This window comes from Ruegeria sp. AL7 (genome assembly GCF_056536105.1).
This window is the reverse complement of record NZ_JBQFJF010000002.1, coordinates 115,344-173,014: the sequence shown is the minus strand read 5'-3', so window position 1 is coordinate 173,014 and position 57,671 is coordinate 115,344. Positions and strand designations below refer to the sequence as shown.

At 60.3% G+C, this 57,671-nt stretch carries 49 protein-coding genes and 1 pseudogene (2 of these 50 cut by a window edge); 12 read left to right on the top strand and 38 right to left on the bottom strand.

Annotated features, from left to right (window positions below; translation table 11 throughout):
- Both ACR3E2_RS17995 and ACR3E2_RS17990 read right to left on the bottom strand, forming a co-directional pair.
- Positions 1 to 1,329, bottom strand: the 5' end (the start) of a protein-coding gene (locus tag ACR3E2_RS17995) for a hypothetical protein (protein WP_480484872.1). The gene continues 2,385 nt to the left of window position 1, outside the view; only the first 1,329 of its 3,714 coding nucleotides appear in the window; the start codon lies at positions 1,327 to 1,329; its stop codon lies off the left edge, out of view.
- A gap of 246 nt (positions 1,330 to 1,575) precedes the next feature.
- Positions 1,576 to 2,205: a response regulator transcription factor gene (locus ACR3E2_RS17990; protein ID WP_267365646.1), complete on the bottom strand. Its 630-nt coding sequence runs from the start codon at positions 2,203 to 2,205 to the stop codon at positions 1,576 to 1,578.
- Between the two features lie 220 nt (positions 2,206 to 2,425).
- On the opposite strand from ACR3E2_RS17990, the gene ACR3E2_RS17985 reads away from it, so the two are divergent.
- From ACR3E2_RS17985 to ACR3E2_RS17955, 7 genes are read left to right on the top strand one after another with little or no spacing between them, the layout of a single operon-like run.
- On the top strand, positions 2,426 to 3,667 hold the full coding sequence (locus tag ACR3E2_RS17985; protein ID WP_480484871.1) for a pyridoxal-phosphate-dependent aminotransferase family protein: 1,242 nt from the start codon (positions 2,426 to 2,428) through the stop codon (positions 3,665 to 3,667).
- 15 nt (positions 3,668 to 3,682) lie between these two features.
- Positions 3,683 to 4,882 carry a malate--CoA ligase subunit beta gene (locus tag ACR3E2_RS17980; protein ID WP_267365650.1) on the top strand — a complete coding sequence of 400 codons (1,200 nt, stop codon included), beginning with the start codon at positions 3,683 to 3,685 and terminating at the stop codon, positions 4,880 to 4,882.
- Positions 4,879 to 5,766, top strand: coding sequence for a succinate--CoA ligase subunit alpha (sucD, locus tag ACR3E2_RS17975; RefSeq protein ID WP_209508187.1), 888 nt, complete (start codon positions 4,879 to 4,881; stop codon positions 5,764 to 5,766). Before ACR3E2_RS17980 ends, sucD begins: the two co-directional genes overlap by 4 nt.
- Complete coding sequence (locus tag ACR3E2_RS17970) at positions 5,766 to 6,737, top strand: 2-hydroxyacid dehydrogenase (protein ID WP_480484870.1); 972 nt, start codon at positions 5,766 to 5,768, stop codon at positions 6,735 to 6,737. The genes sucD and ACR3E2_RS17970 overlap by 1 nt, the downstream gene beginning before the upstream one ends.
- Positions 6,737 to 9,367 (top strand): phosphoenolpyruvate carboxylase, encoded by a 2,631-nt coding sequence (locus ACR3E2_RS17965; RefSeq protein WP_480484869.1) that lies wholly within the window; start codon positions 6,737 to 6,739, stop codon positions 9,365 to 9,367. The genes ACR3E2_RS17970 and ACR3E2_RS17965 overlap by 1 nt, the downstream gene beginning before the upstream one ends.
- Positions 9,368 to 9,389: 22 nt before the next feature.
- Entirely contained in the window at positions 9,390 to 10,685 is a 1,296-nt protein-coding gene (gene glyA / locus ACR3E2_RS17960) for a serine hydroxymethyltransferase (RefSeq protein WP_480492844.1), read from the top strand.
- A gap of 17 nt (positions 10,686 to 10,702) precedes the next feature.
- On the top strand, positions 10,703 to 11,680 hold the full coding sequence (locus ACR3E2_RS17955) for an HpcH/HpaI aldolase/citrate lyase family protein (protein ID WP_480484962.1): 978 nt from the start codon (positions 10,703 to 10,705) through the stop codon (positions 11,678 to 11,680).
- A gap of 91 nt (positions 11,681 to 11,771) precedes the next feature.
- Here the strand turns inward: ACR3E2_RS17955 and ACR3E2_RS17950 are convergent, their stop codons facing one another.
- From ACR3E2_RS17950 to glyA (ACR3E2_RS17910), 9 genes and pseudogenes are all read right to left on the bottom strand, one after another.
- Positions 11,772 to 12,773: a helix-turn-helix domain-containing protein gene (locus tag ACR3E2_RS17950; protein WP_480484961.1), complete on the bottom strand. Its 1,002-nt coding sequence runs from the start codon at positions 12,771 to 12,773 to the stop codon at positions 11,772 to 11,774.
- Positions 12,774 to 12,876: 103 nt separating this feature from the next.
- Positions 12,877 to 15,730: pseudogene (gene gcvP, locus ACR3E2_RS17945) on the bottom strand (aminomethyl-transferring glycine dehydrogenase).
- 114 nt (positions 15,731 to 15,844) lie between these two features.
- On the bottom strand, positions 15,845 to 16,210 hold the full coding sequence (gene gcvH, locus ACR3E2_RS17940; RefSeq protein ID WP_209505056.1) for a glycine cleavage system protein GcvH: 366 nt from the start codon (positions 16,208 to 16,210) through the stop codon (positions 15,845 to 15,847).
- Between the two features lie 17 nt (positions 16,211 to 16,227).
- Positions 16,228 to 17,322 (bottom strand): glycine cleavage system aminomethyltransferase GcvT, encoded by a 1,095-nt coding sequence (gene gcvT / locus ACR3E2_RS17935; protein ID WP_480484953.1) that lies wholly within the window; start codon positions 17,320 to 17,322, stop codon positions 16,228 to 16,230.
- Positions 17,323 to 17,338: 16 nt separating this feature from the next.
- The gene (locus tag ACR3E2_RS17930) at positions 17,339 to 17,761 is read right to left on the bottom strand and encodes a universal stress protein (protein WP_480484278.1); all 423 of its coding nucleotides are present in this window, start codon (positions 17,759 to 17,761) and stop codon (positions 17,339 to 17,341) included.
- Between the two features lie 81 nt (positions 17,762 to 17,842).
- The gene (locus tag ACR3E2_RS17925) at positions 17,843 to 19,216 is read right to left on the bottom strand and encodes an alanine/glycine:cation symporter family protein (protein ID WP_480484279.1); all 1,374 of its coding nucleotides are present in this window, start codon (positions 19,214 to 19,216) and stop codon (positions 17,843 to 17,845) included.
- Between the two features lie 25 nt (positions 19,217 to 19,241).
- On the bottom strand, positions 19,242 to 20,186 hold the full coding sequence (lipA, locus tag ACR3E2_RS17920) for a lipoyl synthase (RefSeq protein WP_480484280.1): 945 nt from the start codon (positions 20,184 to 20,186) through the stop codon (positions 19,242 to 19,244).
- Between the two features lie 14 nt (positions 20,187 to 20,200).
- Positions 20,201 to 21,583 carry a dihydrolipoyl dehydrogenase gene (lpdA, locus tag ACR3E2_RS17915; RefSeq protein ID WP_480484281.1) on the bottom strand — a complete coding sequence of 461 codons (1,383 nt, stop codon included), beginning with the start codon at positions 21,581 to 21,583 and terminating at the stop codon, positions 20,201 to 20,203.
- 11 nt (positions 21,584 to 21,594) lie between these two features.
- Positions 21,595 to 22,848 (bottom strand): serine hydroxymethyltransferase, encoded by a 1,254-nt coding sequence (glyA, locus tag ACR3E2_RS17910; RefSeq protein ID WP_480484282.1) that lies wholly within the window; start codon positions 22,846 to 22,848, stop codon positions 21,595 to 21,597.
- A gap of 146 nt (positions 22,849 to 22,994) precedes the next feature.
- Here glyA (ACR3E2_RS17910) and ACR3E2_RS17905 point away from each other — a divergent pair, with 146 nt between their 5' ends.
- Positions 22,995 to 23,597, top strand: coding sequence for a helix-turn-helix domain-containing protein (locus ACR3E2_RS17905; protein WP_480484283.1), 603 nt, complete (start codon positions 22,995 to 22,997; stop codon positions 23,595 to 23,597).
- Between the two features lie 67 nt (positions 23,598 to 23,664).
- Here ACR3E2_RS17905 and ACR3E2_RS17900 read toward each other — a convergent pair whose 3' ends face one another.
- Positions 23,665 to 24,612, bottom strand: a complete 948-nt coding sequence (locus tag ACR3E2_RS17900; RefSeq protein WP_480484284.1) for a GlxA family transcriptional regulator — start codon at positions 24,610 to 24,612, stop codon at positions 23,665 to 23,667.
- 80 nt (positions 24,613 to 24,692) lie between these two features.
- Between ACR3E2_RS17900 and ACR3E2_RS17895 the strand changes: the two genes are divergently transcribed.
- The 4 genes from ACR3E2_RS17895 to ACR3E2_RS17880 all read left to right on the top strand — a co-directional run bounded on the left by ACR3E2_RS17895 (position 24,693) and on the right by ACR3E2_RS17880 (position 29,200).
- Positions 24,693 to 25,853: an acyl-CoA dehydrogenase family protein gene (locus ACR3E2_RS17895; RefSeq protein WP_480484285.1), complete on the top strand. Its 1,161-nt coding sequence runs from the start codon at positions 24,693 to 24,695 to the stop codon at positions 25,851 to 25,853.
- A 2-nt stretch (positions 25,854 to 25,855) separates the two neighbouring features.
- Positions 25,856 to 27,871 carry an acetate--CoA ligase family protein gene (locus ACR3E2_RS17890; protein WP_480484286.1) on the top strand — a complete coding sequence of 672 codons (2,016 nt, stop codon included), beginning with the start codon at positions 25,856 to 25,858 and terminating at the stop codon, positions 27,869 to 27,871.
- 3 nt (positions 27,872 to 27,874) lie between these two features.
- Positions 27,875 to 28,654: a carnitinyl-CoA dehydratase gene (locus ACR3E2_RS17885; protein WP_480484287.1), complete on the top strand. Its 780-nt coding sequence runs from the start codon at positions 27,875 to 27,877 to the stop codon at positions 28,652 to 28,654.
- A 75-nt stretch (positions 28,655 to 28,729) separates the two neighbouring features.
- Positions 28,730 to 29,200, top strand: coding sequence for a hypothetical protein (locus tag ACR3E2_RS17880; protein ID WP_480484288.1), 471 nt, complete (start codon positions 28,730 to 28,732; stop codon positions 29,198 to 29,200).
- On the opposite strand, the gene ACR3E2_RS17875 is transcribed toward ACR3E2_RS17880, so the two are convergent.
- From ACR3E2_RS17875 to ahbB (ACR3E2_RS17750), 26 genes are all read right to left on the bottom strand, one after another.
- Positions 29,191 to 30,261: a polyprenyl synthetase family protein gene (locus tag ACR3E2_RS17875; RefSeq protein WP_209507022.1), complete on the bottom strand. Its 1,071-nt coding sequence runs from the start codon at positions 30,259 to 30,261 to the stop codon at positions 29,191 to 29,193. The genes ACR3E2_RS17880 and ACR3E2_RS17875 overlap by 10 nt on opposite strands.
- 4 nt (positions 30,262 to 30,265) lie before the next feature.
- On the bottom strand, positions 30,266 to 32,389 hold the full coding sequence (locus ACR3E2_RS17870; protein WP_480484289.1) for a hydroxysqualene dehydroxylase: 2,124 nt from the start codon (positions 32,387 to 32,389) through the stop codon (positions 30,266 to 30,268).
- A complete protein-coding gene (locus ACR3E2_RS17865; RefSeq protein ID WP_480484290.1) occupies positions 32,382 to 33,206 on the bottom strand; it encodes a DUF3237 domain-containing protein in 825 nt (274 codons plus the stop codon). Before ACR3E2_RS17865 ends, ACR3E2_RS17870 begins: the two co-directional genes overlap by 8 nt.
- Before the next feature lie 14 nt (positions 33,207 to 33,220).
- Positions 33,221 to 34,105 carry an encapsulin gene (locus tag ACR3E2_RS17860; RefSeq protein ID WP_209507025.1) on the bottom strand — a complete coding sequence of 295 codons (885 nt, stop codon included), beginning with the start codon at positions 34,103 to 34,105 and terminating at the stop codon, positions 33,221 to 33,223.
- A 52-nt stretch (positions 34,106 to 34,157) separates the two neighbouring features.
- Positions 34,158 to 37,358 (bottom strand): adenylate/guanylate cyclase domain-containing protein, encoded by a 3,201-nt coding sequence (locus ACR3E2_RS17855; protein ID WP_480484291.1) that lies wholly within the window; start codon positions 37,356 to 37,358, stop codon positions 34,158 to 34,160.
- A 484-nt stretch (positions 37,359 to 37,842) separates the two neighbouring features.
- Positions 37,843 to 38,100 carry a hypothetical protein gene (locus tag ACR3E2_RS17850; RefSeq protein ID WP_480484292.1) on the bottom strand — a complete coding sequence of 86 codons (258 nt, stop codon included), beginning with the start codon at positions 38,098 to 38,100 and terminating at the stop codon, positions 37,843 to 37,845.
- Between the two features lie 13 nt (positions 38,101 to 38,113).
- Entirely contained in the window at positions 38,114 to 38,806 is a 693-nt protein-coding gene (locus ACR3E2_RS17845; RefSeq protein WP_480484293.1) for a NapC/NirT family cytochrome c, read from the bottom strand.
- 29 nt (positions 38,807 to 38,835) lie between these two features.
- A complete protein-coding gene (locus ACR3E2_RS17840) occupies positions 38,836 to 39,273 on the bottom strand; it encodes a nitrate reductase cytochrome c-type subunit (protein ID WP_480477413.1) in 438 nt (145 codons plus the stop codon).
- 12 nt (positions 39,274 to 39,285) lie between these two features.
- A complete protein-coding gene (napH, locus tag ACR3E2_RS17835) occupies positions 39,286 to 40,203 on the bottom strand; it encodes a quinol dehydrogenase ferredoxin subunit NapH (protein WP_480484294.1) in 918 nt (305 codons plus the stop codon).
- Positions 40,200 to 41,018 (bottom strand): ferredoxin-type protein NapG, encoded by an 819-nt coding sequence (gene napG, locus ACR3E2_RS17830; protein WP_480484295.1) that lies wholly within the window; start codon positions 41,016 to 41,018, stop codon positions 40,200 to 40,202. The genes napH and napG overlap by 4 nt, the downstream gene beginning before the upstream one ends.
- A 28-nt stretch (positions 41,019 to 41,046) precedes the next feature.
- Positions 41,047 to 43,539 (bottom strand): nitrate reductase catalytic subunit NapA, encoded by a 2,493-nt coding sequence (napA, locus tag ACR3E2_RS17825; protein WP_480484296.1) that lies wholly within the window; start codon positions 43,537 to 43,539, stop codon positions 41,047 to 41,049.
- Positions 43,536 to 43,829, bottom strand: a complete 294-nt coding sequence (locus ACR3E2_RS17820) for a chaperone NapD (RefSeq protein WP_267363554.1) — start codon at positions 43,827 to 43,829, stop codon at positions 43,536 to 43,538. The genes napA and ACR3E2_RS17820 overlap by 4 nt, the downstream gene beginning before the upstream one ends.
- The gene (gene napF, locus ACR3E2_RS17815; protein ID WP_480484297.1) at positions 43,826 to 44,341 is read right to left on the bottom strand and encodes a ferredoxin-type protein NapF; all 516 of its coding nucleotides are present in this window, start codon (positions 44,339 to 44,341) and stop codon (positions 43,826 to 43,828) included. The genes ACR3E2_RS17820 and napF overlap by 4 nt, the downstream gene beginning before the upstream one ends.
- Positions 44,342 to 44,489: 148 nt before the next feature.
- On the bottom strand, positions 44,490 to 45,383 hold the full coding sequence (locus ACR3E2_RS17810; RefSeq protein ID WP_480484298.1) for an FAD:protein FMN transferase: 894 nt from the start codon (positions 45,381 to 45,383) through the stop codon (positions 44,490 to 44,492).
- Complete coding sequence (locus tag ACR3E2_RS17805; RefSeq protein ID WP_480484299.1) at positions 45,380 to 45,895, bottom strand: nitrous oxide reductase accessory protein NosL; 516 nt, start codon at positions 45,893 to 45,895, stop codon at positions 45,380 to 45,382. The genes ACR3E2_RS17810 and ACR3E2_RS17805 overlap by 4 nt, the downstream gene beginning before the upstream one ends.
- Entirely contained in the window at positions 45,892 to 46,713 is an 822-nt protein-coding gene (locus ACR3E2_RS17800) for an ABC transporter permease (RefSeq protein WP_480484300.1), read from the bottom strand. The genes ACR3E2_RS17805 and ACR3E2_RS17800 overlap by 4 nt, the downstream gene beginning before the upstream one ends.
- A complete protein-coding gene (locus ACR3E2_RS17795) occupies positions 46,710 to 47,603 on the bottom strand; it encodes an ABC transporter ATP-binding protein (protein WP_480484301.1) in 894 nt (297 codons plus the stop codon). Before ACR3E2_RS17795 ends, ACR3E2_RS17800 begins: the two co-directional genes overlap by 4 nt.
- Positions 47,593 to 48,849 carry a nitrous oxide reductase family maturation protein NosD gene (locus ACR3E2_RS17790; RefSeq protein ID WP_480484302.1) on the bottom strand — a complete coding sequence of 419 codons (1,257 nt, stop codon included), beginning with the start codon at positions 48,847 to 48,849 and terminating at the stop codon, positions 47,593 to 47,595. Before ACR3E2_RS17790 ends, ACR3E2_RS17795 begins: the two co-directional genes overlap by 11 nt.
- Before the next feature lie 2 nt (positions 48,850 to 48,851).
- Entirely contained in the window at positions 48,852 to 50,759 is a 1,908-nt protein-coding gene (gene nosZ, locus ACR3E2_RS17785) for a TAT-dependent nitrous-oxide reductase (RefSeq protein ID WP_480484303.1), read from the bottom strand.
- 14 nt (positions 50,760 to 50,773) lie between these two features.
- Positions 50,774 to 52,951: a 4Fe-4S binding protein gene (locus ACR3E2_RS17780; protein WP_480484304.1), complete on the bottom strand. Its 2,178-nt coding sequence runs from the start codon at positions 52,949 to 52,951 to the stop codon at positions 50,774 to 50,776.
- A gap of 546 nt (positions 52,952 to 53,497) precedes the next feature.
- Positions 53,498 to 53,761, bottom strand: a complete 264-nt coding sequence (locus tag ACR3E2_RS17775) for a hypothetical protein (protein WP_209507042.1) — start codon at positions 53,759 to 53,761, stop codon at positions 53,498 to 53,500.
- Positions 53,718 to 55,226, bottom strand: coding sequence for a cytochrome D1 domain-containing protein (locus ACR3E2_RS17770; RefSeq protein ID WP_480492744.1), 1,509 nt, complete (start codon positions 55,224 to 55,226; stop codon positions 53,718 to 53,720). The genes ACR3E2_RS17775 and ACR3E2_RS17770 overlap by 44 nt, the downstream gene beginning before the upstream one ends.
- 91 nt (positions 55,227 to 55,317) lie before the next feature.
- On the bottom strand, positions 55,318 to 56,532 hold the full coding sequence (nirJ, locus tag ACR3E2_RS17765; RefSeq protein ID WP_480484306.1) for a heme d1 biosynthesis radical SAM protein NirJ: 1,215 nt from the start codon (positions 56,530 to 56,532) through the stop codon (positions 55,318 to 55,320).
- 4 nt (positions 56,533 to 56,536) lie between these two features.
- On the bottom strand, positions 56,537 to 57,019 hold the full coding sequence (gene ahbB / locus ACR3E2_RS17760) for a siroheme decarboxylase subunit beta (protein WP_480484307.1): 483 nt from the start codon (positions 57,017 to 57,019) through the stop codon (positions 56,537 to 56,539).
- Positions 57,016 to 57,465: an Lrp/AsnC family transcriptional regulator gene (locus ACR3E2_RS17755; protein ID WP_480477381.1), complete on the bottom strand. Its 450-nt coding sequence runs from the start codon at positions 57,463 to 57,465 to the stop codon at positions 57,016 to 57,018. The genes ahbB (ACR3E2_RS17760) and ACR3E2_RS17755 overlap by 4 nt, the downstream gene beginning before the upstream one ends.
- On the bottom strand, positions 57,462 to 57,671 hold the final stretch of the coding sequence (gene ahbB, locus ACR3E2_RS17750) for a siroheme decarboxylase subunit beta (protein ID WP_480484308.1). Its footprint extends 780 nt past the window's final position; 210 of the gene's 990 nt are visible here — the last part of the coding sequence; the start codon falls outside the window, past its right edge; its stop codon occupies positions 57,462 to 57,464. The genes ACR3E2_RS17755 and ahbB (ACR3E2_RS17750) overlap by 4 nt, the downstream gene beginning before the upstream one ends.

Below are 57,671 nucleotides of genomic sequence, written 5' to 3'. Positions count from 1 at the left end.
CGAAAACGAGGACGTGCCCTGAATCACCTCATCCAGCGCGCTTTCAAACGTACTGTCAAAGGACGTGTCGCGGGCTTCCTCGAATTCCTGTTGTTCTTCAAATGTCAGGCTCTCTCGTTCACGTACGCTCAGTGTTTCGCGCTGTTCCGACACGACTATCCGCTGCTCTTCTCCCGGGGCAAGCGGCAGGGAATAGACCAGCCGACCCAAAGACATGCCAGAATGGACAGCCGTCGACCGCATCTTGGCAATATAGCCAAGCGCAAGGCTCGACGCTTTGGGCACATCCTGCGGCCGTTCTTCAAGATCTTCAAAGAAGTCTTCAATATCAATGGGTTCATCAATCGGAATTCGGTCCCGAAAATCCCAATCACCCCCGTCATTGTTGAACGCGGCCAGAAGCGTTTCGGCGGACAGATTGGCCTGAGCAAAGGTTGTACCCGGAATAGTCGTCACAAAACGGCCACCGCCTATGGGGCGTGTTCGAACGATATTCTTGGGCCCGACGAGCGGATCAATCAGCCGGTACAGAACCGAATAGCGCCGCCGTGAAACCGTGCCGCCTTCGGTTCGGTACTCCGACGCGCAATCGCCCTCGCCCAGCACGATAGGGGCCTGCGTACCGGTGAAATCGGATATGTTTTCTTCAGCATCCTCGGGATCCACCGGCAGGATATCGGCCAGCTCGCCGACGATCGAACGCTGCAAAGGGAGGAGCGTGCGATCCAGCACCACAAGGCCCATTTCGCCGTCCAGCGCGTCAACGCGCGGCACGGCTTCTGTCAGGGTGGTGTTTTGACCCCTGATCCGCAACCGCAGGCCGTTCTGTGGCAGGCGAAGATTGGGCAGATCAAGCGAGAAGAGCCCGCGCGCGTCCGTGACGGCGGCTTTGACAGCCCACGAGAAATCCGCGTTGTCGATCCCTTCATTGGCGGTAAAGGTGGGGCGCAGGACCTCGACGATCACACGTTCGGCAGGTGTCCCGTCAGGGTTGATCAGTTCCCCCCGCAGTTTCGGAGCGAGGGTGGGAACGACCGCCCCCAGAAAGCCTCCGGCCAGATCTTCGCGAATGGTTGCAAGCTGGCGAAAAACCGCGCCTGTCGACTGAACACGCCGGTCGACCAGATCGTTGATCACTTCCGTGGACAGCTCAATTCCGACGCCGCGGCGCAATGCCTTGAGCTTTTCCGCCTCAACCCGCTTCTGATCCTCAACGCTGTGCGCACCAGCCGCGACAGTGCCGGAAATTTCCGCTGATATCGATGGGTTTGGCCGAAGATTTGGTATGGACAGCGTTATGCGCGGGGGCTCACTGCTGGAGTCGGACATGAACGTCACCTCTCGAGAAAGAGCTGAAAAAAACGAGATGTCAGAAAAAGAAGTCAAATCATTAAAGGTGACCCAAGGTAACATGTCTGGGGGATTCGCGGAAGCAACGCAGGGTTGTGCCTACCGCCACGCGCGGCAAAGCGCTCAGGACAAGCACCGTGTCTCTTGCTGCTGACGGTATCCAGAATTGGTCAGAGTTGGACGAATAACCTGCCCGGAAACACCGGCATCCAAATCGCCTTTGGTCTAGTTTCGTGACTGCTGAGACGAATAGAAATACGCAATGGCCTGCGTGCGGTTTTTGACACTCAGCTTTTCGTAGATGTTGGACAGGTGAAACTTGACCGTGTTTGTCGAAATCTGAAGTTCCTTCGACAGGTCCCGGTTCGACATTCCCTGCGCCAGCGCCTCCAGAATTGCGCGTTCCTTACGCGACAGACTCTGGATTGGGTCCTGTTGCATCTTCCGGATATCGATGAACGGGAATACCATCTTACCCGCTGCAACTTTGGCGCAGGTTTCCAGCAGACCCTCAACCTCGCCCGTGCGGGCGGCAAATCCAGCCGCACCCGCCTGCATCGCCAATCGCGGGACATCGCCGCCAGTGTCGCCATAAACGACAAAGCGCGGGGCGTTGGGCTGATCGCGCAGAACCTCAATCAGTTTGGCGGCCCCCAAAACCGGAAGTGTCCAGTCGACGACACCAACCTGAACGGGAACCCGCATCACCGTTCCCAGAAACCCTTCGGCCGTTGCTGACGTGGCCATCAGCGAGAATCGGGGGTCCCGCTCGAATATTTCGGACATGGCCGACAGAACCAGCGGGTTGCCGTCCGCCAGCATGATGTCGATGGGTTTGTTCGGTGTCTCAACCATATGATTTTGCCCCGATTCCGGAAAAACCTACCCATAAGGATAGGTCATTTCTTTGTATACCTTCGTATTTTTACCAAAACGGGTAGGTACTGCCCCATCCTATTGGCCATCCAAAAGCAGTAGTAAGTTACGTTGCGTCATAAGGCAAGCTCGCGTTTCCTGCTCGGTAACTTGACACAACGGGCCGCAATGCCCGGCCAACAGCCGAGGATGCCAGACCATGACTTTTCAGATTTTCCCTCCGCTCGAAATCCCTCAGACCCTCGCTGCGGGGCCGGGGCCGGGTAACACGGATGCCCGCGTCCTCAAGGCCTTTGCCAATGCAGGCGTTGCCGATCACATGCAGGGGGACGTCCTTAGGGGGATGGTCGAATGCAAGCACATGCTGCGGAAAATCTGGGGCACCCAAAACGTCTATACCTTTGCTGTTGCCGGCACCGGTTGGAGCGCCCTGGACACCATGTTTTCGGCTGTCATGCCTGGCGATAAGGTCGTTGCTTTTGCCAACGGGACATTCTCGGGGATCGACGCGCTGACCCTGCGGATCAAGGCGGCGACGCCCGAAGAACATGCAGCCAACCCGATGGCACCTCAGGCCGCCAGCGTCACCGTGATCGAGGTTCCGCACGGCCAGCCGGTCACCGGTGATCTGGTCGAAGCTACGCTGGCGCAGCACAAACCGAAATGGGCTTTCATGGCGCATTGGGAAACCGGATCGGGCCGCATCAATGACCTGCGCGGATTTTCCGACGCGTGCGAACGTCATGGCGCGATGGGTCTGATCGATGCGGTGTCGTCTCTGGGCGTCGATGACTTCTCGATAGACGATTTTCCGGGTATCGCCGGATGGGCGTCCTGCCCGCAGAAAGGTCTGTGTTGCTTGCCGCTGACCTATGCCCCTGTCAGCTTTACCGACGCCTATATCACCTCACTGAAAACCACCGGTGCCTATACCTATGTGCACAATCCCATCTTTGAGGCCCGCCATTGGGGCATTGTCGATGGGCAGGATGTTGAAAAGGGCACCTATCACCGCACCCATTCGGGCTACGCCGTTGCGGCCTTCCATGAATCCCTGCGCCTGACCCTTCAGGAAGGTCTGGCCAAGCGGTCCGCGTCGTACAAGACGCACGAGAAGGTTCTGCGGGACGCCGTCACCGAATTGGGCTGCGAGGTCACCTCCGACATGCCCAGCCTGATCGTGCTGAACCTGCCCCCGGAACTGGCTGGCCGCGAGATGGAGCTGGTCCAGAACTGCCGCGCGCGCGGGTTTGGCATCTGGCCGACGCTCAGCGCACCCGTGCAGGTGCGCATCGGCATCCTCAACCAATTGAACCGCGACGCCGTCAGCCGGATTGTGCGCCTGTTCGCCGAAGCCATCCGAGAGCTGGGCGGAACGGTCGACCAAGACGCAATCGAAGACCTGCTGGAAAGCCGTTACGGCACCTCAATCGCTGCATAAACAGGAGCGGATCAGATGGATATTCACGAATACCAGGCAAAGGAAATTCTTTCGAATTTCGGTGTCGCCATACCATCCGGCGCACTGGCCTACAGTCCGGAACAAGCGGCCTATCGGGCGCGTGAGCTGGGCGGTGACAAATGGATCGTCAAGGCGCAGGTCCATGCAGGCGGTCGCGGCAAGGCCGGAGGGGTCAAGCTGTGCAACACCGAAAACGAAATCTATCAGGCCTGCGATGATCTGTTTGGCCGCAAGCTGGTCACGCACCAGACCGGCCCCGAAGGCAAAGGCATCTATCGCGTCTATGTCGAAGCCGCCGTGCCGATTGATCGCGAGATCTATCTGGGTTTTGTCCTCGACCGGTCCAGCCAAAGGGTGATGATCGTGGCCTCGTCCGAGGGCGGGATGGAGATCGAGGATATCTCGGCTGACCGCCCGGAAAGCATCGTCCGCTCCATCGTGGAGCCGGCGGTTGGGCTTCAGGAGTTTCAGGCGCGCGAGATCGCATTCAATCTGGGGCTTGAACCCAGGCTGATCCAGCAAATGGTGCGTACATTGCAAGGCTGCTACGCCGCCTTTAGCGAGCTGGACGCGACAATGGTCGAGATCAACCCGTTGGTCATCACGGGTGACGACCGGGTGCTGGCGCTTGACGCCAAGATGAGCTTTGACGACAACGCCCTGTTCCGCCATCCGCAAATCTCTGAACTGCGTGACAAAAGCCAGGAAGACCCGCGCGAAAGCCGCGCGGCCGACCGCGGATTGTCCTATGTCGGGCTGGACGGAAATATCGGCTGCATCGTCAACGGTGCCGGTCTGGCGATGGCCACGATGGACACGATCAAGCTGGCCGGTGGCGAGCCTGCAAACTTCCTCGACATCGGCGGCGGGGCCTCACCCGAACGTGTGGCCAAGGCATTTCGTCTGGTCCTGTCGGACGACAATGTTCAGGCCATTCTGGTCAACATCTTCGCCGGTATCAACCGCTGCGACTGGGTGGCCGAAGGCGTCGTTCAGGCGCTGCGGGAACTTGACCTCGATCTGCCCGTCGTCGTGCGGCTGGCTGGAACAAACGTCGAAGAGGGTCAGAAGATTCTGGCCAAGTCCGGCCTGCCGATCATTCGCGCCACAACGCTGATGGAGGCGGCAGAACGCGCTGTTGGCGCATGGAAAAACGACCTTACTCAAGGCACCAAGATGAGGGCTGTGAAATGAGCATTCTTCTCGACCGTGACTCGCGCGTCATCGTGCAGGGCATCACCGGCCGCATGGCCCGGTTCCATACCAAGGACATGTTGAACTATGGCACCAATGTCGTGGGCGGTGTCGTACCCGGAAAAGGTGGCGAAACCGTCGAAGGTGTTCCGGTCTTTGACACCGTCAAACAGGCTGTCGAGGCGACCGGCGCGGATGCCAGCCTTGTTTTCGTACCCCCGCCATTTGCGGCGGATTCAATCATGGAAGCCGCAGATGCCGGTATCCGCTACTGCGTCTGTATCACCGACGGGATTCCGGCGCAGGACATGATCCGGGTGAAGCGGTACATGTACCGCTACCCGAAAGAGAAACGCATGGTGCTGACCGGGCCGAACTGTGCCGGTACGATCTCGCCCGGAAAGGCGCTGCTGGGCATCATGCCGGGCCACATCTATCTGCCCGGTCATGTCGGCATCATCGGTCGCTCGGGCACGCTGGGCTACGAGGCCGCGGCGCAGCTGAAAGAACGCGGCATCGGTGTCTCGACCAGTGTCGGGATTGGTGGCGACCCGATCAACGGGTCATCCTTCAAGGACATCCTGCAGCGGTTCGAAGAGGACGAGGACACCCATGTCATCGCCATGATCGGCGAGATCGGCGGCCCACAGGAAGCTGAGGCTGCCGAATACATCCGCGACCACATCACCAAACCGGTGATTGCTTATGTCGCGGGTCTGACCGCCCCGAAAGGCCGCACCATGGGCCACGCGGGTGCGATCATTTCGGCCTTTGGCGAAAGCGCCAGCGAAAAGGTCGAGATCCTGTCCGCCGCCGGGGTGACCGTTGCCGAAAACCCCGCGGTGATCGGTGAAACAATTGCCCGTGTGATGGAGGCCGCGTGATGGTCAAACCCTCGGTTCTTGTGACCCGTCGCTGGCCTGCCGCCGTCGAGGCGCAGCTGGCCGAGACCTATAACGCCGTTCTGAACACCGGGGACAAACCCATGTCCCCGGCCGATATCCGGCAAGCCTTGAAAACTTATGACGCGGTGCTGCCAACTGTAACGGACACACTGAGCGCCGAGGCAATGGACGTCCCTGGTGCGCAGACCAAGATCCTGGCCAATTACGGTGTCGGATACAGCCACATCTGCGAACCGTCGGCGCGTGAGCTGGGCATGACCGTGACCAACACGCCCGATGTTTTGTCCGAATGCACCGCTGATATCGCCATGACCCTGCTGCTGATGGTGGCCCGGCGCGCGGGCGAGGGTGAGCGCGAGCTTCGGTCCGGCAACTGGACCGGATGGCGGCCCACGCATCTGGTTGGAACCAAGGTCAGCGGCAAAACGCTGGGCATCATCGGCTATGGCCGCATCGGGCAAGAGATGGCCCGGCGTGCGCATCATGGCTTTGGCATGGACATCCTCGTCTACAACCGCAGTCAGATAGCGCCGGATGTGCTGGCCAGGTGCAATGCAACGCAGGTGGCCTCGATTGACGACTTGCTGCCGCAATGCGACTTCGTCTCGCTGCATTGCCCCGGCGGGGCTGAAAACCGCCATCTGATCAACGCGCGCAGACTGGGCCTGATGAAGCCCGACGCCTTTCTGATCAACACCGCGCGCGGTGAGGTGATCGACGAATGGGCGCTGATACAGGCCCTGATGTTCGAGATGATCGGCGGGGCCGCGCTGGACGTGTTCGATGGTGAACCCCGTATCAGCCCGGACCTGCTGCAATGCGACAACCTCGTGATGCTGCCACATCTGGGCAGCGCCACCCGCGAAGCGCGCGAGGCAATGGGGTTTCGGGTTCTCGATAACCTGAATGATTTCTTTGAAGGCCGCGAACCCCGGGACCGCGTGATCTGATGCAAGCGCTGGCCCCGAATATGCAGCCCACTCCCAACCCCTCGAGCTATGCCGAAGGGTTGCGCTCGGAATTGCGGGCGTTGTGGCGGAACATATTGCTGAAACGGGCGCCACATGTGGCGGCATGGGCCGAGGCCACGCCGCTGCAAGCCATTCCCACGGGACCCGAAGCAACGCCGTATTTGCAGGCCCTTTCGATCTGGTTCCAATTGTTGTGCATCATCGATGAAAACGCCGAGGTTCGGGACCGTCGATTGACCGAAACCCAAAACGGCGCAGAAGCGGTAGAAGGCGGTTTTGCCGAAGCCCTGACGGACTTGTCCCTGACCTATAACCAGGTTGAAAAGCTGACCGCTAACCTGTGTACCGGTCCCACGCTGACCGCGCATCCGACCGAAGCCAAGCGGGTTACGGTTCTGGAAATTCACCGGCGTATCTACCGCAACCTCGTCAGTCTTGAAACGCAACGCTGGACCCCGACAGAACACGCCGAATTGCTGAATGGTCTGGAAGGAGAGATTGATCTCCTATGGCTGACCGGCGAACTCCGCCTGTCGCGCCCAAGCCTGCACGACGAGATCGAATGGGGGTTGCAGTTCTTCCGCGATGCAATCTTTGACGCCGTCCCGCAGGTTATGGGCCGCTTCGATCAGGCCTGCCTGCAAGTGCTGGGCCGTACGCTGAGCGATACACCCGATATCCGCTTTCACAGCTGGATCGGCGGCGACCGGGATGGCAACCCAAATGTCACGACCGAGATGACCGCATTGGCGCTGAAACGCGGACACGAAACAGTTCTGGAGCTTTATCGCCAGGCACTCGAACGTGCTGCGGGCAGGTTGAGCATCAGCGCGCTGATATTGCCTTTACCTGAACCTGTCAGGACGCAAGTACAAGCGATAGTCGACCGGGCTCCGACCGCCGGGCGCAATCGGAACGAACCATTCCGGCAAGCACTCAATGCCATTCGCTATCGGCTGACAAACAACGGATATGATCACATCTCGCAATTCGTGGGCGACCTCGACACGCTTGATACCGCTTTATGTGCAGTCAACGCGGATATTCTGGCGCGGCAGCACATCCGTCCGCTGCGCCGGGCCGCTTCGGTTTTCGGGTTCCGGACCACAACGCTGGACATCCGCCAGAATTCGACCGTCACAACCGATGTTCTGGCCGAAGTCTGGTCGCATTCCGGACAGGCGCCGGTTTACGGCACAGCCGAATGGTCAACCCGCTTGCGAACCGAACTGGCGGATCAGAACCTGCCCTATCAAAACCGCGACGCGTTAAGCGATCAGGCGCGGGAACTGCTTGCTCTTCTGGCTCTGGTCTACAGCGTTCGATCGGGACCGGACCCCAGGGCAATAGGGCCCTTCATCCTGTCCATGACCCGTTCGGCCGACGATATTCTCGGCATCTACCTGTTGGCCCGCTATGCCGGGTTTGGGTCTGAAACTCTGGATCTTTCGGTAGTCCCATTGTTCGAGACAATTGCCGATTTGCGAAATGCCCCATCAATCCTGCTGGACGTTCTGGCAGTTCCGCTTGCCCGTCGCAGCCTCAAAACCGACGGTCGAGTAATCGAGGTGATGCTGGGATATTCGGACAGCGGCAAGGACGGGGGCTATTTCTGCTCAACATGGGAGTTGGAGCGCGCCCAACGCAGGATCGTCGCGGCGCTGGCTTCACAAGGTTTCAAGGCCACGTTTTTCCATGGTCGCGGCGGCTCGGTCAGCCGGGGCGGCGCACCGACCGGGCGTGCCATTGCCGCGCAGCCCAGCGGAACAGTTGCCGGGCGGCTGCGCGTGACCGAACAGGGCGAGGTGGTTTCGGCCAAATATGCCAACCGGGGCACGGCTGCCGCGCATCTGGAGTTGTTGCTGTCAAGCACGATGCGCCATACGGCGACTCCTGACGAGGCGCCTTCACGGCCTGAATTTGATGACGCATTGGATGCTTTGTCAGAGTTGTCACAGACAGCCTATGTCTCGCTTTTGCAGATGCCGGGTTTTCTGGACTATTTCCAGCAGGCTAGCCCCGTCCAAGAACTTGCCCGCCTGAAAATGGGATCCCGCCCGACCCGCCGGTTTGGCGCGGCCAGTCTGGATGACCTGCGGGCCATTCCGTGGGTCTTTGCGTGGTCGCAGAACCGCCACCTGATCACCGGCTGGTACGGGTTCGGCACCGCCATGGCCAGTTTTCGCAAGTTTCGCGGCGCGCGCGGTGATGACGTGTTGCACGACATGTTTCGACACTCCCGCCTGTTCCGCCTTGCCGTCGATGAGATGGAAAAATCGCTCTATCAGACGGATATGGAAATCGCAGCGCAGTATGGCGAATTGGTCTCTGATATCGAGATCCGCCAACGTGTATCGCAGGTGATCAAGGCGGAATACGATCGTGCCTGCAAAGCGATCCGGTTTCTGACCGGTGGTCGGGTCATCGGCCATCGCTTTCCCCGCCTTTGCGAGAGGTTTGACTGCAAACAGGCCGAATTGGCCCGCATTCATGCTCTTCAGGTCGAACTGCTGCAACACGCCCGCAACGAACCGCAGGCAGGGTCAGTTCCCGTGCCCCTGCTGCAATCCATGAACGCCATTTCCGCTGGCCTTGGCTGGACCGGCTAACCATTTTCAGGAGACCAAAACTGTGAACGCCCCGCATCGAACAGACGGATTTTTCACCCAGTCCTTGTCGGACCGCGACCCTGAGCTTTTTGGCTCGATCCGGTCTGAGCTGGGTCGTCAGCGCGACGAGATCGAGCTGATTGCGTCCGAGAACATCGTCTCTGCCGCCGTGATGGAGGCGCAGGGTTCGGTGATGACCAACAAATATGCCGAAGGTTACCCGGGCCGGCGCTATTACGGAGGCTGCGAGTTTGTTGATATCGCCGAGAATCTGGCCATCGACCGCGCCAGGCAGCTGTTTGGCTGTGGCTTTGCCAATGTGCAGCCGAACTCGGGCAGCCAGGCCAACCAGGGCGTGTTCCAGGCGCTGATCCAGCCCGGCGACACCATTCTGGGCATGAGCCTGGATGCCGGTGGCCACCTGACCCACGGCGCGCGGCCCAACCAGTCGGGCAAGTGGTTCAACGCCGTGCAATACGGCGTGCGCCAGCAGGACAACATGCTGGACTATGATCAGGTCGAGGCGCTGGCGAAAGAGCATAACCCCAAGCTGATCATCGCGGGCGGTTCGGCCATCCCGCGTCAGATCGATTTTGCCCGCATGCGTCAGATCGCCGACATGGTCGGCGCCTATCTGCACGTGGACATGGCGCATTTCGCCGGTCTGGTTGCGGCGGGCGAGCATCCCAGCCCGTTCCCCTACGCGCATGTGGCGACCACCACCACACACAAGACCCTGCGCGGCCCACGTGGGGGCATGATCCTGACCAATGATGAAGATATCGCTAAGAAAGTGAATTCGGCGATCTTCCCCGGCATTCAGGGCGGCCCGCTGATGCATGTGATCGCGGCCAAGGCCGTGGCCTTTGGCGAGGCGCTGCGCCCCGAGTTCAAAAGCTATATCCAGCAGGTCGTGACCAATGCGCAGGCGCTCAGCGATCAGTTGATCAAGGGCGGGCTCGACACCGTGACCCACGGCACCGACACCCATGTGGTGCTGGTCGACCTGCGCCCCAAGGGCGTCAAGGGCAACGCCACCGAAAAGGCCCTGGGCCGGGCGCATATCACCTGCAACAAGAACGGCGTGCCGTTTGACCCGGAAAAGCCGACCATCACGTCGGGCATCCGCCTTGGCAGCCCCGCCGGCACCACCCGCGGCTTTGGCGAGGCCGAGTTCCGCCAGATCGCCGACTGGATCATCGAAGTGGTCGACGGCCTGGCCGCCAACGGCGAAGACGGCAACGCCGAAGTCGAAGCCCGCGTCCGCGCCCAGGTCGCAGACCTCTGCAACCGCTTCCCCATATACCCGAACCTGTAAGCCGAAAGGTCCCAACCATGAGCTTTCAACCAATTGAACAAGCCCCCGCCCGCCTGAACCGCAGCGAGCTTGCCGTGCCCGGCAGCCAGCCCGGAATGTTTGAGAAGGCTGCGAAATCGGACGCGGATGTCATCTTCCTCGATCTGGAAGACGCTGTTGCGCCCGATGAAAAGGAACAAGCGCGCAGGAACATCATTCAGGCGCTGAATGATATCGACTGGGGGAACAAGACCATGTCGGTCCGGATCAATGGTCTGGACACCCATTACATGTATCGGGACGTCGTGGATGTTGTCGAACAGGCGGGCCAGCGTCTGGACCTGATCATGATCCCCAAGGTCGGGACAGCCGCAGATGTATATGCAGTCGACATGCTGGTGACCCAGATCGAAGACGCCAAGGGATACAAGAAACGGATCGGGTTCGAACACATCATCGAAACCGCGCTTGGTATGCAGAATGTCAGCGCGATCGCGGCTGCATCAAAGCGCAATGAAAGCCTTCATTTTGGTGTCGCGGATTATGCCGCCTCGACCCGCGCGCGAACCACAATCATCGGGGGCGTGAACCCGGACTATTCGGTTCTGACCGACCCGGATGCCGACGGAGGCCGCCTGACCCACTGGGGCGACATGTGGCACTACGCCCTTGCCCGCATGGTGGTTGCGGCGCGCGCCAACGGGCTGCGCCCCATCGACGGGCCTTTTGGCGATTTTCAGGACCCCGACGGTTACAAGGCCGCCGCAAAACGTGCCGCCGTTCTGGGCTGCGAGGGCAAATGGGCCATCCACCCCAGCCAGATCGCACTTGCCAATGAGGTGATGTCGCCCTCGGATGCCGAAGTTACCAAGGCACGGCGTATCCTTGTCGCCATGGCCGAGGCCGAGGCAGACGGAAAAGGTGCCGTGTCTCTGGATGGCCGTCTGATCGACTATGCCTCGATCCGTCAGGCCGAAGTGCTGGTTGAAAAGGCCAGTCAGATCGCTGCGGCCTGATCGCCCGCACCAAACCTGACCTGCGTGGGCGCAAGGTCCACGCGGGCTCGGTGCTGCGTTGACTGGTGGATCACGAGACAAACGCGAAAGGTTATCCGTGTTCCGGGGCGGCCGTCCCCAGAAATCGCTTGTTCCGAATTTCGTCCGGGCTGACGTCAAAGCTGCGTTGAAAGGCGCGTTTCAGCGCGACAGTCGATGAAAAGCCGGTCGCTGTCGAGATTTCGATCTGCGACATGTTGGTGAATTGTAAAAGGCTCTGCGCCCGCTCCAGCCGTAGCTCTTTGTAGGTCGACAAAAGTTTCGCACCGGTTTTGCTTAGAAACCTTCGCTGTAACTGGCGGGTCGAGGTCCTGAGTACATTGGAAAGTTCCGAGATCGTCAAAGGATCTTCGATGTTTTCCTGCATCGCATCCAGCGTGCGCATGACAAGCTGATCACCTTTTGCACGGTGCACCAGACGGGCGGCAAGCGTGCTGCCGTGCTTTTGTGTGGGTTCCGTCAGTCCAATGTATCCGCGCAGTATGTCCGCGATATGTTCCCCGTGGTCGATCGACACAAATTCTGACAGCAGGCGCAGCGCGCTTAACCGGGTGGTTGCGCTATGGGCGCACCCGTCTGCGGCCAGATGCGTGCCGGTGCCACAATCTTCCAGCCCGCCCTCCAGTGCAGCGGCTGCGAAATTCGGGTGGACAGCAACGGTGTTCCGGCCTGTTCTTCCGAGTTGCGGCAGAAGCAGCACCGCGCCGCCGACCAGAACAACCCGTGAAGACAGGTTCAGGACCTGCGATACCCAGAATCTGCGCGAATGTGGAATGGACCAGATGTTCTCCAGATCTCCCCAGAAAATCGCCGTTCGTCCGGCCCAGTATAACGGTCCACCCGCAGGTTCCGAGCCAGCGACACGAAGGTTGACCACATAGGTGCAGTTTTCGGCCAGAGTGTTTAACGCCTGATAGAATTCGATGACCATTCCAGCTGACGCCATAGCCGCTTCACCGTTGAGAATGACATCGATATGTTTCAATCTTTCGGGTGCCTCAGGCTCCGTTTCAGACAGATTGGCGTGATCATTTGCGAGGACATAGTGTTTCATTGTTCCTCCGACGATTTGGGCGTGGCAGCGCCCCGATTGGCGCTGCCCTCAGGGTGTAAATCCGATCCGTCAGGCGAATTGACGGATCGGACAGACACGGGTTTCACTCTGCGGCGTCTTCGTATTCTGTCATTGGTGGGCATGTGCATACGAGGTTTCGGTCGCCGTATGCGTTGTCGACGCGGTTGACGGGGGACCAGTATTTGTCGACGCCCATGGATCCCGGCGGGAAGCAGGCCTGTTCGCGGGTGTAGGGGCGGTCCCAGTCGCCGACCAGATCACGCACCGTGTGGGGGGCGTTTTTCAGCGGGTTGTTTTCCGCGTCGATCTTGCCGTCGATGATGTCCTGCGCTTCCGAGCGGATCGAGAGCATGGCGTCGCAGAAGCGGTCGAGCTCGTCCTTGGGTTCGGATTCGGTGGGCTCGACCATCAGGGTTCCGGCCACCGGCCAGCTCATCGTGGGGGCGTGGAAGCCTGAATCGACCAGACGCTTGGCCACATCGTCGACGGTGACATGCGCCGCCTCGTCCAGCGGCCTTGTGTCGAGGATGCATTCATGTGCCACCCGACCCGTTTCCGAGGTGTAGAGGATCGGATAGGCGTCCTTGAGGCGCGCCGCGATGTAGTTGGCGTTCAGGATCGCCACTTTGGTGGCCTGCGTCAGCCCCGCGCCGCCCATCAGCAGCACATAGGCCCATGAGACGGGAAGGATCGAGGGCGAGCCGAAGGTGCCGCCGAGACCGGACCCACGGCGGTGCCATATTCCGGGTGGCCCGGCAGATGCTCGGCCAGATGCGCCTTGACGCCGATCGGACCCATGCCGGGGCCGCCACCGCCATGCGGGATGCAGAAGGTCTTGTGCAGGTTCAGGTGGCTGACATCGCCGCCAATGTCACCCGGACGTGCCAGCCCGACCATGGCGTTCATGTTGGCGCCGTCGATATAGACCTGACCGCCGTGATCATGGGTGATCTGGCAGACCTCCTGCACGGTGGTCTCGAACACGCCATGGGTCGAGGGATAGGTGATCATGCACGCGGCCAGATGATCCGAATGCTTTTCCGCCTTCTCGCGGAAGTCATTCAGATCGATATTGCCCTTGTCATCCGATTTCACCGGCACAACCTGCCAGCCCACCATCTGCGCCGAGGCCGGGTTGGTGCCATGGGCCGAGGTCGGGATCAGGCAGACATTGCGCTGCCCTTCGCCGCGGGCGAAGTGATAGTTGCGGATGGTCAGAAGGCCCGCATATTCGCCCTGCGCGCCCGAGTTGGGCTGCTGGGAGATCGCGTCATACCCGGTGATCTGGCACAGCTTGTCGTTCAGATCCGCAATCATCTGATGGTAGCCCTGCGCCTGATCTTCGGGCACGAAAGGATGCAGGTTGCCGAACTCGGGCCAGGTGACCGGGATCATCTCGACCGTGGCGTTCAGCTTCATGGTGCAGGACCCCAGCGGGATCATCGCCCGGTCCAGCGCCAGGTCGCGGTCGGCCAGACGGCGCATATAGCGGGTGATCTCGGCCTCGGCCCGGTTCTTGTGGAAGATCGGGTGGGTCAGGTACGCGCTTTCGCGCAGCGCGTAATCCGGCAGGCGGTATTGCTTGTTCGAGCTGTCATCCTTGCGGTCGATGCCGAAGGCACCCCAGACCGCCTCGATGGTCTCGGGGCGGGTCTGTTCGTCCGGCTGATGCCCACGCGGGTCTCGCCGACCTTGCGCAGGTTGACGCCACGGGCCACGGCGGCCTCCATAACGACATTCTGCAGATGACCGACCTCGACCGTGATCGTGTCGAAGAACACCTCGGGTTCGACCGCAAATCCCGCCTCTTCCAGACCGGCGGCCAGGCGCGAGGTCTTGCGGTGCACCGATTGCGCGATCGCCTTGATGCCGTCGGGTCCGTGATAGACCGCATACATCGAAGCAATGACGGCCAGCAGCGCCTGCGCGGTGCAGACGTTCGAGTTCGCCTTTTCGCGGCGGATGTGCTGCTCGCGGGTTTGCAGCGACAGGCGGTAGGCCTTGTTGCCGCGGCTGTCGATGCTGACCCCGATGATCCGGCCCGGCATCGAGCGCTTCAGCTTGTCGGTGGTCGCCATATACGCGGCGTGCGGGCCGCCATAGCCCATCGGCACGCCAAAGCGCTGGGTCGAGCCGATGGCGATATCCGCGCCCATCTCGCCGGGGGATTTCAGCAGCGCCAGTGACAGGATATCGGCGGCGACAACGGCGATGGCGTTATGTTCATGCAGCGCCGCGATCTCGTTCGTGAAGTCGCGCACATGGCCATGGGTGCCCGGATACTGGAAGATCGCGCCAAAGACGGCACCTGCATCCAGCTGATCGGGATCGCCCACCTGCACGTCGATGCCCAAGGGTTCGGCGCGGGTTTTGATGACCGCGATGGTCTGCGGATGACAGTTGCGATCCACGAAGAAGGCCGCGTTATTGGCCTTGGACCGGCCGCCGCGCTTGGCCATCGCCATGGCTTCTGCTGCGGCTGTGGCTTCGTCCAGCAGGGACGCGTTGGCCACATCGAGCCCGGTCAGGTCGCTGACCATGGTCTGGAAGTTCAGCAGCGCCTCAAGCCGGCCCTGGCTGATCTCGGGCTGATAGGGCGTGTAGGCCGTGTACCAGGCCGGGTTTTCCAGGATGTTGCGCAGGATCGGCGCCGGGGTGGTGGTGCCGTAATATCCCTGACCGATCAGCGAGGTCAGAACCTTGTTCTTGCCCGCCACCTGCTTCATGTGAAAGAGCGCATCGCGTTCCGTCATCGCCGGGCCCCAGTCCAGCGGTTCCTTCTGCCGGATCGCGGGCGGGACGGTAGCGTCGATCAGCTGGTCCAGCGTCTTGAAGCCGATCACCTGCAGCATGTCGCGCATCTCGGTCGGGCTGGGCCCGATGTGGCGGCGATTGGCGAAGTCATAGGCTTCGTAGTCGGTCAGTTTGAAGGCCATTGCAGCGCTCCTCAAGGATAGGTCAGGTCCGGCGGAGACGGCAGGAGCCTCCGGCGGGAGTATTTGGAAAAAGATGAAGCGGGGAGCCCCGGTCTCTGGGGCTCCGGGCCGGATTTAGCCGATGAAGGCCTTGTAGCCGGCTTCGTCCATCAGATCTTCCAGCTGCGCGGCATCGGCGATCTTGATCTTGTAGATCCAGGCCTCGCCCTCGGGGTCGTCGTTCAGCGCGCCGGGGTTGTCAGCCAGCGCCTCGTTCACTTCCGTAATCTCGCCATCAACCGGCGCGTAAAGCTCGGAGGCGGCCTTGACGGATTCGATCACGCCGATCTCGCCATCCTTCTCGAACTCGTCGCCCACCTCCTGCTGCTCGACAAAGACCACCTCACCCAGCTGCTCGGCCGCGTGTTTGGTGATACCCAGCGTGGCCGTGTCGCCGTCGACCGCCAGCCATTCATGCTCTTCGGAATAATAGGTTGCCATGTCTCTCTCTCCTGACTTCAACGCTTGTAATTTTGTTTGACGAAGGGCAGCGCCACAATCTGCGCCGGTTGCGCCTTGCCCCGGATGATCAGGTTGACCTTCTCGCCCGGCTCGCCATGGCCCGCGGACACATAGCCCATCGCAACCGGGCCGCCGACCGTGGGGCCAAAGCTGCCCGAGGTGATCTGACCGATGGTATTGCCCTCAAGGCATTGCACTTCCACGCCCTGACGCGCGGGGGCGCGGCCGTCGGGCTTGATGCCCACCAGCTTGCGCGCAGGCCCCTCGGCCAGTTCGCGCTGCACACGTTCCGCACCCGGAAAGCCGCCTTCTTCCTTGCGGCGCTTCTGCATCGCCCAGCCAAGGCTGGCCTCGACCGGCGAGGTGCTCTGATCGATGTCATTGCCATAAAGGCACAGACCGGCTTCAAGCCGCAGGCTGTCACGCGCGCCCAGACCCGCCGGTTCGCAATCCTCATGCGCAAGGAACGCCCGGGTGATCTCGATCGCCTTGTCCTCGGGGATCGAGATCTCATACCCGTCCTCGCCCGTGTATCCCAGCCGCGAGATGCGGCATTCGACACCCAGGATGTCGGCAATCGTAGTTTCCATGAACTTGAGGTCGCGCACCGCAGGGCAGAGCGCGCCCACCACGTCCTCGGCCTTGGGGCCTTGCACCGCGACCAGCGCGCGGTCGAAAATCTCGGTCACTTCGACGCCGTCCAGATTGGCGCGCATATGCGGAATGTCCTGATGGCGCAGCGCCGCGTTCACCACCACAAAGTAATGATCCCCCGCGTTCGACACGATCAGGTCATCCATGATCCCGCCTTCGGCATTGGTGAAGAACCCGTACCGCGCCTTGCCTTCCTTCAGCGTCGCATAAGCCTGCGGACACAGAGCTTCCAGCTTCTCGCCCACATCCTCGCCCCGCAAAATCACCTGACCCATATGCGACACATCAAACAACGCCGCCTTCTCGCGGCACTGCTTATGTTCACCCATGATCCCCAGCGGATACTGAACTGGCATCTCCCACCCGGCAAAATCAACCATCTTGCCGCCCAACTCAACGTGAAGCCCAAAAAGCGGCGTGCGTCTAATCTCGGTCATTGATCCAACCTTTCACTCAACGGGACTGGTCGCGAACAACCATGACGGTGCAATGCGCGTTGCGCACGACACGGGCCAGGTTCGGACCGATTTCATAATTCGGAAAATCACCCTTGGTCGAGGCCATGACGATCAGGTCAAAGCCGTCCTTGTAGGCGCGCTTGAGGATTTCACGGTAAACGCTGCCTTCTTCAACATGGACAGGCACGTCCGATGCGTTGCCATGATCCAGAATGGCCTGAACCGCATTTCGCACGTGGTCTTTGGCACCGGCACCATAGTTTGCGGGAAGGTTCGGCAGCTGGATGATCTCGGGGATAACGGCAACCGCGTGCAGTTCAGCCCCGTAGAACCTGGCCTGTTCCAAGGCGACTGGCAGGGCATTTTTCCACGAACGGTCGTCGGTGTGATCAATGGGCAGCAGGATTTTCGTGACCATCACGTCTCTCCTCGAGATATGGAATTCTGTTTTTAAAGGCGGGGGGCCGGAATGGCCCCCCGGTTTCAAGTCAGACCAAGCTTATTCGGCAGGCGCGCCGCCCGGCTCTTCGGACTTGCCGCCCGAGGCGAAGAACTCTTTCGTCAGCTTGAAGACGATCGGGCTCAGCAGGGCCAGGGCGATCAGGTTCGGAATGGCCATCATGGCGTTCAGCGTGTCGGCCAGCAGCCAGACAAAGCCCAGATCCGCGGTTGCACCGAAGTAGATCGCGATGATCCACAGGATGCGGTAGGGAAGCAGGGATTTCACGCCCAGCAGGAACTCGACGCATTTCTCGCCATAGAAGGACCAGCCGAGGATGGTGGTAAAAGCAAAGATCGACAGAGCGATGGCGATGATCGACCCGCCGATACCCGGCAGAGTGGTCTCGAACGCCAGCGAGGTCAGCGCCGCACCGGATTCTCCCGATGTCCAAGCACCTGACGAGATGATCGCCAGACCGGTGATCGAACAGACGATGATAGTGTCGATGAACGTTCCCAGCATCGCGATCAGGCCCTGATTGACCGGGCCTTTAGTCTCGGCTGCCGCGTGCGCGATCGGAGCGGAACCCAGACCCGCTTCGTTCGAGAAAACACCGCGCGCCACACCAAAGCGGATGGCGGCCCAGACGGCTGCACCAGCGAAACCACCTTCGGCGGCTGATGGGGTGAAGGCGTAGGTGAAGACCAGCGACAGCGCATGACCGATGTTGCCGATGTTGATGATCAGGACCAGCAGTCCGGCAACGATATAGGCAATCGCCATGAACGGAACCAGTTTACCGGCGACCGCACCGATACGGGTGATACCACCCAGAATAACAGCGGCGGTCAGAACCATCAGAGCGACACCGGTGACCGAGGTGTTTACTCCGAAATTCGATTCCAGAACCTGTGCAACACCATTGGCCTGCACGCCGTTACCAATGCCAAAGGCCGCAACTGCGCCAAACAGGGCAAAGGCAACACCCAGCCACGCCCATTTCGCGCCCAGACCGTTCTTGATGTAGTACATCGGGCCGCCGACGAAGTTGCCCAGCTCGTCCTTTTCGCGGTATTTCACCGCGCAGACAGCCTCGGCATATTTGGTGGCCATGCCCACCAGGGCGGTCATCCACATCCAGAACAATGCGCCCGGACCGCCCAGGAAGACAGCAGTGGCAACACCGGCGATGTTCCCCGTACCGATGGTGGCCGACAACGAAGTCATCAACGCGTTGAACGGGCTGATCTGCCCTTCGCCCTGACCTTCACGGCCTTTGAACAGCAGGCTGAAGCCCATGCCAATGCGCAGGATCGGCATGAATTTCAGTCCGACCTGCAGGAAGAAGCCGACGCCAAGGATGAGAACCAGCATCAGCGGCCCCCACACGACGCCATTGATGGCGCCTACGATTGAATTTAACGCTTCCATGGATTCCCTCCCATTTGCGTTTGGTTTATGCCCCTTTGGCGATAGCCCGCTGGCGAGCCTGCCTGAGAGCAGCGAAATCTTCGTCCGCATGGAACGACGACCGGGTCAGCGGGGTTGCTGACACGTGCAAAAAGCCCTTGGACCGGGCAATCTGTTCCAGCTGGGCGAACTCTTCCGGTGTCCAGAACCGGTCAATTGGATGGTGTTTCGGGGTTGGTTGCAGATATTGGCCAACGGTCAGGAAATCGACCTGCGCTGCACGCAGATCATCCATGACCTGACGCACATCCGTGAGTGTTTCCCCCAGGCCCACCATCAGGCCGGATTTGGTGAATAGTTCCGGATTGGCGCGCTTGGCATCATCCAGCAGCCGCAGCGACGTGTAATACCGCGCGCCAGGACGGACGGTCGGATATAGGTGCGGCACGGTTTCCAGATTGTGGTTGAACACGTCCGGTGCGGCGTCAAAGACTGCCTTGGCGGCGTCGCCCTTGCCCAGAAAATCGGGGGTCAGAACTTCGACCGTGGTGCCGGGGTTTTGGTGGCGTACCGCCCGAATGGTCTGGGCAATATGCTCGGCCCCGCCATCGGCCAGATCGTCGCGATCGACCGAGGTGATGACGACATGGCGCAGGCCCAGCTTCCTGACCGCCGCTGCAACGCGACCGGGTTCGAAAGCGTCCAGCGCGTCGGGGCGGCCAGTCGATACGTTGCAGAACGAACATCCGCGTGTGCAGACCTCGCCCATAATCATCATGGTTGCGTGGCGCTTGGACCAACACTCGCCGATATTGGGGCAGGCCGCCTCTTCGCAGACCGTCGCCAGATTGTGATCCCGCATCAGGCGCCGGGTTTCGTAATAGGCGGAGCTGTCGCCTTTTTTCTTGCGTATCCACTTGGGTTTGCGCGGAATGACGCTGTCGGCATTTTTGGCTTTTTCCGGGTGACGTGGTCTTAGCTGGATGGTCATCTGGCTGGTCCCCGCTACGCGTGAATTGCCCGGCCCATGGCGTCAAGGCAGGCTTCTTTCACAGCCTCGCCCATCGCCGGGTGGGCATGGCAGGTGGCTGCGACCTCGGCGACGGTGATGCCCTTGGCCATGGCCAGAACCAGCTCGGCAATCAGATCTCCCCCATGCGCACCGCAAATATGCGCGCCCAGGATCTTGCCTTCGGAACTGGCCAGCACCTTGACGGCCCCGTCGGTCTCGCCGGTCGAGCGCGCCCGCGAATTGGCCATGAAGGCAAACTTCCCGACCACGTATTCAATGCCCGTTTCTTGCAAGGCTTCTTCGGTCAGCCCGACCGAGGCGACCTCGGGGTCGGTGTAAACCACGCCGGGCACGGTATTGTAGTCAACATGTCCCGCTTCGCCTGCCAGCATCTCGACACAGGCAACGCCATCCTCTTCGGCTTTGTGCGCCAGCATCGGCCCTGGAACGCAGTCGCCAATGGCATAGATGCCGGGAACAGCGGTACAGAATGTGTCATCCACCTGAATAAATCCGCGCGGGTCGCAGGCTATCCCCAGTTCTTCCAGCCCCAACCCGCGCGTTACCGGTCGGCGTCCGACGGCGATCAGAACCTTGTCGGCCTCGATCACCTCTTCCTTGTCTTTGCCAACCCGATCCAGAGCAAGCGTCAATCCGGCCGCGGTCTTGTTGACGGATTTCAATGCCCGACCAAGCTGGAACTTCAGGCCGCGCTTGGCCAGCGCCCGCTGCGCCAGTTTCGCAATCTCGCCATCTATGCCGGGCAGCACACGGTCCAGATATTCGACGACGGTGACTTTCGCGCCCAGACGCGCCCAGACCTGACCAAGTTCCAGACCGATCACACCTGCGCCCACCACCACCAGATGATCCGGCACGCTTTCCATCGCAATCGCGCCGGTCGAACTCAGGACGTCCTGCTCATCAATCTCGATCCCCGGTAGCGAGGTAGGTTCCGACCCGGTCGCGATCAGAATGTTCTTTGCCTTATAGATGTCAGCGCCAACCTTGATCTGCCCGACTGAAGGGATGCTGGCCCAACCTTCGATCAGGTCAACGCCGTTCTTCTTGAACAGGAATGCGATGCCTTTGGTCAGGTCGCCCACGATCTTGTCCTTGCGCTCCATCATCGCGCCGACATTGATGCTGGCCCCCTCGACCGCAACACCGTGGGAGGAGAGATGTGCAAGCTCGGCATATTTGGCCGAGGAGGTCAGCAACGCTTTGGAGGGGATGCACCCCACGTTCAGACAGGTGCCGCCAAGAGCGCCGCGCCCTTCGACGCAGGCAACTTTCAGTCCCAGCTGAGCCGCGCGGATCGCGGCAACATAGCCGCCCGGTCCGCCTCCGATGACAATCAGATCGTAGGTGTTCATTTCGCGCACTTTCAGTAGATCGGGTGGCTTGCGCAAAGCGCGCGAACCTTTTCGCGGGTTTCTTTTTCGATGGCCGCGTCGCCTTCGGGCGACTGCGCCAACGCGTCCAGAACATCGCCGATCAGATGGCCGATCTGTTTGAACTCTTCAGGGCCAAAACCCCGGCTGCACCCGGCGGCAGTGCCCAGACGGATGCCGCTGGTGATGGTGGGCTTCTGGGGATCGCCCGGAACGCTGTTCTTGTTACAGGTGAACCCGGCACGTTCCAGCGCGGCCTCGGCATCCTTGCCGGTCACACCGATCGGGCGCAGATCGACCAGCATCAGGTGGTTTTCGGTGCCACCCGAAACGATGTCACATCCGCGCGCCATCATGACATTGGCCAAAGCCGATGCACTGTCGACAACGCGCTGCATGTATTCTTTGAACTCCGGCTTCAGCGCCTCTCCGAATGCAACCGCCTTGCCGGCGATCACATGCATCAGCGGTCCACCTTGCAAGCCCGGGAATACGGCAGAGTTGATCTTTTTCGCCAGCGCTTCGTCATTGGTCAGAATGATCCCGCCCCGCGGGCCGCGCAGTGTCTTGTGGGTGGTTGAGGTGACGATATGCGCGTGCCCAATGGGCGAAGGGTGCAGGCCAGTTGCGACCAGACCCGCGATATGCGCCATGTCCGCCAGCAACCACGCACCAACTTCATCTGCGATCTCGCGGAAACGGACAAAGTCGATCTTCTGGGAATAGGCCGATGCGCCTGCGATGATCAGCTTGGGCTTTTCCGCCCGGGCCAGCTCGGCCACCTGGTCGTAATCGATCAGGCCGGCTTGGGTCAGACCGTATTGTACCGGCCGGAACCACTTGCCGGATTGGGCAGGTTTTGCACCGTGTGTCAGGTGTCCGCCCGCATCCAGCGACATGCCCAGGATGGTGTCACCGGGGCTCAGCAACGCCAGTTTGACCGCCCCGTTCGCCTGAGCGCCGGAATGGGGTTGAACGTTGGCGTATTCACAACCGAACAGCTGTTTCAGCCTTTCGATGGCCTCGACTTCGACCTCGTCGACATATTCGCACCCGCCATAATAGCGGCGCGCAGGATAACCTTCGGCGTATTTGTTGGTCAGGACCGAGCCCTGAGCCTCGATCACAGCTTTCGAGACGATGTTCTCGGACGCGATCAATTCAATCTGTTCCGCCTGACGTATTCCTTCGCGCGCGATCGACGCGGCGATTACCGGGTCAGCCTCATTCAGCGACGTTTTGAACATTATCCCCTCCTTCGGTTCCGAATCCTCAGTACGAAACTTTGTTTCCAATAGTGGAAAATGATCCAATAGGGCAACATAAATCTCTTATTCAAGAAGTTGCGTATGTATGGGAAAACCTGTAGCCTTTGAAAAACAGGGGGAAATCCATGGTCGATGAAAGCCAAAACGATGTTTCCGGGCTGGAAGAACCGGACGAAGGCGAGGCTTTGGGCCGCTCCATTCGCGATGCGCGGCGATCAAAAGGCTGGACTTTGGAAGAGGCTGGCCGTGCTGCGGGTATTGGTCGGTCCACTCTGTCTAAGATCGAAAACAACCAGACACGGCCCAGTTTTGAAATCGTGCGGCGCCTGACACAGGCGCTCGACATGAGCACGCCACAGCTGTTCCTGCAATCGGGTCAGTCGGGCATCTCGGGTCGCCGCGATTTCACTCCAAAAGGCGAGGGAGAATTCAAGACCACGCCCACCTATCATCACGAACTGCTGTGTTCCGAACTGACCAGCAAACGGATGCTGCCCTATATCGCAACGATCAAGGCGCGGGATGTATCCGAGTTCGACACTTGGATTCGGCACTCTGGCGAAGAATTCATGTATGTACTCAGCGGCGAGCTGATTTTCCTTTCCGAACATTACCGACCCTTGCCCATGAAGGCCGGGGATTCACTGTATTACGACAGTGGAATGGGCCATGGCTGTATCTCGACCAGCGACGAAGACGCCAGGATTCTGTGGGTTTCGCTGGAGTGATATCAGAAAACCGCATGCTTTATTGCAGGTTGTGAAAAGCAACAAACGGCTTCCCGCCAGTCCGGGCTCATCGCCCCGACAGGTTTCCATTCCGAAATGCGGTCGGCGTTTGACCGAATTCGGCCTTGAACGCGCGGGTCATGGCGCTGGCGTTTTCATATCCACAGCGCCCCGCGATCTCGGCGATGGATTGTTCCGTATCCTCGGCCAGATTGCGCGCGCGGTTCAGGCGCAGACGCCGGTACAGCGCTTGCGGAGTTGTTTTCAGTTCCGCCTGAACACGCGTTTCAAGCCGTTTTTGCGAACACCCGATTTTCCGGGCCACACTCCGGACTGACAGCGGTGCTTCAAGATGCGCCTGCATGACGGTCAGTGCGCGATTGACCAGCGTGTCCTCGGATTTCAGAGGCAGGTCATAATGACCACGCCCGTTCCGGCTCATGAACAGGTGCTCGACCTCCATCGCCAGCAGCGGGCCGTGATCCCGGCGGATAAGGGTCAGGGCCAGATCGAAGGCTGCCATGGCCCCGGAACAGGTCAGACGGTTGCCATCGATGACGAACCGTTCCTGCACGGCCTCTACCGCCGGAAACCTTTCTTCGAACCGCGAAAATTCGTCCCAATGAATGGTTGCCCTGTGGTCATCCAGCAATCCGGCGCTGGCAAGCAGCCAGCTTCCCGTATCCAGCCCGGCCAGGTGCTTGTGTTTCTTGGCCGCAGCCAGCACGGCACGCATGGTCGACCGCGTATCCAGCTTCAGGTATCCATATGACGGCATAACAACAAGAAAATCCCCCTGTTGATCGCCGATGGCCCCGTTCGGGGTGACGACAAGGCCGCTGGAGCTTTGAACAGGGTTGCCGTCAAGCGAACAGAAGCGCCACGCATATAACACCTGCCGCGACAGGGTGTTTGCCGCACGCAACGGTTCGACCATGTTCGCAAGGCAATGGTTCGAGAACCCGTTGAACAGCAGGACATTGTACTGCTGCAATAATATTTTCGAATTTGGCATGAAACTGATCTATCTCTGCATGCCGCGACCATGAGCGATGGCGTTTGGTTGGTCAACCACCGATCCAGGGAACACGCGCCATGCAGTTTGGTCTGACAGAAGAACAGGACATGATCGTTTCGACGGTCCGCAGCTTTGTAGAAAAAGAAATCTACCCGCATGAAGACGCGGTGGAACGCAGCGGAACGGTCCCGCTGGAGCTTGGCAATGAGATCAAGCAGAAATGTATCGATCTGGGGTTCTATGCTTGCAACTTCCCCGAAGAAGTAGGCGGCGCGGGCCTGTCGCATCTGGATTTTACACTGGTCGAGCGTGAGCTGGGTCGTGGGTCGATGGCGCTGACGCATTTCTTTGGCCGCCCGCAGAACATCCTGATGGCCTGCAACGATGAACAGCGCGAACGCTATCTGCTGCCTGCTGTGCGCGGGGAAAAGATGGACGCGCTGGCGATGACTGAACCGGATGCCGGATCGGACGTGCGCGGCATGAAATGTCAGGCGGTGCGCGACGGTGGCGACTGGGTCGTCAACGGATCGAAACACTTCATCTCGGGCGCGGAACACGCGGATTTCTTTATTGTATTCGTTGCCACCGGCGTGGATGAGACCCCGAAAGGCCCCAAAAAACGCATCACCACTTTCCTGGTGGATCGCGGCACACCGGGCTTTGAAGTACGCGACGGCTACAGATCCGTCAGCCACAGGGGCTATAAAAACTGTATCCTGTATTTCGACAATTGCCGCCTGTCCGATGCGCAGGTTCTGGGCGAGGTCGATGGCGGTTTTGCGGTGATGAACGAATGGCTTTACGCGACCCGTCTGACGGTTGCGGCCTTCTCGGTCGGGCGCGCGCGGCGCTGCTTTGACTATGCGCTGAATTACGCCGCCGAGCGCAAGCAATTCGGCCAGCCCATCGGCAAGTTTCAGGGCGTTGGCTTCCAGATTGCCGACATGATCACCGAGATTGACGCCGCCGATTGGCTGACCCTTGCCGCCGCTTGGCGTCTGGATCAGAACCTGCCCGCAAACCGCGAGATCGCCTCGGCCAAGCTCTATGCCTCCGAGGCATTGGCGCGGGTCACCGACACGACGCTGCAAATCTTCGGCGGCATGGGCCTGATGGATGATTTCCCGATCGAACGGTTTTGGCGCGACGCCCGGGTCGAACGGATCTGGGACGGCACCAGCGAGATTCAGCGCCACATCATCAGCCGCGATCTTCTGCGTCCGCTGGGCGCCTGACCATGACCAAAGACCTGACCCGGCTGCTGCGCCCGAAATCCATCGCTGTCATTGGCGGCGGTGCATGGTGCCAACAGGTTATCCTACAATCCGAACGCATGGGATATGCCGGTCAGATCTGGCCGGTCCACCCTAAAGCTTCGGACATTGCGGGCCACAAGGTTTATGGCCGGATCGAAGACCTGCCCAACGCACCTGACGCGGTTTTTATCGGCATCAACCGCCATGCCACGATTGAAGCGGTTCAAGTCCTGTCCAGCATGGGTGCGGGTGGCGCCGTCTGCTTCGCCTCGGGCTTTTCCGAGGCTGTGGCCGAGGACGACACCGGCGGGGATTTGCAGGATCAACTGATCGCCGCGGCCGGAGACATGCCCATTCTGGGCCCGAATTGCTATGGATTCATCAACGCGCTGGACGGGGCATTGCTGTGGCCCGATCAGCACGGGGTTGTGCCAGTTGACAAGGGCGTGGCGATCCTGACGCAAAGCTCGAACATCTCGATCAACCTGACCATGCAGAAACGCGGGCTGCCGATTGCCTATATGGTCACCTGCGGAAATATGGCTCAGACCAGTCAGGCGCAGATCGCCTCGGCCCTGATCGATGACCCGCGCGTGACCACAGTGGGCCTGCATATCGAAGGCTTCAAGAACATCCGCGAGTGGGAAGCGCTGGCCGCCAAAGCCCATGCAAAGGGCGTCCCGCTGGTTGCCCTCAAGGTCGGCGCATCGGAACAGGCGCAAGCGGCGACCGTTTCCCATACCGCGTCGCTGGCGGGCAGCGATGCCGGGGCGCAGGCGCTGCTTGACCGGCTTGGCATTCCACGCCTTTCGGCACTGCCCGACTTCCTTGAAACACTCAAACTGCTGCACTGCTACGGGCCGCTGCCGGGGGGCAACATCTCCTCGATCAGCTGTTCGGGGGGCGAGGCGAGCCTTATTGCCGATATGGCTGTCGGCACGGGGTTGCAATTTACACGACTGAGCGGTGAAAAGCTGACCCGCCTGCGCGGCGCGCTCGGGCCCATGGTCGCACTGAACAACCCGCTGGATTATCACACCTATATCTGGCGTGACGAGCTGGCGATGACGCGAGCCTGGTCGGGCATGACCGGCGACGATATCGACATGACATTCTCGATCGTCGACTACCCGACCACCGACTCCACCGATTGGGCCTGCGCAACGCAGGCAGCGCTGAACGTACGGGCAGAAACCGGCGCCCGGTTTGCGATTGTCGCCACCTTGCCGGAACTATTGCCGGAAGACATCGCACAACAGCTGATGGCCGGGGGTGTTGTCCCCTTCATGGGCCTGCGCGAGGCGCTATCTGCGACCCGCGCCGCAGGGCAGGTCAAGGCCCCATCCGCTGCGCCCGTTTTGCAACCGGGTATGATGGAACCAACCCAAACCCTGACCGAAGGCGCCTCGAAGGCGGCGCTGGCGGAATGCGGCCTACGCATCCCGCAAAACCGGACGGTGCGGGGCGCGGAAGCTGCCCGTGCCGCAGCGGACCAGATGGAAGGCCCTTTTGCCGTCAAGGGTGTCGGGCTTGCGCATAAATCCGAACACAGCGCCGTTCGGCTGGGCATCCGGGCCGGCGACGTCGCGGCTGTCGCGGCTGATATCGGCACCGAAGACATCCTGATCGAAGAGATGGTCACCGGAACCGTTGCCGAGCTTCTGATTGGCGTGTTGCGTGATCCCGCCCATGGGTTTGTTCTGACCTTTGGGGCAGGGGGCGTGCTGACCGAACTGCTGCGCGACACGGTATCCTTGCTGGTGCCCAGCCCGCCCGGAGACATCCGCTCCGCCCTCGGTCAATTGAAGATCGCCCCACTGCTGGCGGGCTATCGCGGCCAACCGGCGGCTGATATGGATGCGATTGTTGCCGCGGTCGAGGCCGTTCAGACCTATGTCATGCAAAATGCCGACACGCTTAGCGAGGTCGAGATTAACCCGCTCCTGTGCACGCCGGACAAGGCTGTTGCCGTGGACGCCCTGATAAGAAAGGCCTGAGATATGGACCCGATCAAAACCCGCCGCGATGGTTCGATCCTCGAGGTCACGCTGGACCGCCCCAAGGCAAACGCGATTGATCTGATCACCAGCCGCAGAATGGGCGATGTCTTTGCCGAGTTCCGCGACGACCCGGACCTGCGCGTGGCCATCCTGACCGGCGCGGGCGAAAAATTCTTTTGCCCCGGCTGGGATCTGAAAGCTGCCGCCGACGGCGACGCGGTGGACGGAGATTACGGCGTCGGCGGGTTCGGAGGCCTGCAAGAGCTGCGCGACCTGAACAAACCCGTGATTGCCGCCGTCAACGGTATCGCCTGCGGCGGCGGGCTAGAGCTGGCCTTGTCAGCAGACATGATCCTTGCAGCTGACCACGCCACTTTTGCCTTGCCGGAAATCCGCTCGGGCACCGTTGCGGATGCCGCCAGCGTCAAACTGCCCAAGCGCATTCCCTATCACATCGCGATGGAGCTGCTTCTGACAGGCCGCTGGTTTGATGCCGAAGAAGCCAACCGCTGGGGTCTGGTGAACGAGATTGTCGCCGCTGATCAGCTGATGGACCGCGCGTGGGACCTCGCCCGACTGCTGGCGTCAGGGCCGCCGCTGGTCTATGCGGCCATCAAGGAAATCGTGCGCGATGCCGAAGACGCCAAGTTTCAGGACGCCATGAACCGCATCACCAAACGGCAACTGCGCAGCGTGGATGTCCTCTATTCCAGCGAGGACCAGCTTGAAGGCGCGCGTGCATTTGCTGAAAAACGCGATCCGGTCTGGAAAGGCAAATAATAACGCGGTGTGTTTGTCGCGCGGATCCGGTAAATTTCCCATTTACTGATCCGCGCCACAGGTGCACAGTTAGGCATGCCTTATTTCGAACGAAAACCATACGTTAGCACGCCACTTCCGGTCAGCCCGATCGCGCCACAGCCGGATGCGCAACCGATCTCGGACATTGCCCGCCGCGTGCTTGGGGCTGAACGGGGCGCGCAACAGCCGCTTGAAGGGCCATTTGCGTGCCGCAAAACCTGCCACCCCGGCGGCACCGCGACCATATTGCTGTCCTTTGACGCACCAAACGATGGCGGGCCCGTCGCACTACAGTTCGAACCGGGCGACCTGATCAACCGGAACGGCGACACTCTTCCGGCAAACCGGGTCAATGTTGTCCCCCCGCAAATCCAGCTAAACCCCGGCGAGTCAACAGATGTTGCCGTCATTGTAACCGTGCCGGACCTCGCCGATCCCGGCGAATATCACGGTCGGATTGCCTGCACAGGCACAGTGCAAACCTCGATCGTCGTGATGTATGAGGTGGCGGGCGCTCAAACCTGACGGGTTACGAGATAGTCCATGAAATGACCCAGAAACGCGCGCGGCACCTCTTCGGTGGCTGCAAAAACCTGCGCAAACTCCTGACGGGCCGAGGCCAGCAAGTCATTGGCCGCGTCCTGTGCATATCTGATGCAGCCATAGTGATCCATGCGATCCAGAACCCAGCTGACATCCTGCGTCGAACGGTTGTCACGCGGGTTTGACAGCATCTCCGACAGGCGCGCTTTTTCGGGCTCATCCGCCTGCAAGCTAAGCCGCCCCAGCATCAGCGTGCGTTTGCCTTCGTAAATGTCCCCGCCGATCTCTTTGCCATATTTGTCCTGCGAGCCCACGAGGTTCAGAACATCATCCTGTATCTGAAACGCGGCCCCCAGAAAAAACCCAAACGCGTTGAAATCGTCCAGATTAAGCGCGCCTGACGCCACATCATGTGGCCGGGCAATCAGCGCCCCGATGCGCATGGGGTGAATGAAACTGTACCAGCAGGTCTTCTTCAGACACATCGTCAGATAATCCGATGCATCCACGTTCAGCCGGTTGTCCCGTATCCAGCCAAGCTCCAGCGCCTGACCTTCAATGGACTGCTGCAAAAGGTGATCGAACTCGTCCACCACGCGTATACCCGTTTCAGGGCCCAGCGGCCCAAGGTTCTGGCGCAACAGGCGCAGGGCCAGCGATTGCATCCCGTCGCCGGTATTGATCGCCAGAGGAACCCCAAGCCGCTTGTGCATACATTCGCGCCCGCGCCTGAAATCGCTTTGATCCTCGATATCGTCATGGATCAGAAATGCGTTGTGCAGCAGTTCAAGAACGGCGGCAGACACCCGTGCGTTTTCGCTGTCACCGCCGAAAGCCTCGCATGTGGCCAGCAACAGCGCGGGCCGCAACCCCTTGCCCGAGGTTTCGATGTAATCCCGCATCGGCCCGTACAGATAGGCCTGCGGTTCGCCCGTCGGCAGCAGTTGCAAAAGCGTCTCACGGGCCCGATCCCCGTATGAGGTCAGGGTTTTCAGAAAGTCCTGCTGTGCCGCAGGATCCAGATGTGCTGTGCCAGTGGCCACAGGGTCATCCCTTCTGGGTGATGATCACACGGGTTTTGGTCTCGTTCCTGCCCGTCTCGGCAAGGTTTGGTCCGGTGGCGGAAAAAGGTGAATCCGTCAACGGCAAGGCTTTGGACAACACCCCCGTCTGGCCGCTGTCCCGGCCCAGATCAAAGGCAACATCCTCTGCAATCTCCTCTCCCGGGATCGGAAGATCAGCGGTCGGCTCGTAGGCCACCATCAGGTCAAACAGCTCTTTCGGAGGGCAGATCATGCGCAACGCGTCCGCAATCGCAGGGTCTTCGGTAATCCCGCCGGGTTTTGAATATTCCGTAGCCGGTTTCGCAATGACGGCAAGCGGCCCTTCGCCGCCACGCTCAACACCCACGGAATCCTGTCCCATCCTCAGCGCGGCTTCGACCGCAACCGCAAACCGGTTGTCCCAGGGCAGGCCGGCCTGATAACGGGCAAAATCATAGGCGCGCAGCGGTTTCAGGATATCCGGCTCGTGCAGGTCCCAGATCTGGCAGGGCTCAGCTTTTGATCCACCGCGTTGCAGGATGGCATTGACCGCCCGGCGCGCCGCTTCGTTCGCCCCTTCCATGGTGGCAAGATCGGTGTAGGTGCGCACATAATCCGACGCCAGCATGAAGTTCGGGATTAATGTGGCCGCCTCAGGGCGCAACCGCCAGCTGTTGATGCGATTGACCAACAGCGGCTCCACATTGGTTTGGCGCTTGGGGTCGTTGGGATCCTGCACAATATCCGGATCAAGGAACCAGTAATGCATGTCCTCGTCGCGCAGGACGGTCTGGCCATCCACGTTGACGCTCCGCTTGAGCTGTTCCCAAACCTCTTGCGCAATCTCCTCGCGGCTGCAATCACGCGCGGTTTTTCCGTTCAGGCCCGGCTTGTCCCATTCCGAAATATCTATTGAAAGCAAACCCTTGGTCTTGCCTTCTGCCCAGTTTTCAAAGTTGATGGCCGACCAGAACTGTTTTTGCGAAACCGCGGTCAGGGCCCATGGGCTGTCAATGAAAATGACATGGCCGTGCGTCAGTTCAACATCCTTTGTCAGATAGAACTGAATTCCGTTCATCCATTGCACATCTTCGGCCAGCAGGGGCAGCTTGGCCAGAGACGGGTCGATTGCCGTCATCGCAGGGGTGATCAGCGGAGCGATCCGTTCGATCGGCATCGCACTGATGAACCAGTCCCCGGTGACCTGCTTTTCTTCGCCATCCTGTTCAACCGTCGCGCTGACGATGCGGCCATCCTCGCAGTCGATGCCCGTGACCTTTGAGTTGAACTTGTACACGACCCCCTTGCTTTTGAGGTAATCCAGCCACGGCTGTATCCAGACAAGGTTGGTGGGACCGTTCAACAGCCGGTTGCCATGCGGCTCGGGCGTCGCGATACCCAGTTGAAGCTGAACGGCAATGTCGCCCACGGTCTTTGTACTGGCAGTTGTCGCCTTCGCAGCCACCAGCGAACGAGTCAGGCCAATGGCCAGAAACTTCTGATACGCTTCCGAGCGTTGTTCGGCACCGATGAAGTCCCACCACCCGATGCGTTCATATTCATCGAACCGGCGTTCCTTGCAGGATGTCGCGATGCGCCACATGCAGGCGATGAAATGTTCGACATCCTCATAGGCGATCTGGTCACGGGGCGAGAGCGTGAATGCAACCGTCTTGAGCGCGTCGGCCACGTCTTTCAGCGTGCGGGGAAACCGTTCGGGTACGATGATGCCTGGGTCGTCAAACTGGCTGACCAGAACCTGAGTGGTGGACACCAGATTATCGTAACAGGTGCCTTTGCCGTAATAGGGCGTGCGCGCCATCGTATCGGTGATATGGCGGTAGAAATTCGGAAAGAACCGGAACCCGTGCTCGCCGGGCAACCAGGGGCGTTTCACGCCTGGAGGATAACTGGCACCGTCCATCTCGGCCCATTGTTCAAGCGCCTTGATGTGTTTCGCCTTGGACCCGTGATCGCCTTCGCCCTTCATCACGGGGATGCTGCGTGCCTTACCGCCGGGGATCAGCTGGCGCTCGTGAATCTCGACCTCGTACCCGCGCTCGATCAGCTCATGCGCGGCGCTCATTCCGGCCACGCCACCGCCCAATATGACAACCTTTTCAGCCATCGGATGTTCCTTTCGCGGCATAGACGTCAAAGCGCAGGGTGATATCGGACAGGCTGGCTTCGCCGATGCCGAACCCCTGCAACCTGTTCATCCAGGCATAATTCGGGTTTGACGTCAGGTATCGCGGCGCAAGCCGGACCGGGGCTGAGGCGGGCAGATTGCCCTTCGCCAGCCCGGCAAACCCATCCGGACCAAAGTCACACACGCCGGTATCTTCAAACAGGATCGGCGCACCCCCTTCAACGGGTTGAATAAGCGCTCGGGCGTGCAAAAGCCCAACTCCGTCGGACCGCACGCGCATCCAGTCGCCCCCCAGCGGATCGATCGTCCCCTTCAGATGAGGTCCTTCAACCGTTCCGCCCTCTTTGATCCCGAAATGCAGCCAGATGCCGTCCGGTGTTTCACCTGACGGATAGAACTCGTCGGTGAACGGCACCACAAACCTGCCAACGTGTTCAAGCGCGGGCATTTGCGTGACAGGCTTTGCCGGGCTTGGCGGCGCAGGCTCGGGGGCCTTTCCGGGGCCGGGATCATATTCGCGACCACCGGTCGTCAGCACCGGTCGCCAGGTCAATGTCTTTTCCTGGGTCACAGATGGCAGCATGGCTGCAAACTGCTGAAACCCCGTCATCGGGTCGCATTGCAAGGGCCAGCCGCGAATGGCGCGTTCGGGGCCGCCATCTTCGGAACAGATCACGCGGACCACGTCATGCGAAGACACGGCGGGTCCGGCTTCGATCAGCACCCGATTTAACCCATTTACGTTGATCAATTCGGACCAACGCAATGTCACACCCCGGTCTGTGAATTCTCGCATGACCAGATCTCCGGTCAGCACGTGATGGTGCAGATCGCCTGTGCTTCCTTGATCCTCAGGTGGAACTTCTGCTGCACGCGGAAGATGTGCTCACCGTCAGACGAGGTTTGCAGATACTTCACCGCGATATCCGAAGGCACGACAATCTCGACCGGCGCACCTTGCAGCGATACAAGTGCTGCCTTGTTTGCGGGCAGGGTGCCCGATCGCAGCAGCGGGCCGTCAAGGAACGGAAGAATACTGTCACGCGGCAGCACCATCGAGTTTTCGATCGGCGTGGTCACGGCCTGAAACAGCCCATTGCCCATCACGCAGGCAAAAGGCCCAAGGTATCCATGCGCTTCCAGCTTGTTGATGCCCGCGACCACGGCCTCGAAAACCTCGGGGCCGGAACAGGGTTTTTTCTTCCCGTTGATCGATATGGATTGACCTTCGCCAGCCTCCAGCAGCCCCGGGTATTTGCCGCCACCGCTGACGGTATAGATCGGCGGTAGATCCGCAGGTGCGCCACCGGCATGTTTGGGCGCTTCGCTGCTGCCTGGCTGGCCGTTGAAAACGATGTCATCCTCGACCTTGGCCACGACGGCGGCGGCCCGGCGGAACATGATCATGGCCGCGGCCAGTTCCGGATCAGCCACCTGCGCGCCTTTCAGGTAGACGTTGACGGAAACCGTCGTCAGCCGCAGGGTGTCATAATCATTCACTTCCAGACGCTTGGCCGCGCCTGATGCGTTGTCGACCAGACCCAGCTTGTTCAGGGGAACAGATTGCGTGTCCGCCGGCAGCGGCCCATAAAGCGGCAGAAAACTCGCAGCCACCCGCGCACGCAGCGCTTCATCATGGACGGCCTTGTTAACGGCATTCCACTGTTCGGTGTTCCAATCCAATGCGTCGGTCATTGTAAATCCCTCTTGGTGATGCTGCCCTGTTTGGCCGGGCAGTCCGTCTCGTTCATTCGGCTTTCGTCAAACTGTCCAGAAGTGCCTCGGCGCGTTGTTCCTGAACAACGGCACCACATTCGCGGGCAAGCGCCAATGCCAGTTCACCCTCGGCAATCGCGCTATCCCGATCACCCTTGGCAGCAAAGGCTTTGGCCCGCACGCGGTGATATTCCGGTTTGTTCAGCGTTTCTCCTCGTTCCCAACCGGGGGTACACACGGTTTCAAGCCGGTCCAGGGCCTGATCAATATCCCCGTGATCGATCATCAACTCAGACAGAACAATCTGATTCTGCGGAAAAGTAAAGTTTCCACCAGACTTTGAGATCAGGTTCATGCAGGCCTCGATATGGGCCGGGACGCCCTCGATGTCACCTTTTCCCGCCTGCGCAAGACCCATGTAGATATCCTGCATGGCGTGAAGATACAGGAACCCTTCCTCATCGGCGATCTTGCGCGCTTCTTTCATAGTGACGTCCAGCCGGTCCCATTCGCCCGCGTAGGGCAGGAACATGCTGCACGCGCCCATGACATAGACAAGATTGGGTGCGTGGTTCAGTGCCCGGCTGACGTCGATGGCTTTCAGACGTGCGGCCTCCGCCTCATCAAACTTGCCCTGCTGCCACAGAAGGCACCCCTGAATGGCCAGCAACGACGCCGTGGTCGAGGACTGGGTCATCGGCATCATGGCCATGTCCAGCTCAGGCGTGATCAGCGCAAAGGCACGGTCAAGCTGCTGCTCGCAATCCGCGAACTCCCCGCGGAAGTAATGCGTGAAACTCAGCGCGCGGGCTGCCAGCACGTTGGTGACAGGATCGCCACTCATACCGGCCATCGCGTCCAGAGCCTGTCCCATCTCCATTGCCCGGTTCATCTGGCCCGCGACAAAGAAATTGGTCCAGCGGCAGAAGGTGGCCGCGAAAAGGGTTTCGCCATCGCCCAAGGCATGGGCAAGCTCCATCGCGCGGGCGGCTGTCTCTCCGACCTGGTCGGAGGACCATCCATAGATCGCCATGTAAGCCGGAAGGATATTCATCTGCACCCGAAGCTCGAACCCGTCACGCTCGGCATTGGCGGGCATCGTTCCGATATTGCGCAGTGCCGCGCGAAACGCCGAGATCGCAGGCAGGTTCGCCAACCGCGACAGGGCTTGTTCGCCTGCCGTAAACCAGTTGGACACCGCCTCATCCTTCAACCCGCCATGGTCGCAGTGATGCGCCACGGTATCGGGGGCGGGGTTTCCGAATGCGTTATGTCCGGCCAGCAAGGCCCGTGCGATTTTAAGATGAACCTTCTGCCGGTCTTCGCGCAGCAGCGAGTTATAGGCCGTATCCTGAACCAGCGCGTGGTTGAACGTATAGGTGGCCGTTCCGGCTTCGCCCGTGATCAGCACAACGCCAGCCGCCATCAGCTGCATCAGCGCGCTTTCCACATCCATGTCTTCCTGCGCAACCGCCTGGATCATCGCCGAGGTGAAACTGCGCCCGATAACAGACCCAAGCTGCGCAATGGGCTTGGCGTTTTCCATCCGGTCAAGACGCGACATCAACGAATCCTGAAGGGTCGTGGGGATACTCAGGGCATCCAGAACCTCGGCGTTGATCGGCGCATCTTGCGGCAGCTGGTCCAGAACCGCCTTTGTCATCTCTTCGATGTAAAGCGGCACGCCATCGGCTTTTTCGACAATCTGCCTGATCAGGATGACCGGCAAACTGTATGGCTCGGCCACGCGCCGGACCAGTTCCGAGGCTTCACTGCTGGCCAAAGGCGTCAGATCGATGCGCGCCGCGCGGCCCTCGTAATGCTCAGGCGGTTCATATTCAGGGCGATGCGACAGGACCACCAGTATCGGGAACCCGTCCAGTCCTGATGCCAGCGCCTCCAGCACGTCCAGCGTGGTTGCGTCAGCCCAGTGCACGTCTTCCACCACCAGCAGCAAGGTGCCGCGCCTGTCACACAGGCTGCCAAGGCTGCGCAACAACACGTCCAGCGACTTGCGGGCCTTCTTCAGGGGGTCTGGATCCGGCGCTGCGCCCGTTTCGACCCCGGCCATATCGAGAAGAACAGGCAAATCCGCGTCGCTCAGACGAGAGGCGGCCTGAACAAAATCGGAAATCGCGGCCCTGATGCTGTCATCGGATTTGTCGCCTGAAACCCGCCTCAACTCTCCCACGATCGGGTGAAGCGGAAGGCTGGCCAGATGCGGAATGCACTGCAAGGTAAAGGGTTTGACGCCAATTGTTTCGGACAGCGATTTGATAAGCCGCGACTTGCCAATGCCTGCGGCGCCGCCGACAAACGCGAACCTGCCGGAGCCCGCCTGTGCATCTTTCCAAAGCTGGGTCAGGACCGAAAGATCGTCGCCCCGGGCGACAAGATCAACGGCTGACTGTCCGACACGCGCATCGAACCGGCTGGTCGCGACGCTTTCGGAAATGGCGCGATAGACGGTGCGCTGATTGTCAAACCCTTTCAGGTTCTGGCTGCCACGGGGCTCGAACTCGAATGCGCCCTGTGTCAATCGCCACGTCTCTGCGGAAACGATCACCTCACCCGGCTCGGCCAGACCTTGCAGGCGGGATGCAAGGTTTGCAGTTTCACCGACCAGAAAGTCCTGCGACCCAAGACTTGTCGACGAAACCACCCCTACAACAACCATACCGGTGGCAATTCCCGCGCGCAGATCCAGTTTTTCGCCAAACCTGTTTTCAAGGTTTTGTACGGCTTCGATGGTCTCCAGCACGGCGCGAACGGCGCGCTCGGCATCGTCCTCCATGGCTTTGGGATATCCGAAATAGACCATGATTCCGTCGCCCTGCCTGTAGGCCAGATGACAGCCATGCTGTTTCAGGGTGCCGATCGCCGTATCCAGATACAGATTCATGATCTGCATCAGGTCTTCCGGGTCATACCGCTGGGCCAGCTGCGTGGACCCTACGAGATCGCAGAAAACCAGCGTAAGCTGCCGCCGTTCGGCTTCCGACCTAAGCTCCTGCCGGGTCGAAGCTTCCTCAGATTTCAGACGCGCCTGCGCCTTGCGAAACCGCTTTCTTTCACCAACCGTCAGCCCCAGATCGCGCAGTTCGGGATCTGTCAGCTCGTCCAGAATATCATCATCCACGCCTTCCTGCCGAAACAGCGTGGCATGGTTTTCCAGATCAGCCAGTTGAAGAACTTTTGAGATACGCGGCGATGCCTCAAGGACCCCCGTCATCGTTCTGCGCCCCCGCCCATTTTCCTTCCCCCCTTACTCCCCTCAAAACATATTGTATTTGTATAAGCAAAAATAGAGAGGAATTTACGTTCTATCCACATGACGCAGGGACACCATTATTAACTTGTTATCTGCTGTGACAGATGTCGTTTCGAATTTCCACTCCACTTTGAATTTTTCTTGTCAAATCATTGGCTTTCGGTTTCATATTGATTTTTCACGCGCAAAACTGGGCCCGGCATACTGCCTTGCCGCGCGTAATGGGGAAGGGTGTTTTCCCATAGGCGCTAGGGCCTCGTGCGCTTTTATCGAAGTTGTGGAAATGCGAAAATCAGACCCTGCCGATTTTCGTTGCTGCCGCGCCCCTTAAACGCTTCCCTAACGTCAATAGACGTGTCGCGCGCGGTACAAACACCCGCTTTGGCGCTGGAAACGTGACCCGGCAGAATACCGGTTCCACCAATGGGCAGAACCGGTGTTTTCTTCAGACGGTTGCGCCCTTCAGGCGGATGGCAGTGCCAAGGCTGCCCGCGCAAAGCCCGACCAGAACCGAGATGCCCAGTTCCAGCGCTTCCACATGGGCAAACTGAAAGCCCGCAAAAACCAGCGTTTCCAGAATGCCGACACCGGCCCCCAGTACCGCGCCCAACCATAGCTTGCGGGTCATCATTCCAAGCGCCAGTCCCAGTATGCCGGGCAGGCCCAGGACATTGGCACCGATTGTTCCAAGTAAGTCTAACATGTCTGCCCCCACCCTAATTCGAGCTGTTGTTCAGAAACGCGCGGATGTCGCTGCCCAAGGCGGAAGCATGTTCCTGAAGAACCACGCCCTCCACGGCCTCGCTTATCTTCTGGTATTGTTCCAGATAATTCGCGGGCAGATTATGCGCGATGCCCTGATGGCAGTCGATGCATGTCATGCCAGTGTCGATGGCGCGCTGGTGTTCCGACGCGGCGCGGGTTTCCTGAATGGTAAAGTCCATGTAGTCAAAGTTGTGACAGTTGCGGCATTCACGACTGTCCGACTCCTTCATCTTCTTCCACACGGCCGAAGCCATGCTCAGGCGATGCGCCTCGTACTGCTCGGGTGTGCTGATGGTTCCAGCCAACTCATGATAGACGTCTTTGACGGCCATGATCTTGGCTTTGATCTTGTGGCTCCATTCATCCGGCACGTGGCAGTCGGAACAGATCGCGCGAACGCCGGAATGGTTGTTGTAATGGACCGTTTCGCGATACTCGCCCAGGTTGGTTTCCATTGTGTGGCACGAGGTACAGAATTCTTCGGTATTCGTCAGCTCAAGGGTCCAGTGAAATCCACCCCAGAACAGGATACCGGCCAGAAATCCGGCCAGGACAAGAAAGCCTGAACTGAACAGCACCGTCGGCGTCCAGATCGCATTCCAGAGGCGACCAAGCAAGCCGCGGTTTTCAGGAGAGTCGGCCATATCGGTGCTCCTTTCAGTCTTGCGTTGGATCAATTGCCGGCGGAGGGCTGGAACACGTTGTCGACCAGCGGCGGGGCGTCGGCCTGCGGTACGTGGCACTGGTTGCAGAAATACCGGGTTCCGGCGATCCGATCCAGTTCGCGGCCTTCGCGGTCCAGATAATGGGTCATCGACAGCGTTGGTGCGTTGCGGTCACCGGCTTTGGTCCAGTCATGGCAGGACAGGCACTGGTTGGTACGGATGTCGATCTGGTACTGTTCGACCGAATGCGGGATCAATGGCGGTTGCTGCCGGTAATTGCGCTGCTGCCGCCCTTCGACATTGCGGTGAATCTGGTCCAGCGGCACCGGCTCATCCACGTCCGCACCACGCAGGGATTCAACCTGAGCAGATTGCGCGACGGCCCAACCGCTCAGCAATAATACGGGTAGAAGGGCAATTCCGCCTGTAACGATCGATTTTTTCATCTTGGCACTCCCCTAGATAGGTCTGGCGGCGCGCGGCTCGGGCGCGGCAACTGGATCGAAAGGTTGGACGACGTGGTCGTCGAACCGGTGAGTAAAGGTAAAGACGTCGACCGCGCAGACATCGATGCAGCGGCCACAATTCGTGCAGTCGGGTGACAGGATCAGCGGGGTACTTCCCGGTTTGCCCTTCAGCGCTGGCGAGATCACCTGATTTTCCGGGCAGATCGCGTAACAATCCATGCAGTCATCGCAGGCGGCGCGGTTTGTGGCGCTGATCCGCAGCAGGCTTTTTGCTCCGATCAGGCCATAGAACGCGCCCACCGGGCACAGGTGCCCGCACCATCCGTGGCGCGAGACGAAGACGTCAAAGACAAAGATGGCGGCGATCAAGGCCCAGACAAAGCCCATTCCAAAGACCAGCCCGCGATGCAGCATGGTGATCGGGTTGATCAGTTCCCACGCGATCATGCCGCTCAGACCCGAAATAAGCAGGACGGTTGCCAGAATCCACAGGCGCGTGCCGCGCTTTGGTTGCCAGCCCTTCGGCAGGTCCAGCTTGCGATGCAGCCAGTTGGCTGCATCCGTCACCGGATTGATCGGGCAGACCCAGGAACAATAGACCCGCCCGCCGATCAGCGCGTAGATCACCAGAACGATCAGCCCACCGATCAGCGCGGTCATTTCGGGCCAGTGGCCTGCAACCATGCTCTGCAACAGGATGAACGGATCGGTCAAAGGCAGCACGCCCAGCGTCAGCGACCCGGCCAGCGTGCCCTGAACGATCCAGATGCCGAACCATGGGCCCAGCAGAAACAGAACCAGAAAGAACAGCTGGCTTGCCCGGCGCAGCAGCAGATAGCGATGCGCGCCGATCCAGCCCTTGCTGGCGATGGCCTCGTGACCTGTGGGCATATCTGTGCGGGCGCTCATTGTCCCACCCCCGGCAGATCATATCCCGGTGCAAATCCGCCGGGCGTGGCCAGATTGTCCGTGCCCGGTCCGGGCAAACGGTCCGGCAGATCGATGATCCCCTCGACCACCGGCGCGCCTTTCGCGGCCTTTTCTTCCCAACCCTTGCGGTAATGCTCTGCCGAACTGCCCCGCGCCAGCCGGGCAGGCAGCACTTTGATAGCGGCCTCAGGCAGAACACAGCTTTTCTCGCACATGCCGCAGCCGGTACAGCGGTCGGCGTGGACGGTCGGGATGAACATCGCGTGATGGCCCGACCGCGTGTTGTGCGTGGTGTCCAGCGTGATCGCCTCGTCAATGACGGGGCAGACGCGGTAACAGACGTCGCAGCGCAACCCGAGGAAGTTCAGGCAGTTCTCCTGATCGACCAGAACCGCGACCCCCATCTTCGCATCATCGATATTGTCCAGCGCGGGGTCCAGTGCCCCGGTCGGACATGCAGCGACGCAAGGGATGTCGTCGCACATCTCACAGGGAATATCCCGGGCGGTGAAATATGGGGTTCCCGTCGCCACCGCGTCCGAGCCCAACTCGGCCAGTTTCAACGTATCGTATGGGCAATCCCGCACGCATAATCCGCAGCGGATACAGGCCGACAGAAACTCCTTTTCCGGCAGCGCGCCGGGCGGGCGCAAAGCCTCGGCCGGCAGGGCGCGGGCGTCGCGGGCCAGATAGGCCAGCACCGTCCCGGCGACCACGCAGCCGCCCGCCGCCCGCGCCGAATCCTGCAGGAACCGGCGCCGCTGCGGCGAAAGGGGTTTGTCGGCAAAAGACATGAGGATATACCCGTACGATCCTTGTTGCCTATGCGCGCTCGACCTTGCAGGCGCATTTCTTGAAGTCGGTCTCTTTCGACAGCGGGCAGGTCGCGTCCAGCGTCAGCTTGTTGGTCAACTGGCCTTCGTCGAACCACGGCATGAACACCAGACCGCGCGGCACCTTGTTGCGCCCACGGGTCTCGACCCGGCTGGTGACCTCGCCCCGACGGGTAGACAGAACAATCTCCTGACCCCGGCGCAGGTCCCGATCCTTGGCGTCCTGCGGATGCATGTAAACCACAGCCGCTGGGTAGGCGCGGTGCAGCTCTGGGACACGGCGCGTCATCGACCCCGAATGCCAGTGTTCCAGCACACGACCGGTGCACAGCCACAGATCATATTCCGCATCCGGTTCCTCGGCCGCAGGCTCGTAAGGCGCAAAGATGATGCTCGCCTTGCCATCCTTCTTGCCATAGAACTTCACGCCCGCACCTTCGGGCACATAAGGGTCATAGCCTTCGCGGAAACGATACAGCGTTTCCTTGCCATCCACGACCGGCCAGCGCAGACCACGGGCTTGGTGATAGGTTTCAAACGGTGCCAGATCGTGCGCGTGGCCGCGTCCGAAATTGGCATATTCCTCGAACAGACCCTTCTGAACGTAGAACCCGAAATGCTCGGATTCGTCGTTGTCAAAGCCCTCGGCAGTTTCCGACAGCGGGAATTTGTCGACGCTGCCATTGGCAAACAGAACCTCGTACATGGTCTTGCCGCGATGCTCCGGCATGGTGGCCAGCAGCTCTTCACCCCAGACCTCCTCAACGGTAAAGCGTTTCGAGAATTCCATCACCTGCCACACGTCCGACTTGGCCTCGCCCGGTGCCTTGACCTGCTGCCGCCAGAACTGGGTGCGGCGTTCCGCGTTGCCATAGGCACCTTCCTTCTCGACCCACATGGCGGTGGGCAGGATCAGGTCGGCGGACACGGCCGTGACGGTCGGGTAGGGGTCTGATACGGTGATGAAATTCTCGGGGTTGCGATACCCGGGATAACCTTCTTCGTTGATATTCGGTGCGGCCTGCATGTTGTTGTTGCACTGCACCCAATAGGCGTTCAGATCACCATCCTTCAGCTTGCGGTGTTGCAGCACGGCGTGAAAGCCGGGCTTGGCCGGAATGGTACCCGCAGGCACATTCCAGGCGGTTTCGCAAATCTTGCGGTGCTCGTCATTCATGACAACCATGTCGGCAGGCAGACGGTGGGCAAAAGTGCCGACCTCACGCGCGGTTCCGCAGGCCGACGGCTGACCGGTCAGCGAGAAGGGCGAGTTTCCGGGCTCGGAAATCTTGCCCACCAGCAAGTGCACGTTATACATCAGCGAATTCACCCACGACCCGCGGGTATGCTGGTTGAACCCCATGGTCCACAGGCTCATGACCTTGCGGTTCGGGTCGGCATATTGCTGGGCCAGACGCTCCAGCTTGTCCGCCGGAACGCCGGACAGCTCCGAGGTGTATTCCAGCGTGTATGCCGATACCGCCTCGGCATATTCCTCAAAGCTGATCGGCTCCATCTTGCCGACATTGGGGTTCGCGGCCTCTTGTTGCAGCGGATGATTGTCGCGCAGGCCATAACCAATATCGGTGGCGGTCTTGGTGATGTTGACGTGGTTCTTGACGAACTCTTCGTTCACCGCGCCATTCTGGATGATGTAATTGGCAATGTAGTTCAGGATCGCCAGATCGGTCTGCGGGTTGAACACCATGCCATTGTCGGCCAGCTCGAACGAACGGTGCTCGAAGGTCGACAGAACATGCACTTCGCATCCCGGCTTGGTCAGGCGCGTATCGGTCAGACGCGACCACAGGATCGGGTGCATCTCGGCCATGTTCGACCCCCACAGAACAAACGTATCTGCGTGCTCAAGGTCGTCATAGCAGCCCATCGGCTCGTCGATGCCGAAGGTACGGATAAAGCCGACCACGGCCGACGCCATGCAGTGACGCGCGTTGGGGTCGATGTTGTTCGACCGGAACCCGGCCTTCATCATCTTGGCCGCCGCATAACCTTCCCAGACGGTCCACTGACCGGAACCGAACATACCCACGCTGGTCGGGCCTTTCTTGGCCAGCGCCTCTTTCCACTTGGCAGCCATGACGTCAAAGGCTTCGTCCCAGCTGACCGGCTCAAACTCGCCATTCTTGTCATATTCGCCGTTGGTTTTGCGCAAAAGCGGCGTGGTCAAGCGGTCCTTGCCATACATGATCTTGGACAGGAAATAGCCCTTGATACAGTTCAGACCCCGGTTGACCGGCGCATCCGGGTCGCCCTGCGTGGCGACTACGCGGCCATCCTTGGTGCCCACCAGAACCGAACAGCCCGTGCCGCAGAACCGGCAGGCGGCCTTGTCCCAGCGGATATCGGGCGCGGCGGCCTGGGCGCTGGCCGAACCAGCGGCCATTGGAATGCCGGCAGCCGAGGCCGTGGCAGCCGCTGCGGACGCTTTCAGAAATGTACGACGGGATTCAGAGATGGTCATTGCATGGGCCTCCTGCTGGACGGTTGGCTTGGAGCATCAGGACGCGGAGCAGCCTCCGCGGGATCTTCGAAATGGTGATAGGTCAGCGATAGCGAGATCACGCCGGGGATCTGGTGCAGATCCATGATGGTTTCCGAGGCCAGCCGGTCGGCTGTATCCTCGACAACCACGACGAACCGGCCATCCTCGGCCTCGGCATGAAGCTCGACGCCATCGGTGCCGGTCATCGCCGCGCGTGCGGCGTCGGTGTGATCGGGGGCGATGTGGACAAGACAGCCACAGATATTCATTGGGTCACCTCCGGGTGCAAAGGGGCGGGGCGGTGCATCGTGATGGCCCCGGCGGGGCAGGCGGCAGAACATGTGCCGCATCCGATGCAGGTTTCGGTTTCAAGCGCTGGTTCAGCCCGCCCGCCCAATTGCAGGCGAAAGCGGATGGCTTCCTGTTCGCAAGTGTCCTGACACAGGCGGCAGCTTACCCCGTTCATCGACAGGCAGCTTGCAGCCTCGATCCGTGCGCGCCACGGCCACTCGGTCACACGCTCGGGCAACAACGCCGGGGTCGGGCAAACCTCGGCACATGCACCGCATAAGGTGCAGCCGCCTGCGGAAAGATCCAGAACCGGAAAGCCGCTGTTGTCGAATGTGATGATCTCTTCCGGGCAAGCCCCGGCGCAGTCTTCGCAGCCTGTGCACAGATCGGCAAAGCCTGTCACGCCCGCACCCGGCGGTCGGATCGCATCAGGATCCTCCCGTAGGATACGTGCGCTCAGAAAAGCGCGTCTGCTGGTCAACTGGCTCATGGCTGGCGACTCGAGTGTGGATAGATTGGTTCGCGTCCTTACTTCCTAGCTGCGCGAAGCAGCGCACGAATTGACCTATATCATGTTTTTCGCGAATATCATGTTCTTGGTGAATTTTCCTGACCCACCTGAGATTTGCGACCATGCGTCATACATTCAGCTCGACACGGGCTCCGATAAAATATCTCAAGATTTCAGCTACTTGGCTTTCGGGCGCCGCGCATATCGCAGTAGACAGCCCATCTGCGATCACCGCGTCAGGGGCAGAAACCGAAACCGTTCTGTCCCGGTTTGCAGGCCCGTCCGGGGTGATGATGTGGCCCAAACCCTGTCCCAGCTGCGTCCCCAGCGACGATGATGTCGCGACCGCGCGGTCACGCAGCGCGACCCGTTTCAAAACCCGCTGGTCCGGCGCGACCAACCCGACTTTCCAGGGCGTGCCGTCGCCTCGCGAACCCAAGGCGGCAACCTCTCCCATATCGACCAGAACATCACGCAAACCAAAGCCACGCAGCAGCGCGGCGATCCGATCCGTGATCGCTCCTTGGGCGATTCCGTTCAGCGTCAGGGCCGACTGGCCCGGCACCGGCAGCCGCACCGACGCAGCATCGAAAAACACCCGTTCCCAACCCACAGCAGCGCGGGCGGCAGCCAGATCTCCGGGGCCTGCCCCTGTTGCCAAAGCATACCACAGGGGCTGAATGCTGGGATCGAAAGCGCCGCCGGAGGCCTGATGCAGCGCACTGCTCAGGCTCAATACCTCCAACAGCTCAGGCGCGGGTGCGGTCAAAACACCGTCGCGGTTCAGGCGGCTCAGCTGTGACTGCGGACGGTACAGGCTGAAGATATCCTCCAGCCGGGTCACCTCACCCTCGACGGCGGCAATGATCGGTGCGGCCTCGACATCCGCCAGCCCAACCAGCCGCAGGCTGGCCGCAGCCCCAAGGGCTGTGCCGCGCCAATGCGCGTCCGAAGCCATGGCCGGGGTGGCCGCACAGGCAGCTGAAATGATCAGAAAACGGCGACGGGACAGGGCGGTCATACGGGGGTCTCCAATGTCAGATCAAGATCGACAGGGCCAAGCACTTCGGCGTCGGGAATGTCGGGCAGGCGCATCGCGGTCCCGCCATAGGTCTCCGCGAAAACCTGCGCATCGGCAGGATCAGCAAAGGGCACCACTTCGCGCGCCCCCATGCCGCCGGCCACATCGGCACCAACGACAAAAGTCGCACCATCCGCGGCGATCCAGTTCGAAATCCCCGGCTGCCGCCAGCTTGGCGCGACGCCCATATCGCTGACATATATGGCAGTGATATCCGCATCGCGCTCGGGGCTTTTCAGATAGGCCACCATGTCCCGCACCTGCGCGAAAAACAACGGGGCCGGATAGCCTTCCAGATGAACCTGCCCCTTGGGGCCGCCATGCTCGGCTACATTCATCTGACAGAAATAGCTCAGCGCATCCGGTGTCAGATCGACCGGGTCAGGTGCCTCGGCGAACTCTTCCTTGCAGGCCACCAGTGCAAACAATGCGATCAGGGCAAGGCGTCTCATGGCTCCACCCTCCGGAAAGCCAGCCGGGCGAGGGCAAAGCCCAGCACCGGCCAGATCAGCAGCGACGCGGGTGCGGCCCAGACCGGCAGCGCCTGTGCGGCCCCGGTCATGCCCGAGGCCATGGCAACGCCTTCCGTCGCGGCGATGTTCCACAAACGGAACGCGTCGGCCGGGTTGGCCACCATCACCCATGGAAAGACGGATTGGGTGAATGCGCCGCCCTTGTCCATGACGACGGCCCCCAACAGGCCCAGATCATAAAGGACGACAAAAACCAGCCAAAGCCCGGCCGACAGACCCGCTGCCGCCGTGGCGCCCCTCGCCAAAGCGGACAGCAGGTATCCAAGCGCCAGAAACACGGCGCCCAGCAGGATCGAGGTCAGGATAAGTCGCACCAGCGCCATCAGGCTTTCCGGCCCCGCACCACCAAAGAACGCGGCTACCGCGCCTGCGGTGCCAAAACCCACGGTCATGGCAAAGGCCAGCGCGGCCAGATGGGCGCAGAACTTGCCCAACAGGATTTCCCCGCGTCCAGCCGGATAAGACAGCAGCAGCGACAGGCTGCCCCGGTCCACATCGCCCGCGATGGCATCGAAGGAAATCATCAGCGCCAGCAAAGGCGCAAGGTAAACCGACAGCGTGGTCATCGACGCGACCGAAACGGTCAGCATATCAACACCCAATGTGCCGGTGGGCGCGCTGCCCGCAAAGGTCAGCGCCAAGGCGAACAGCACCATGATCAGCGTGGCAACCAGCAGCCAGCGGTTGCGGCGCAGGATCAGCATTTCAGTTCGGGAAATGGCAAGGAAGCGGGTCATGTCCTCTCCTCCTGTGCGTAGTGGCGATAAAGGTCCTCCAGCTTGGGCGGTGTCATTTCCACATCCGCCACCGCATCGCCCAATCCGGCGATCCGGCGCAGGGCCTCCATCTTGTCTTCGGGTGTGCACAGCAGCTCGACCGATGCGCCGTTGATCCGGTTGCCGCCCAGTTCGGCGGCCAGGGCATCCGCATTGGCGGTGGCGCGCACCTTCAGGCGGATCGGCAGACCGGCCAGCGCCGACAGGTTGTTCAGCGTGTCATCGGCCACCATCCGACCCTTGCGCATGATGGCGATCCGGTCGGTGCGCGCCTCAACCTCGGTCAAGGCATGGCTGGCAATCAGCACGGCGGTACCCTGCGCGGCCAATTCGTCAATAATGGCATAGAGGTCCTGCCGCGAGATCGGGTCCAGGCCCGATGTTGGCTCATCCAGCAGCGCCACTTTCGGCTGTCCCAGCAGCACCTGCGCCAGCCCCAGACGCTGCCGCATCCCCTTGGAATAGGCACCGATCCGGCGGTCCAATGCGTCGCTCAGGCCAACGCGCTCCAACAGGCCGGGCACATCGGCTTTTGACCCGGACAGTTTTGCAAACAGCGTCAGCTGCTCGCGTCCGGTCAACGCCGGGTGAAACGAGACCGCCTCGGGCAGATAGGCCGTATCCCGCCGCGCCTGCGCGCTGCCGGGGGTGGCGCCCCCGATCCGAATGGCTCCGTCCCGAATGGGCGTCAGGCCAAGGATGGATTTGATCAGGGTCGACTTTCCCGCGCCGTTATGGCCCAGCAGCGCCACGCGCTGACCGGGGGCAAGGGACAGGGTGATATCGTCAAGAACGCGGGTTTTCCCCCGGTTCTTGCAAACATGGTCAATTGACAGGGCCTTATCCGTCATGAGGCACCTTTTTCATAGCTGGGGGTTCAGGGGCTTGCATCAACGGGTTGCTGTCCATCACACCCCCCGGCAACAGTGCCGGGAAGGCCGATTGCGACCAGCGCACCAGCTGCACGGCAGGCGAGCCGAGCAGCAATTTGGCTGCGGGTTGGGTCCACAGCACATGGTCCATACTGTCATTGGGTCGATAGGGGACATCGGCGATGCCGTTGCCATCCACATCATAGGCGGCAAAATCGGACCAGTAATTGCCGCGCCCGTCCTCGGACCACTCGACCCACTTGGTCGAGACATATTTCACCTGCGTCCGGTTTCCGATGAATGAATTGCCAACAATGCGGTTGCGTTCGCTGCCAGCGGTAAAGTGGATACCGATGCCACATCCCTCGAACCAGTTGTCGGTGAATTCGTTCTTGTTCGAGTTATACAGGAAAGTGCATTTTTCCTTGGCACCTTTCACCACATTGCCGGTGATGACGCTCTTGTTGGCATAGTTCAGCATCACGCCATGTTCGCGGTCCCCGATCGAGATATTGTTGGCGACCCGCACATTGGTCGTGAACATCACCGCATAGCCCAGATCGTTGCCGATCGAGACATTGTCGCTGACAACCGAGTCGTCGGCATACATGTAGTGAACGGCAAACCGCAGATCGCGGAACAGGTTGCCGGTAAAGGTGTTCTTCTTGGACGAATTCACAAAGATCCCGTCGCGCCCATAGCGGATGTCATTGCCTTCAACCACCGCACCCGGCGCGTTCCAGACATAGACACCATTGCCGCGCGCGTTCATATGGCGATCCTGTCGCCCTTCAATCCGGTTGCGTCGTACGATGCTGTCCTGCGCACCGTGGATGTCGATGCCGTAAAGATTGCCCAGCAGCACGTTATCCTCGACCACCGGCGCGCGCGCCGTCTTGGTCAGCTGGATGCCGCTGTCGATCCCGTCATGGTCCGATCCCGATCCGATCACCGTCAGCCCGCGCAGGGTCACGCCCGGCCCGGTCACTGTGATCACGCTGCCTTGGCCTTGGCCGTCGATGGTGGCCTGTCCCAGCCCGTCGAGGGTCACGGGCCGGTCCAGAACCAACTGCTCGACGTAAACGCCGGGGCTCAGGCGAAGGGTGTCCCCATCCGCCGCCTGCGCCAGTATCTCGTTGATGGCCCCCGCCCGATTGGGCACATCCCAGTCCGCCGCCCAAAGGGGCGAGCCGAGCAGGAGCGGTATGAGCAGGGGCCAACGCATGTTTATGCGCTCCGCGGCTCAACAAACATCCGGCCGCGCATCTCCATGTGCAGCGCGTGGCAGAACCACTGGCAATAGAACCAGTGCACGCCCGGACGGTCGGCAATGAACGTGACCGAGGCGGTGGCCTGCGGTGCAACTTCCATCGCGATACCGAAGTTCGACAGGCAGAAGCCGTGGGTCACATCATCCACGTCATCGAGGTTGGTGACATAGACGGTCACTTCGTCACCCTGTTTGACGGTGAACTTCTCCATGCTGAACACAGGCGCGGTCGAGGTCATGTAGACCCGTACCTTGTTGCCATCCCGGATCGGTTCCTCGGCACCTTCGTCCAGATCGACACCGTCAGCGGCAGCCTGCGCACGCGCCTCTTCCCACATTGGGTCGTTGCGGTCCCAGACATTGACCGGGTTCACCTTGGACCGGTGAACAATGATCGAGTCATGCGGCTCGGCAAAGGTCGGGCCGTCATGGACCACCTTCATCTTGTCGCCGGAAATGTCGATCAGCTGCTCATTCTCGGGCTTCAGCGGACCCACGTTCAGGAAGCGGTCTTTCGAGAACTTGTTCATCGAAATCAGCCACTTGCCATCCGCTTCGGCAGTTTCACCCATCGAGGTCGAGTTGTGGCCCGGCTGGTAATGCACGTCGACCTTGTCGACGATCGGGTCAACATCGGCACCCGCATAGGCCTCGATCGCCTTGGCGATGTCCCACTTCACCACCTGGCTGTCCAGGAACAGGGTGGTATAGGCGTTGCCCTTGCCGTCGAATGCCGTGTGAAGCGGGCCAAGGCCCAGCTGCGGCTCGGCGACAACAGCGGAACGCGGATCGGCGTTTTCGCTGAACAGCGCATCGACCTTTTCCACATCGATCACGGATACAGTCGGCGACAGCTTGCCGTTGATCATGATGTGTTTCTTGTCGGGTGCTGCGTTCACACCGTGTGGCGAGTTCGGGATCGGGATGTACCGGGTCAGGTTTCCACCCGCCTCTTTACGCCCGTCCACGACCTTGACGCCGTTCAGTTCCTGATAGTTCCCGGCCGCTACGGCTTCTTCGATACCTTTGAGGTTGAACACGACCACATGGTCCAGCTCGTTCTCGGTCATCTCGGCCAGGTTCATACCCATTTCCGAGTTATACGAGGTCGAGAAGGCGTATTTGCCCTGATAGTCGCAGTCGGTGTTATCGAGGTTACCCGACACCATCACCTGCCATGCAACTTCCATGGTGTCGCCGTCGATGGCAGTAAAGATGTTCACATATTGTGACGGATCATCAAGGATCTGGCCGTCATTGACCAGCGGGGCCTCGTGCTCACCGTTGGCAAAGACATAGCCGGTGCGCGGGAATTTCTGCGGACGCAGGCCGTGGATGTCATGCGCGTTCGGGATCTCGATGATCTTGTCGCATTTCATCACGTCACAGCGCACACGGGCCACGCGGGTGTTGGCCTTGTCGTTCATGAACAGATAACGGCCATCATAGGTGCCGTCGGTGAACGACATATGCGGGTGGTGCAGGTCGCCGTTGTCATAGGTGACCTTGCCGTTTGCGGCCAGAAATTCCTTGGTTTCAGGCAGCAGGCCTTCGGTCAGAACCTTCAGCGACTCGTTGGTCTGGCCCCAGCCCGTGGCCGAACAGCGGTTGAACACCGGCACCCGCATCAGCTCGCGCATGGACGGCACGCCCAGAATGCGCAGCTCGCCGGTCTGGCCCGACGACCAGAAGCCGTAATATTCGTCCAGCTCGCCCGGCTCCAGATGCTGCTTGGCGGCAGCGCTGGCCTCTTTCGCGGTCATCAGGGTCGATCCCAGACCGGTCCCGGCGATGACGGCACCGGTGGCAGTGGCCCCCAGCATACCGCGGCGCGTGATGTTCAGTTTGTTTTCTTGGTCCGACATGGTCGTTCCTCCTTTTAGGAAACGGTTTTCGGTTTGGCGTTCGGATGGTTCGCCGGTGGTTGCCCGAGGGGGGTCTTAGGTGTGACCGACCCGGTCTTGGCCCGCCGTTTCAGTTGGCGGATAACGACGGGACATTTGTCCTCGGACTGATAGAGCACCTGACAATGCAGGCAGGTGACGCACTCGTTCGGATTGATCTCACCGGTGGGGTGGATCGCCTGAACGGGGCATTCATTGGCGCAGGTCTGACAGGGCGTGCCACAATCGTTGTAGCGGCGCAGCCAGTCGAACATGCGGATACGGGCAGGGATCGCCAGCGCTCCGCCCAGCGGGCAAAGATAGCGGCAATAGAACCGCTCAACGAACAGCCCGATCCCCAGCAGGACCAGCGCAAAGACCACAAACGGCCAGTCGCGCATGAATTTCAGAATGATCGCGGTCTTGAACGGTTCGATCTCGGCATATTGCTCGGCCAGCGGGATCGACACGAAACTCAGGCCAAAAAGACCCAGAAAGATCATGTATTTCGCAGGCCACAGCCGCTCGTTCAGACCCCATGGCAAAGTCCATTGCGGCACTTTCAGCGCCCGTGCGATCTTGTTGGTCAGCTCCTGAAGTGCGCCAAACGGGCACAGCCAGCCGCAATAGGCACCGCGACCCCAGAACAGAAGGGAGGCGGCCACGGCAAACCACTGGATAAAGACCAGCGGATCCAGCAGGAACGCATCCCACGAGAACCCCGTGCGCAAACTGCCCGCCAGCGCCATCAGGTTCACCACGCTCAGCTGTGCATTGGCATACCAGCCGATGAAGAACAGGGTTATCGTCAGGTACCCGATGCGGAACCAGTAGAAGACGCGCGCATTCATCGTGGCGTGGAACTGGAAGAAGAACGTGGCCGTCAGCACCAGCAGCATGACACCAAGCCCGGCGATCTCGACGGTGCGATCCTTCCAGATGCGCTGCCACAGGGCGGCCTTGGCGGCCGCTTCGCCTGTTGCATCATCCACGACCGAAGGCGCGGTGACGGGCAACAGGTACTGTTCCGGCAGTTTGTATCCCAGATCGAAGGTCAGAAAGGTCTTTTCAACCGCCCCGACGGCACGCTGCACCAGCAATTGCAGGCGGAACGGCTCGGCCGGGTCAAACTCGGCATCAGCGGGAATCTTGAAGATATCCAATTCGGTAAAGCTGGGGGCATCTGGCGCGGCAACCTCACCCAGACGGCGCTGCTGCTTGTCAAAGAACCGCACCGAGCTGTCGCCCTGGATCAGCTGAATCCGGTCAAAGATCCCACCCCGGACATAGCCCGATCCCTTGAAACTATAGGCCCCGCGCCCCAGAACCAGAATGGCCTGTTCGCCCTCGTCCAGCCAGTTGGTCAGGTTCTGGTATTCAGCCTCACCCAGCAGCGACTTGCCGATAGACGGGACCGAAACAAGCGCCATGTGCATGTCGATGAAGGTGTCATCCGGCTCGCCCGGTTCGGGGCGCTTGATCGCGCGCTGATCCCCGGTGGCTTCAAAGGCGGCATTGACCTGCCCGACATCCAGCGTCATGCGCCGGACCGAGCCGTCTCCCGACAATGTGGTCCAGTCGTAAACCGCATCCTGCGCCATATCGACTTCGCGCTTCGGACCTCCAGCCTGCACCGGAGACAATCCGCCCAGCCCCAGCGCGCGGGCCACTTTGATCCCTCCGCGCACAAGGCTGTCATCGATCACCATGATCGTCACGGTCGCGCCCGAGATAATGTCGAGGTCATGCCCCTCACCCCCGGTTTCGGCCTCTCGTTTCAGGTCAAGGCCCGCATAGCCTTCGGTCAGTTCGACCATCCGGGAATTGGGAATGCCGATCAGCACGATGGGTTCGGAATGCTTGACCAGCTGAACACCGGTCAAAACAGCGTCTGCGTCGATGGCGGCAACCACGTGAATGGGTTTGCCGGAATAGCCGGTCGTACCGACAAAGTCCGAAGTCAGAAAAGCCCACGCGATGGTTTCGCCACCCCGAAGGACCGGAGCAACCTTAACGTCGCTGCGTACCGGGCCAAACGCGTCGGCGCCCGGTGCCAGGTCAGCCGGATCAATGTCGGGAAGAAAGCTGGCAAGACTGTCGGCGTGCGCACTGATTGCAACACTGCAGGACAGAACGAGGGCCAGAAGGAAATGGATTGCGCGACTTACGACCACGGCGCACCTCCGATCAATTGGGTGGACGCCATGGACGCGCGCGGGGCGCGTTCAGATTCTTCTTGGGTCGTGAACGGGGGCCCCCGGGTTTCGGGCCACAGGTGTTTGGGGCTGTACAAAATGCACTGCCCCCCATGTTCAAAGCGTACATTTTGAACATTTACGACGCTTGCGGGCTGCAAAGCGCCCGGCATCGGTGCTGACACCGTCACCGCACAAAGCGCACAGTCCGCGCATTTCGGGCAGGGCGCGGTTGGATCGTTGTCGCCTTCTTCTTCAAGGTCAACTTGAACCCAGACCGCGCCCGCCTCCGAGCAGATCTCCACCCACATGCTCTCACCGGGACTCGCCAGAACCGGGCCAAGCATTTGCAACAACAGAAGGAAAATACCTGCCAGTCCACACGCCGCGCGTAATGCGCGAACAGGGAGGGTGTGGAAGGAGTTAAAGGCAGGCATGGAGAATCCAACTCGGTATTCTTTCCCGAGTCGTAGGCGGTTTTCCCTGTCCGATACTTGACTTTCGTCAGGCCTTTAGAATTTCCCTTCAGCCGTCCGCTTCGTCCATCAACCCACGCACCCATCGCCCCGCCAACCAGGACGCGGGTATGCCTAAAGGTATTGACCAAAGGATTGCCGGAACCGGTCCAATCACCCCGAAACCGGCGCTATGCAGGATCAGCCCGGCCAGAAACAGGTTGATGGCCACGGTCAACATGGTGGCTGGATAAAGCAGAATGGCCAGTTTCCAGACCGGCCATTTGCCTTCAGTGGCTGGTGCCTTCCGAGAAGGTGATTTTGTTCCAGACATTGTACTTCCCAGACGGTTTACGCATCGGCAGGCGGCGCACTTCTTCCAGCGTCTGCGCATCATAAACGATCACCGCGCCGTCATCTTCCCAGATTGATACAAGCGCGTGGCGGCCATCCTTTGTGAACTCGACATGTGCCACGGTCTTGCCCGGGGCAGGGCGCAAAGTCCTTACGATTTCAAGACTTTGCTTGTCGATCACATGCATGGCATCCTTGTTGGGGCCAAAGAAGACATCGGCCCAGACGTAAGGCGAATTTTCATGGCTCCGCATGAAGAAGCCCGGCCCTTCGGTCTTGATCCGCTTGACGGTTTCCCAAGTCTCCATGTCGATCACCGATACCGTGCCGTCGGTCAGATGCGGTGTGGCCATAACGGTCGTATCGCCATGTTTCCACGTAATTCCCGAGCCCAGATGCGGCATCCCCGGCAAGTCCAGATCGGCCACCTTGTGCCCAATAACAAGGTCGATCACCTGTCCGCCCTTGCCATCGCGCGCGGCACCCATGACGTATTCATAGCTTTGATCGAAAAAGAAATCGTCCAGATAGTCGGGCGTGGTGATCTTGCGCACCGGGAAGGGGTCAGGGTTCTTGAACTGCCCTTCGATGCGGAAGTCGTGACCCAACCCGGATTGCGGCGGGTTGGCTCCGTAAAAGACCTCCCAGATCTCGGGAACATCCTTGAGCGCCAGAACAAAGCTCTCGCGCGGGGGGGCCTGATACACCGCGGATACGCGGCTGGATTTCCCCGCTTTTCCTTTGATCGCAATGACTTTTGCCACCGACAGGTCTTCGGTCGACAGCAGGGTCAGACTGTTTGGCAGATAATTCGCAACGGCCAGCCACTTGCCGTCACCGGACATTGCGATGTTTCGGCTGTTAAGCCCCGCCCGTACGCGCCCCACCTGTTGCAGGGCCCAGATGTCGTATTTCTGAACCCAGCCATCCCGGGACATGATGAAAACGTAACGCCCATCCGGGCTGAACTTCGGCCCGCCGTGAACCGCGAAGGGTGTCTCGAACCGGTCCAAAACCTCAAACGTGTCACCATCCAGCACGCTGACATGATGATCCCCGGTTTCGACCACCAGGGTGATGTTCATCGGGTCACTTGACCACACTGGCGCATCAACCGGGACATAACCGTCATCCAGCGTGCGGCTGTCCATAATATGGGCCTCGCCCCATTCGGGGTCGGTTTCCAGCGGTGATTTCAACCAGCCGGCCAGCTCTTCAATCTGCAAAGCATCGAGTTCGTGCGAGAAAGCAGGCATTTGCGTCGCCGCGCGCCCTTCCGCAATCACCGCCGCGATACGCGGCCCACGCATGCGCTGCAGCGTCTCTGGGATCAGTGCCGGACCCACACCGCCCAGGCGGTTTTCACCGTGGCAGGACGCACAATGCTCGGCATAATCCGTTGGTGCATCCGCCCAGGCACCACCGGCGCCCAGTCCAGAACACATCAACACGACCTTCATCTTTTCAAAAATACTCCCGCCGGAGGCTCCGTTACGTGTCTCTGGCGCCCATGTCGAAGGCTCAAAGCAGACAGGATCAAAAGAACTGATGCGCCGGATCATGGCTTTTCCCCCGGAACGGCGTGACCCGCAGACGCTCGCCTGCGTCGTCAACACCGATTTCTTCGTTTGTCAGGTAACAGGCCGGATCTTCGGCCCAGGGATCACCGGTCAGTTGCAGGGCCCGGATGCGGGTGTTGCCACCGCAGACATCCTTTAGCTCACAGGCCCCACAGCGCCCCTTGAGGGGGCGCGGACGCGTGCGCAGCATGGCCAGCATCGGATCGTCGCTGGTCCAAAGCTCGGAAAACGATGTCGTCTTGACGTTGCCGACTGTGTAATCAGACCAGTAGGTGTCAGGATGGACCCGGCCCAGATTATCGATATTGGCCACACCCAAACCGCTGGAATTTCCTCCCCAAGCGGCCAGATGCTCGCGGACATGCGCAGCCTTGTCAACGTCGAAATGCGCACGAATCCAGTTCAGAAAATACCCCGCATCTGCGTCATTGTTGCCGGTTACGATGTCCAGCGGGCGACCGCCCGAGGCAGCCTCCCACGCGCGCTCCAACAGCAGATCCATTCCCTTGCGGGTGCGCTGATGCTCGGCATCTTCACCACGGTTTTTGTCACCACGCCCGGCATAAACCAGGTGCGACAGGTAAAACTTGTCGACGCCCTCGTCATCGCATAGCTGAAGCAGGTCCGGCAGGTGATGCTGCGTGCCTTCGGTCAGGCAGAACCGCAAGCCAACCTTGATGCCGCGCCTCTTGCATTCGCGCACACCGCGCAGGGCGTCGGCAAAAGCCCCTTCAACACCGCGGAACCAGTCATTCGTGGCCCCGATCCCATCCAACGAGATGCCAACGTAGTTGAAACCAACGTCGGCAATCATGTCGGCTGTTTCATCATGAATGCGTGTCCCGTTGGTCGACAGCGCCAGCATCGGCACAATGTCGCGCGCACGTTTGGCAATGTCGAAGAAATCGAACCTGTCCAGTGGTTCCCCACCCGAGAGGATCAGGGCCGGGACGCGAAACTGGCCCAGATCCTCAAGGGTTACCATGGCTTGCTCGTGGCTGAGCTCGCCCGGGAACGCAACATCCGCCGAGACGGTGTAGCAATGACGACACTTCAGATTGCAGCGCCGCGTCAGGTTCCAGATTACAACCGGTTTCACAGGACCGGGGCGGCGTTTTCGCACCGGGGTCGGTTTGACCAGCTGGTGCATGTATTCGGTCAGGCGGAACATCGTCTCAGCCTTTCTTTTTCAGGCGCAGCCCGGTCTTTTTCAGGATGCGCGTGGAATAGAGGATATCCTTGGCCCGGCAGGCATCACCCAGGATCATAGTGATCTGGGCGCGTTTTTCCTCGACTTCATCCCGATCCGATCCGTGAACCATGGCAAACAGATTGTAGGGCCAGTCGGGCAGGGCGCGCGGGCGTTCATAGCAATGGGTGACAAAGGGTAGAGCACCGATCTGAGCGCCCAATTCGGCGATGCGGTCATCTTCGACATCCCAGACAGTCATGCCGTTCGAGGTCATGCCAAGCTTGTAGTGGTTGGGGGCGGCCGCGATGCGGCGGATTACGCCGCGCGCTTTGAGGGCTGACAGCCTCTCAAGCAGATCGGCTTCCTGCATCCCCAGATCATCAGCAACCTGAGCATATGGGGCAGAAACCAGAGGCAATCCGCCCTGTAGCGCTTGGATAATCTGTCTGTCTGTTGCGTCGATCATGCCGCCACCCGAAAGCCGATGTAGAATTCCTGAAGTTTGGGGAAACAAAGAACCTCGATCCCCGTTTCCCGTTCGATTGCATCGGCTGTGGCCCTGATTCCTTCGGGCGTTTCAGTGGCCAGTACGAACCACATGTTCAGCCGGTGCGTGCGTTCATAATTATGGGCGACCTCGGGGTGTGCATTGACTTTGGTCACGACGGCTTCAAATTCCCCGGCTGGAACGGCCATCGCGCAGAGGCAGAAGGCACCGCCCATTGCAGCGGCATCGAAGAACGGCCCAAAACGTGTGATGACGCGTGTCTCTTTCATGCGCGTCAGGCGCGCCAGCAATTCGGCCTCGGACAGGTCAAGTTCTTTGGCGACTGTTGCGTAAGGATGTGAAACCAGTGGCAGATCGTCCTGCATACGGTTCAGGATCGCACGGTCAGTTTGGTCCAGCGTCATGCGGCGACCTCTTTGGTTTGAATCAGTGCACCGGTCTGCTTGAAACAGCGGGTAGAGAACAGAACCTTGTTCCGTGCACCTGTCAGTTCGGACAGGGTCGTCGCACGGGCCAGTACGTCCAAAGCTTCGCTGCGGGACCGCGCGTGGATCATGGAATACAGGCGATATGGCCACACATCGGGCACCGGGTTGCGCTCGTAACACAA

What these genes read in the sequence shown, in the direction of transcription:
- ACR3E2_RS17805 (WP_480484299.1), bottom strand. Translation starts at nt 45,895, where the DNA reads ATGAGACGCCTTGCCCTGATCGCATTGTTTGCACTGGTGGCCTGCAAG.
- ACR3E2_RS17990 (WP_267365646.1), bottom strand. Translation starts at nt 2,205, where the DNA reads ATGGTTGAGACACCGAACAAACCCATCGACATCATGCTGGCGGACGGC.
- ACR3E2_RS17885 (WP_480484287.1), top strand. Translation starts at nt 27,875, where the DNA reads ATGGACCCGATCAAAACCCGCCGCGATGGTTCGATCCTCGAGGTCACG.
- ACR3E2_RS17930 (WP_480484278.1), bottom strand. Translation starts at nt 17,761, where the DNA reads ATGGTCACGAAAATCCTGCTGCCCATTGATCACACCGACGACCGTTCG.
- gcvH (WP_209505056.1), bottom strand. Translation starts at nt 16,210, where the DNA reads ATGGCAACCTATTATTCCGAAGAGCATGAATGGCTGGCGGTCGACGGC.
- ACR3E2_RS17900 (WP_480484284.1), bottom strand. Translation starts at nt 24,612, where the DNA reads ATGCCAAATTCGAAAATATTATTGCAGCAGTACAATGTCCTGCTGTTC.
- ACR3E2_RS17970 (WP_480484870.1), top strand. Translation starts at nt 5,766, where the DNA reads ATGGTCAAACCCTCGGTTCTTGTGACCCGTCGCTGGCCTGCCGCCGTC.
- ACR3E2_RS17850 (WP_480484292.1), bottom strand. Translation starts at nt 38,100, where the DNA reads ATGTTAGACTTACTTGGAACAATCGGTGCCAATGTCCTGGGCCTGCCC.
- ACR3E2_RS17795 (WP_480484301.1), bottom strand. Translation starts at nt 47,603, where the DNA reads ATGACGGATAAGGCCCTGTCAATTGACCATGTTTGCAAGAACCGGGGG.
- nosZ (WP_480484303.1), bottom strand. Translation starts at nt 50,759, where the DNA reads ATGTCGGACCAAGAAAACAAACTGAACATCACGCGCCGCGGTATGCTG.
- ACR3E2_RS17775 (WP_209507042.1), bottom strand. Translation starts at nt 53,761, where the DNA reads ATGTCTGGAACAAAATCACCTTCTCGGAAGGCACCAGCCACTGAAGGC.
- ACR3E2_RS17865 (WP_480484290.1), bottom strand. Translation starts at nt 33,206, where the DNA reads ATGCGAGAATTCACAGACCGGGGTGTGACATTGCGTTGGTCCGAATTG.
- ACR3E2_RS17965 (WP_480484869.1), top strand. Translation starts at nt 6,737, where the DNA reads ATGCAAGCGCTGGCCCCGAATATGCAGCCCACTCCCAACCCCTCGAGC.
- ACR3E2_RS17840 (WP_480477413.1), bottom strand. Translation starts at nt 39,273, where the DNA reads ATGAAAAAATCGATCGTTACAGGCGGAATTGCCCTTCTACCCGTATTA.
- lpdA (WP_480484281.1), bottom strand. Translation starts at nt 21,583, where the DNA reads ATGAACACCTACGATCTGATTGTCATCGGAGGCGGACCGGGCGGCTAT.
- ACR3E2_RS17855 (WP_480484291.1), bottom strand. Translation starts at nt 37,358, where the DNA reads ATGACGGGGGTCCTTGAGGCATCGCCGCGTATCTCAAAAGTTCTTCAA.
- ACR3E2_RS17845 (WP_480484293.1), bottom strand. Translation starts at nt 38,806, where the DNA reads ATGGCCGACTCTCCTGAAAACCGCGGCTTGCTTGGTCGCCTCTGGAAT.
- ACR3E2_RS17985 (WP_480484871.1), top strand. Translation starts at nt 2,426, where the DNA reads ATGACTTTTCAGATTTTCCCTCCGCTCGAAATCCCTCAGACCCTCGCT.
- ACR3E2_RS17820 (WP_267363554.1), bottom strand. Translation starts at nt 43,829, where the DNA reads ATGAATATCTGTGGCTGTCTTGTCCACATCGCCCCCGATCACACCGAC.
- lipA (WP_480484280.1), bottom strand. Translation starts at nt 20,186, where the DNA reads ATGACCATCCAGCTAAGACCACGTCACCCGGAAAAAGCCAAAAATGCC.
- ACR3E2_RS17800 (WP_480484300.1), bottom strand. Translation starts at nt 46,713, where the DNA reads ATGACCCGCTTCCTTGCCATTTCCCGAACTGAAATGCTGATCCTGCGC.
- ACR3E2_RS17860 (WP_209507025.1), bottom strand. Translation starts at nt 34,105, where the DNA reads ATGACCGACGCATTGGATTGGAACACCGAACAGTGGAATGCCGTTAAC.
- ACR3E2_RS17950 (WP_480484961.1), bottom strand. Translation starts at nt 12,773, where the DNA reads ATGAAACACTATGTCCTCGCAAATGATCACGCCAATCTGTCTGAAACG.
- ACR3E2_RS17790 (WP_480484302.1), bottom strand. Translation starts at nt 48,849, where the DNA reads ATGCGTTGGCCCCTGCTCATACCGCTCCTGCTCGGCTCGCCCCTTTGG.
- sucD (WP_209508187.1), top strand. Translation starts at nt 4,879, where the DNA reads ATGAGCATTCTTCTCGACCGTGACTCGCGCGTCATCGTGCAGGGCATC.
- ACR3E2_RS17895 (WP_480484285.1), top strand. Translation starts at nt 24,693, where the DNA reads ATGCAGTTTGGTCTGACAGAAGAACAGGACATGATCGTTTCGACGGTC.
- napA (WP_480484296.1), bottom strand. Translation starts at nt 43,539, where the DNA reads ATGACCATCTCTGAATCCCGTCGTACATTTCTGAAAGCGTCCGCAGCG.
- ACR3E2_RS17955 (WP_480484962.1), top strand. Translation starts at nt 10,703, where the DNA reads ATGAGCTTTCAACCAATTGAACAAGCCCCCGCCCGCCTGAACCGCAGC.
- napF (WP_480484297.1), bottom strand. Translation starts at nt 44,341, where the DNA reads ATGAGCCAGTTGACCAGCAGACGCGCTTTTCTGAGCGCACGTATCCTA.
- napG (WP_480484295.1), bottom strand. Translation starts at nt 41,018, where the DNA reads ATGTCTTTTGCCGACAAACCCCTTTCGCCGCAGCGGCGCCGGTTCCTG.
- ACR3E2_RS17905 (WP_480484283.1), top strand. Translation starts at nt 22,995, where the DNA reads ATGGTCGATGAAAGCCAAAACGATGTTTCCGGGCTGGAAGAACCGGAC.
- ACR3E2_RS17925 (WP_480484279.1), bottom strand. Translation starts at nt 19,216, where the DNA reads ATGGAAGCGTTAAATTCAATCGTAGGCGCCATCAATGGCGTCGTGTGG.
- ACR3E2_RS17810 (WP_480484298.1), bottom strand. Translation starts at nt 45,383, where the DNA reads ATGACCGCCCTGTCCCGTCGCCGTTTTCTGATCATTTCAGCTGCCTGT.
- ACR3E2_RS17870 (WP_480484289.1), bottom strand. Translation starts at nt 32,389, where the DNA reads ATGGCTGAAAAGGTTGTCATATTGGGCGGTGGCGTGGCCGGAATGAGC.
- ACR3E2_RS17770 (WP_480492744.1), bottom strand. Translation starts at nt 55,226, where the DNA reads ATGTGTTCTGGACTGGGCGCCGGTGGTGCCTGGGCGGATGCACCAACG.
- gcvT (WP_480484953.1), bottom strand. Translation starts at nt 17,322, where the DNA reads ATGACCGAGATTAGACGCACGCCGCTTTTTGGGCTTCACGTTGAGTTG.
- ACR3E2_RS17755 (WP_480477381.1), bottom strand. Translation starts at nt 57,465, where the DNA reads ATGACGCTGGACCAAACTGACCGTGCGATCCTGAACCGTATGCAGGAC.
- ACR3E2_RS17980 (WP_267365650.1), top strand. Translation starts at nt 3,683, where the DNA reads ATGGATATTCACGAATACCAGGCAAAGGAAATTCTTTCGAATTTCGGT.
- ahbB (WP_480484307.1), bottom strand. Translation starts at nt 57,019, where the DNA reads ATGATCGACGCAACAGACAGACAGATTATCCAAGCGCTACAGGGCGGA.
- ACR3E2_RS17880 (WP_480484288.1), top strand. Translation starts at nt 28,730, where the DNA reads ATGCCTTATTTCGAACGAAAACCATACGTTAGCACGCCACTTCCGGTC.
- glyA (WP_480484282.1), bottom strand. Translation starts at nt 22,848, where the DNA reads ATGTTCAAAACGTCGCTGAATGAGGCTGACCCGGTAATCGCCGCGTCG.
- napH (WP_480484294.1), bottom strand. Translation starts at nt 40,203, where the DNA reads ATGAGCGCCCGCACAGATATGCCCACAGGTCACGAGGCCATCGCCAGC.
- ACR3E2_RS17890 (WP_480484286.1), top strand. Translation starts at nt 25,856, where the DNA reads ATGACCAAAGACCTGACCCGGCTGCTGCGCCCGAAATCCATCGCTGTC.
- nirJ (WP_480484306.1), bottom strand. Translation starts at nt 56,532, where the DNA reads ATGTTCCGCCTGACCGAATACATGCACCAGCTGGTCAAACCGACCCCG.